We start from the raw sequence: 57,671 nt of genomic DNA on the forward strand, positions 1-57,671 counted from the left end.
CGGCCGGGCGATGCGGCATCGTCTGTCGAGCCGGCTGTGGGCGTTGCTGAGCGCTGGCCGCAACGCGACGCTGCTGCATGGGATCGCGATCTGGGCCTGGCACACGCCGGCGCTGTTCGATGCAGCGGTCGACAATATCCTGCTGCACCGGTTGCAGCATCTGAGCTTCTTCCTGAGCGCCGTCCTGTTCTGGTGGTCGGTCTTCCGGCGTAGCGACACAGGCAGCGCGGCCTGGCACGTATTCGTCACCATGCTGCACACCAGCATCCTCGGTGCGCTGATGGCACTGGCTCCGCATCTTCTCTACCGGCAGGACGTCGGCGCCGCGGCGGCTTGGGGTTTGACGCCGCTCGAAGACCAGCAATTGGCCGGCATCATCATGTGGGTGCCGGCCGGAACTATTTATGCCGGAGCCGCACTCGCGCTGATCGCGCTTTGGATCAAGCGGGCCGGCCTAGCGCAGGGAGCGAGCCGATGAGCTTCACGCTCTCTAGATGGACAGCGTTCGCGATAGCGACGGCAGGCATCCTGGTCATCGCAGCCGCTGTAGCAGGCTTAGCGCGCAGCGAGCGTCAGCAAAAGGAAGACGTCGCCCGCGCCATCACCGGTGGCGATCCCACCCGCGCGCCGGCGCTGATCCGCCGCTATGGCTGCGCGGGGTGCCACACCATCTCAGGCATCCCCGGTGGCGACGGTCAGGTCGGTGGCTCGCTTACCGGCCTCCGCGCGCGCGTCTACATCGCCGGCGTTACCACCAACTCACCGGACAATCTGGTTCGGTGGATTGTGAAGCCGCAAGTATTCTCGCCCCGCACCGCGATGCCCGCGACCGGCATCACCGAGGCCGATGCACGCGACGTCGCCGCCTATCTCTACGCGCAATAACGCTCCGTCACGGGCCGGGCGTCGGCCGCGACGGCAAGGATTTGACGAAGACGGCAATCGCCTCCCGATCACTTTCGGGTAGCATGGCCAGGTTGGTGACGACATCGGCCATTGACGAGCCGACGCGGCCGTGATTTGGCGTGATCCCCGTCTTCAGCATCGAGGCCAATTGGGCCTCCGACCAATCGCCGAGACGCGCGGGCGTGATGTTGGGATAAAAGCCGGTGCCGACGGGGTCCTGGCCGCCGGCATAACGGGTGCTCGCCTTGATCCCGCCCAGCATGTCGCGGGAGGAATGGCATTCTGCGCAATGGCCGGCTCCCTCAGCCAGATAGCGGCCACGATTCCATTTTTCATCTCGCGCCGGATCCGGCGCGACCAGGCCCGGCTTGAAGTACAGCATCTTCCAGAACGCGACAAAGCGGCGAATCCTGAACAGCGGATTGATCTCGTGGTCCGGAGGCCGTCCCGCCACCGCCGGCAGCGTGCGCAAGTAGGCCATGAGATCAACTGCGTCCTCAGGGCGCATATGCGTGAAGCTTGGATAGGGGAACACCGGGTAATAGTGGCTTCCGTCCGGAGACACGCCGCGCAGCAGGGCGTTGGCGAGATCCCCCGCGGTCCAGTTGCCGATGCCGTCGGTGCGGTCGCTCGAGATATTGGGCGCGCGAAACGTTCCGTAAGGCGAGGCCAAGGCCAGTCCGCCGCCGAGGCGCAGGCGGTCGGCTTGGCCCGGTGAGGCGTGGCAGGAGGCGCAGTCGCCGGCCGCGAAGACGAGCTTGCCGCGCTCGGCGTCGCCGCTGTCGGATACAGCCTCCGCTTCCGCTGCGGTCAGGCGTTGCGGCGCGGTCACGAACCATACCGCTGCGATCCCCGTGCAGCCGGCCAGGATCACCGCGACCAGCAAGAGACGTCCGCGCATCCCGTTCTACTCCCGCCAAAACTCCGCCAGCTCTTCGGCTGTCACCAAATCCACCTGGCCGTGAAAGCGCGTGCGATACATCGTCATGAGCGCGTCGTGCCCGACGTCAGACGAGCTGCACAGCGCATCCTGGACGATGACGACGCGAAAGCCGAGGTCGACCCCGCTCATGACAGTCGAGAGGACGCAGACGTCGGTCTCGGCACCCGAGACCACGACGGTACCGACGTTCTTTTCCACGAGCAGCCTCGCAAGGCCAGGATTGCTGAATGCGGAATAGGCCGGCTTGTCAATGACGGGAGCCGGCGGCACGAACCGGTTCAGGACTGGCACGAGCTCGAGCGCGGATGGCGGAAGCTGCCTTCGGGTCGCTCGGTACCAACGCTGGAAATAGCTTTGCCATTGTCCCGGACGATCTTCGGGCTCTTCCGGCGTGATGAAGCGCGTGAACATCGTTCTGGCCTGGGAGCGCGCAACGATCGAGACAATCGTCGGCAGAACCCGCTCCATCCACGGCGTCGCCCAAAGGCCGCCGGGCGCGAATATGTTCTGCATGTCGATGCACAAATGAACGGCGTCCCTGATTTCAGCGATGTCCGAGGCGCTGTCTCTCATCTTCCTCCAACCCTGACTCTGTGGACGTCACGAATGGCGCGCGTCATGTTGCCGAAATCGACGTCTCCCCGCCCTCGATGATCTCGGGAGGGACGTCCTTGAAAAGGCGCACCGGGATGGATTTGGCCGCGGGCACCTTGCTGCCTTCCGCGTAATGCCAGAGCGGAACGAGCACGTTGCACTCCGGATAGTATCCCGCGATACTTCTGCGCGGGATACCGTAGGGGACGACCTGGAGCTCGCTCAGGCTGCGCTCAATGCCATCTCCCGCCTCGGTCACCAGCGTAACCGTGTCACCCGATTTCAGCCCGTCATCCTCCATGTCGGCAGGGTTCATGAAGAGGACATAGCGGCTGCCCTCGACGCCACGAAAGCGATCGTCCTCGTTGTAGATCGTGGTGTTGAATTGTCCGTCGGCGCGCATCGTCATGAGCTCGTAGATGCCGTCGCTCTCGCGCGGCGGCGCAAAAGCTGACTTAGGCACGGTGAAGTTCGCCTTACCGTTTGGCGTCTTCCACCTTCGTTCACGCGCCGCGAGCGGTCGCGGAAAACCACCCGGCTCGAACATGCGCTGGTTGAAATTCTTGAACTGGTCGGGATAGGTGCGCTCAATCGCATCGCGGACTTTCGAGTAATCGCCGACCCACGTGTCCCAATCAACTCTCGAATTTGGCTTCAAGGTCGCCTTCGCCAGCGCGGCGACGATCGCCGGCTCGGATAGAAGGTGCTCGGCCACGGGCTTGCGCTGACCGCGCGAGCCGTGGATGCAGGCCGTCGAATCCTCCATGGAGACGGATTGCTCGCCGCTAACTTGCCGGTCGACCTCGATCCGGCCGAGGCACGGCAAGAGATAAGTGACTTCGCCTGGCACGAGATGGGTCCGGTTGAGCTTGGTCGCGATCTGCACCGACAAACGCAGGCCGGACCATGCGGGCTCCATCAACGACCGCTCGGGTACCGCACGCAGAAAGTTGCCCCCGAGACTGACAAAGCCGCGAATTTTGCCTTTCAGGATACCTTCGCATGCATCGACGGTGGATACCCCGTCCCACCGTGGCGGCTCGAAATCGTAGAGGTCGGCGAGTTTATCGAGCGGCACCAGCTTCGTTTTCTCGGAGATCCCGACCGTGCGCTGGCCCTGCACGTTGGAATGGCCCCGGATCGGCGAAATTCCCGCACCGGGTTTGCCGATGTTACCGCGAAGCAGCAATAGGTTGACGACCATCTTGGTCGTCTCGACTCCGTGCTTGTGTTGGGTGATACCCATGCCGTAATTGGCGATCACGGCGTTGGACGCCATGTAGATGTCGGCGGCCTCGCGCAGCGCCATCCTGGAGAGCCCCGAGGCCCGCTCAATCTCATCCCAGTCCTGCGCTCGGCAGAACGCGGCGAATTCCTCGAAGCCGGCAGTATGCCTTTCGATAAACGCGGCATCGACCACTCTCACAGTTCCTTTTTCGCGGGCGAGATCATCCGCCTCTATTACCCATTTGCAGATCCCGGTGATGGCGGCAGCGTCGCCGCCAAGACGCACCTGGTAATATTGCGAGCTGATACGCGTGCCGCCGGCGATCATCTGGACCGGACTTTGTGGATTGACGAACCGCTCCAGGCCACGCTCGCGCAAGGGATTGAAGGTAACGATCGGGACGCCCCGCTGCGCCGCCTCCTGCAGCGGATGCAGCATGCGCGGTGCATTCGTCGTCGTGTTGTGCCCGAAGAAGAAGATGCAATCGGTCGCGTCGAAATCCTGCAGCAGCACTGTCCCGACGGGAACGCCAATCACCTCCGGCAACGCCACCGAGGTGCTCTCGTGGCACATGTTCGAGCTGTCGGGAAAGTTGTTGGTGCCGTACATGCGGCCGAACAATTGATACATGTAGCTGGTTTCGAGCGAGGCGCGACCGGACGTGTACATGACGACTGAACGGGGATCTAGCCGGTTCAACTCGGCGCCGATTTCCTGGAACGCTTCGTCCCAACCCACCGGCAGGTATTTGTCTCTGCCCCTGTCATAACGCATTGGCGTGGTCAGGCGGCCCTGCTCCTCCAGTTGATGGTCCGACCAGATTTTCAGATCGGCCAGCGTATGCCGCGCAAAGAATTCCGGCGTCACGGTCTTGCTCGTCACTTCCCAAGCGGTTGCCTTCGCGCCGTTCTCGCAGAACTCAAAAGGACGCGGCTTCGCCGGCTTGGCCCAGGAACAGCTCACGCACATGAATCCGTCGGGCTTATTCTGCCTGAGCAGGATCTCGCTGCCCAGGATCGCAACTTCCTCCTGCGTCAAGATATGAGCAACGGCGTTGAGCGAGCCCCAGCCTCCTGCCGGACGATCATAGCTGTCGACCTTTGCTTTCCGCCGCATGACGCTTCCCTTCAATCGCAAACACCACCCCAAGCCCCTCCACCCAAAACCCAAGCTGTCATCGCAAGTTCCTCGGCATTAGGAACGTTGCTTCGGCTGGGGCGTCATTCCTCAACCTAGGACGGGACTCCATGCACGGCTCTCAATTTGAAGTAGGCGATCGCGTCTCGCTCCCCCCGGCCTCGGTCGCGCTACCCCGGCACAACTCACGCGGTGTGCGCGATGTCCGCATCATCGCGGAGGAGTGTCCCGTCGCACTCGTCTACGACGGTACGACAGTTGCCGTCGTGATGGCGACTCCCGCTGATTTGACTGACCTCGCGCTGGGATTCAGCCTGACCGAGGGAATTATTCATGACAGCAGCGAAGTCGAGGAACTCACCATCATTCCTGGACCCGACGGGATCGAACTTCGCCTATGGTTGCGACGGGATCCAGGACGCCGGCTGAAGGAGCGACGGCGGCAGCTTGTAGGACCCACCGGCTGCGGCCTGTGCGGCATAGACAGTTTGCGCCAAGCCGTGCGATTGCTACGACCTGTCCGACATTCGGCAGGCCTCACGCCCCAACAGATTGGCGAGGCGATCGCAACCCTAACGCATTCTCAAACCCTAAATCACCAGACGCACGCCACGCATGCTGCGGGCTTTTTCACGCCTGACAACAAGTCCATGGTGGTGCGCGAGGACGTAGGTCGCCACAACGCGCTCGACAAACTTGCCGGCGCGCTTGCGGCAGACGGAACATTCGGGTTCGGGGGCGCCGTAATCCTCACCAGCAGGATATCTGTCGAGATGGTGCAGAAAACGGCGGCGATAGGCGCTGGGGTCATTGTTGGCATGTCAGCGCCTACGGCACTTGCCGTACGAACGGCTGCAGCAAGCGGTATCACGCTCGTTGGTATCGCGCGAGGGAGCGAATTCGAGATCTTCAGTCATCCGACGCGAATCATAAATGACGGGTCCCCTCGCGAAGAGGCATAAAGAAAGCGGTCGCGAAGGAACAGCTCGACATTTGCGGCCGCGCGATTGTCGAGTGGGAACTGTTCTTGGCGCCGGCTGTTTTGCTGGGCGTTACCGGTAGGCCTTCGACGTGGCGCTCATCGCCGCCGTCAGGCCGTAGAGCATTGCGAGATTAGCCGCGACGGCACGCTGATCGCATAGGTAAAGATAGATGCTCGGCCGCGACGATTTCGCCTGGAGGAAATGGCGACCGACGAGAAGCTCAATACGATGGCGCTCCGGAGCGTCAATCAGAAAGCCGCGTAACCACGCCGTTAGCGCGTGGGTCTTGTCCGCTCGGGACGGTCCTTGCGGGCGGAGGAAAGGCGGACGAAAGGAAGATGGGGCAAGCTAGACTTTTCTGATCGGGCTGACAGGCGGCATCCGTCAGTCCGGAACACGGCTGCTGCCCAGGCGTTGGCGGGAATGCCCGTTACCCACGTCCCCGTTACCCACGTCAGAGGCTGGCTCACACAGTTCGGCGTTGCCACGGCCCGTCCCGCGGCATTCATCCTCTATCTGATCTACGCGATCTGCCGGATCGTTCTGGGGAACGGCCTCGAGTGGCACTCGATGGCGACGCTCGCGACTTGGGGAATGACCCTCCTCATTCAGCGCGCCGAGCATCGCGATACGCAGGCTCTCCACGCCAAACTCGACGAACTGCTGAAGGTGCACAGCTCAGCCAACCACTCGTTGATGACCATAGATGATCGAGATGCCGAAGAGGTTGAGCACGAGCGTGAGCATGTTCAACACGCGCGAAATTAGGCTGATCGGGTCATCGAATGCTCGAGAACTCGCAGCCAGCGTCACCGGGTCAGAACATCCCCGGCCGACGACGTAATCCCATGACGCTGCTTGGATTTTCGGGAGTGGACAGAGCCCACAGGTCTTCTCAACTTTCGGGCAATAGCGGACGTCTTCAGGCCAGCTTCAACCATCTCACTCAAGCTCTTCTCATCGGCCGGCGTCCAAGGCCTGGCCAGCAGTCGTCGCGCCATCTCCTCACCTCATAGTTTTTGTGCGGTGGGAATGCCTGTAGTCGGACGATCGTTCCTTCTCCTAGCATCTTCGGCGGTAAGCTTCCCCGGCGGGTATGGCCAAACACAACCGGCATAGTTCTTCAGTGCCGTCCTACCGCACGAAGACACCCCCGCCCCTCCCACATCTCGCCGCTGTAAAGGGCACGCCCTGGGAACAGTTTCGAAGCGGCTTGCTCCTCCCTCATCCCTCTTACCCGGGGTAAGCGAGACGAAGACAGCTGCATAGGAACAACGCATGTTCGCGCCGGTTCGAGAACAGATATTTCTCGCAACCCAGGGTAATCCATGTACCATCACGTCAAGAAACTCATGTTCACCGTGCGCGTCGACGAGCCGGATCCTCAGTTCGGCAATATGCTGCTCGAGCAATTCGGCGGCGCCAACGGCGAGCTCGCGGCCGCTATGCAATACTCAATACAGGGGATCAACTGCGAAGACCCGGACCGTAAGGATCTCTTGATGGATATCGGCACCGAGGAACTGAGCCATCTCGAAGTCGTCGGTACACTCGCCCGCATGCACCTCAAGCCCTCGAAATTCGATCGCCAGGCTGCTGAAGCCGATCCACTCATTGCCATTGCAGGAGGTGGGGGCGTGAACCTATTCAATTCACAGGGGAACGCATGGACCGCCGATTACCTGAAGATCACCGGCGAACTCGACGTCGATCTCCGCAGCAACATTGCCGCGGAGGCCAGAGCGAAGATCGTCTACGAACGGCTGATCAACTTCACCGATGACGCCGGCACAAGGGATGCGCTTCAGTTCCTGATGACCCGCGAGATTACACACATGAAGGCCTTCTCGCTGGCGCTCGAAAGCATGGCAAAGCCGGCCTTCAGCATCGGTCGGATCGCGCCGACCCCTGGCCTCGTCGATCAGTTCTTCAACGATTCGACTGGAACCGGCGATCACGGCGAGATTGACACGCGCGGACCGTGGAATGAAGGAGGCGAATGGGTCTTCACCGAGTCGCCTGCCATTCAGGCGGGTGAGCACGGCCCCGCAAGCGCAATCGTCACGGAAAGTTCTCCGCCCGTCGAAGAGGCCGGTCTTGGCGAACTTCTAATCGACGAGCTCCGCGACATTCTTCACGCAGAAAAGCAGCTGACAAAAGCGCTACCTAAGATGGCGGAGGCCGCGCGCTTCGATCAACTGCGAGAGCTATTCGAGCTCCATCTCGCCGAGACCGAGGCGCAAATCGAGCGGATCGATGAGTGCTTCCGGATGCTCGGTAAGTCTCCGCGCGCCAAATCTTGCAAGGGCATGATGGGCCTGGTCGAGGAAGGCCAGGAGATCATGACCCAGGGCGAAGATAAGGAAGATGCCGCTGCGGACCTCGCATTGATCGGCGCGGCGCAACGGGTCGAGCACTACGAGATCGCCGGCTATACCACGGCACGTAATCTCGCTTCTCAGCTTCGTCACAGCGCGATTGTCAGTCTGTTGTCGAAGTCGCTCGCCGAGGAGGAGAACGCCGACCAGCTCCTGAACCAAGTGGCGCGTTCGCTGATGTCGGTCGCGAAGATGCCGGCGGCCGTCGAGCGCGCGGAATAGTCTGCTATTGGGCTGGCGGGATCGTATAACGCAATTCCGCCAGTCCTCGCGGTTGCCGAATTTCGGTTAGGAACAGCACAGCATCCCGTGCTGCGTGAAACGTTCAGCTTGCCGACAGATATGTATGGCCACCGCCGTGTCCGGCCTAGCGCCGTCGCGCGATGAGCATTCCAACGAAGAACGCCGCGGTCAACGATCGGAGTGGCGCGGCCTTGGCGACCTCCCGCAATCGTTCGGCTATTAGAGCTATAGGGGTCGGCGCTGGCGATTCAGGCAATGCCATGGCGCCAAAGCGGCTACATATCCGATATCGTTTAGCAAGGCATCGCTAAACGCTAGGACTTATGCCTACGCCGTACGAAGGCCTTGGCGGTTCGGCGCTGTGCGAACGACTGCTGTGGTCTCGGTGGGATTTCGTGCGGTCTTCTCGAAGCGGCCCGATATCAATCAATGGGGCCTCCAGATGGAGGCCCCGATCTCGACAACGTTTCCGCGTCAGTTGTAATCCGAATACTTGAACTGCGGTAGCGCCTTCAGCTGCTCCTTGTTGCCGCTCATTACCGCGTGATCGGGCACCCAATCGTTCGTGTTGCGGTTCGTCGAGGCCGCACCGGTGGTCGTCGTCTCGCGCGTGGTGGTCGAGTTGCCGGTCGAGCTGGTCCGCACCGGCTCTTCGACAAACTTCAGCTTGTCCATTGAGACCGCGATGTCGTGCTCACCCATCCCGAGGAAGCCGCCAATACCGATCACCACCGCGTTGATCTTGCCGTCCTTGTCGACCAGCAACTCGTTGATGTCCCCGAGCTTCTCGTTAGCCTCGTTGTAGACGTTCAGGCCCATGAGCTTCGAAGCGCGCCAATTGTCCTTCAGCATCATCTTGTCGGTATGCTGCACGGTGGCCGCCGGCGCGGCCCGGTCGGCCGGCTGAGCGGATTGCGCGAACGCAGCGCCACTGATCACGGCAGTGCTCAGCAAAGCGACGGCAAGAAAGCTTTTCATCTATTTCTCCTCAGCGTTGGTGCCGCACCTGTTAGGATGCCGGCCCTAACGCCCATGATTGCCGCTTGTTCCCGGGCAAGAACGGGGGGGACGATGAATTTAGACGCCTTCGCGCTTAAGTACCTCATGCTTGCCGACATCGACCTCAATTCCGCCGCTCCCCCAAACCCTGATTAGAGGTGTCAGATTTCGAGCGAAGCCGCCGCCGAGCGTTCAATGTCCGCTCGCCATTGGACCAAGGAAGAAACCATTGCCTGTTTTTCCCGTTGCTGTCAGGGGCGCCAGCAACGTGAAAGGATTCTCGATGAAGCAGTTTGCAATGTCGGCGCTGATGGTAGGCGCTCTTGGTCTGGCCTCGGTGGCCACAACGTCTCCTGCCGAAGCCCACTGGCGAGGAGGTTGGGGCGGTTGGGGACCGGGTGTCGCCGGCGGCCTGGTCGCGGGCGCCGTCATCGGCGGGATTGCCTCCTCGGCATATGGCTGGGGGCCAGGCTACGGCTACTACGGCGGCGGGCCTTACGCCTACGACTACGGGTACGACGAACCCTATCGCTGGGGCGGCGGATACACCACGACCTACTACACGGCGCCGGTCTCCTACGGCTATCGCTATCGCCGCGTCGTGCGTCCTGCCTACGCCTATTATGGCGGTTCCTATCCGGTCGTTCGGCATCGCTGGCATCGTCATCATCACTGGTGAGACCGGTCCAATTGCACTAGGCCGCGCTTTGGAAGGCGCGGCCTTTTCGCTTTGGTATCCACGGAGAAGCGTGCGCTCACCACCATCTACCTGCGAAGGGGTCGTGCCGATCGGAGGCAAGCCGTCGCTCGGTTGCTCTCGTCGCCGGCTTCGCCGAGCGCCTCGGATGCGGGCGCCACTGTGAGGCGACGCGTGGTTCTTTCTTGACCTCAGCGGAAGGTGCGGTGGGCACGGCGGCCATCGCCTGACGCACATGGTCCTCCGGATACTCTAGGATGGATCGATCTGCGCGACTTTTGGCACGTCGTCGCGAGGACGCGTGTCGAATATGACCTTCTCCGGAAGGCTTCGCGCCGAGCTGATCCGGATGATGGTCTTTTCGGGCTCAAGGTACTTTCGCCCGTGTCGGGGTCGGCGGGCTTGAGGTCGTCGGCTTTCTTGTCTTCTTGCGCGACGGCAACGCTGCACAGCAACGAGGCCGCAAGCAGAATCAACGAGCGACGCATGTGACGCATCCAACCATTTCAGCATCATGCAGGATCGCGCCCGGGTTACGACCCCGCCGTCAGAGATGCCATTCTTTGGTGCTCAGACTCCATGCCGGACCCTTCAGCAGGCCAAAGCGTTGATGGTTCCGTGGGCGAAACAAAAGGAGGTGCGTGACGTGGCGGCGAAAAAGGGCTCGGGCAAGAAGCCGATCGAGAACGAGGATCAGGACAGCTTCCTGCAGCGCTTGGGGCCCGGCCTCATCACGGGCGCTTCCGACGACGATCCATCCGGGATTGGAACCTACAGTCAGGCGGGCGCCCAACTCGGTTTCGGCATAAGCTGGACGATGCTGATCACCTATCCCTTGATGGCTGCGATCCAAGAGATATCGGGACGCATCGGCCGCGTTACGGGACACGGCATCGCCGGAAACGTCTGCCGAAATTTTCCCGCTCCCGTCATCTGGTCCATGATCGTGCTGCTCTTCGTGGCCAACACGATCAACGTCGCCGCCGATCTGGGGGCGATGGGCGATGCGCTCAGGCTTCTGATCGGTGGGCCGGGGACCCTCTACGTCGTGATCTTCGGTGCGGTTTCGGTGATCGCGCAGATCTTCTTCAAGTATGAGCGTTACGTGTCCATCCTGAAGTGGTTGACGCTGGTACTGTTCGCCTACGTCATCGCGCTTTTTCTCGCCAAAGTGCCGTGGGGCGAGGCCTTGAAAGGATTGCTGATCCCGAAGATCGAATGGAGCGGGTCTTTTTTGACGACCCTTGTCGCGATCCTAGGGACGACAATCTCGCCCTATTTGTTCATCTGGCAGTCCTCTCAGGAAGCGGAGGAGCAGCGGATCGATCCCGACAAGAAGCCGCTCAAGCGCGAGCCGGAAAAGCAAGACGAGGAAGTCAAGCGCATCCGAATAGACACCCTCGTCGGCATGGCGGTATCGAACGTCATCGCCGTCGCGATTATCATCACGACGGCCGCGACCTTGCACGCGTCCGGCAAGACCGACATCGAATCGTCGGCCCAGGCAGCCGAAGCCTTGAGGCCCGTTGCGGGGGCGATGGCGGAGCTGATCTTCGCTCTCGGTATCATCGGGACAGGGCTGCTCGCAATCCCGGTACTGGCCGGTTCGACCGCTTATGCGATCGGTGAGGGGCGAAAATGGCCGGTTGGATTGTCGCGAAAGCCGAAAGAAGCTGTCGCGTTCTATGGCGTGCTCGCACTCTCGGTCGGGCTCGGCATAGGGCTTAACTTCACGGCGCTGGATCCTATCAAAGCGCTCTATTGGAGCGCGGTCATCAATGGCGTACTAGCCGTCCCGATCATGACCGTGATGATGCTGCTGGTGCGGCGGAAATCGGTCATGGGCGATCTCGTGGTTTCGGGGCCGGTCTATTGGTTAGGCTGGATCGCGACCGCGGCAATGTTCCTGTGCATCGTTGGCATGGCTTGTTCGCTGATGTGATCGTATCGTTCCCACATTGGGACGATTGCACAGCAACCGTCCCCCACAACGGGTCTCCCGATGTCGACTTCCGGCCCAATGGAAGGTTCTTCCGATCGACGGCAACGAAGGCTCCTGATCGTGTTGGTCTTGGGCTTCGTGGTCTTCGGCGCCGCAACCGCCGCCCTCTTCTACATGCTGCAGCCCGAGACCCTCCGGATCGCCGTCGGCCCGTCAGGCAGCGAAGATGACCAGGTGGTCCAGGTGATGTCTGAGGCGTTCGAGGACGAAAGCAGGACGGTCAGGATTTCGCCGATCACGACCGCAGGAGCGGTCGAATCCCTCGCCTTCATGGGGGCCGGCAAGGCCGACTTAGCTGTCGGCCGCAGCGACCTAGCGATGCCGACGGACGCGCAGACGCTGGCGGTCCTGCGGAAGAACTTTGTCGTCCTGTGGTCGCCCTCCGGGCGGCCGGGCAAGGATTCAAAGAAAAAGGCAGGCGGCAGGATCGGCGAGATCGCCGATCTGGTGGGGCACAAGGTCGGCATCATCGGAAGGACCGGCGCCAACGTAGCGCTTCTGCAGACCATCCTGGAGGGTTCGGGCGTGCAGCCGGACAAGGTGGCCACGGCTCAATTCGGGACCGAAGAGATCGAAAAACTCGCGCAGGACACGACGCTGGACGCGTATCTCGCGGTGGGTCCCCTCGATAGCAAGATCACGGCCGCGGCAATTGCAGCGACCTCCCGATCGCGTGGAGCTCCGAAGTTTATTCCCATCGACACGTCCGAGGCTATCGCCCTGCGGCATCCCCGCTACGAAGCCGAGGAGATACCCGGTAGCGTCTTTAATGCGAACCCAGCTTGGCCCGAGGACAAGATCGACACTATCAGCGTGAACCATCTCATCCTGGCCCGAAAGGAACTGTCGGAAACCAAAGCGGCCGCCTTCTACCGGCAGCTTTTCGCGGTCCGCGACACCATCACGCAACGTGTTGCCGGCGCTGCGCACATCACGAAGCCGGACACGGAGAAGGAGGCGGAGCCTTCCGTGCATCGCGGTGCTGCGGCGGTAATTAATGGGACCGAGCGGACGTTTCTGGACAAATACAGCGACTACTTCTGGTTCGCCCTGCTTCTTCTTTCCGGTGTCGGTTCGGTCGCCGCCTGGCTGCGTCGCTACCTAAACCGGGACGAACGGAATGACAACGACAGCCATCGCAACCGCGTTCTCGCAGTAGTCTCCGACGTTCGAAAAGCCCGATCCGAAGAGGAACTGCTGGCATTCCAACGCGAAGTCGACGCGATCATCGGCGAAACCCTCACCGGCTACGACGATGGAGCGATCGAACAAGAGGACATGACCGCATTCGCTCTGGTCCTTGAGCTGTTCGACCATGCTGTCGCCGAAAGGCGAGTGGCGCTGCAAAGCGATTCTGTCGATCAAGCAAGGGCTCCTGGGCCAACGCTCGCTTCTCGGCGATAGGCCCATCGCGCCCGAGACTGGCGCAAGACAGTCGCGCCGCGGCGCGCCCAGGAGAGACTTCCTTTTAGGAACAAAACCGCAAGACCATGCTTGAGCGCTAGAGGAATTGCGACATGAAGGCCTCGCGCTCTGCTTTTTGTTGGCAAACATGCTTCCCCGTCCCACTTACGCCCAAAGCGGTGGCGGCGGAGGCTCTTGGGTCGGTGGGTGCGCCTCCGGCGCTCGTGGCAAGTGCGTTCTCGCCCTCAGCGGTCGGTGTCGGCGACAGGACAGGCCCTTCAAATCGGCCGGCAAAGGTCAGTGCACCTAGTAGCGCGACAGTCGGCTCCCTCGGAATGGCGCAACCTAGCATCGGTCCTCGGACGCGCAAGAGACCCGATACCGGCAACTGCGTCCAGACGCCAGGTACTAACGCCGCAACCATTGCGACTTCCTCGGACTCGACGGGTGCCGCAAAGCAAACCGCACCGGCAAGCGGGATCGGCACGCCGACAACTACCGATCAGCGTGACAGCGATGCCACGATTGATCAGGAGAACACAAACGCCGACCGGACCGTGGAGAAGATTTGCAAAAATTGATGATTAACACTGTCTTGATTCTTCTCATCGGGCCGCTACTCCTCCAGCCACTCCAGGCGAAGGGCAAGCAGCGCAACTCGCAACGGGAAAGCGGATCGGCGGCCGAACATAGCGCTCCCCCGAGAGCGGTCAAAGATTTGCGGGATCCGGCCGACCGGGCACTGGAAAGAAAAATCAAAAGTATCTGTCGCGGCTGCTGAATTGCAGAGACCGACAAGCCGCTATTCCCCGTCACGGGCCCACAACCGCGATGCCTCGTCCGGTTGGCCGGTGCTGTCTTGGCTCAAGAGGCGTTCGTGCTGGCGCGGGCTTGCAGGCCGCAAAGGCTGATGAGCCAAGACACTGATCGAGGCCTACAAATCCTGCGCGCGTGTGCTTGTTGTGCCGCCATCCTCTCCAAATGGGACAACTCAGTACTTGCGTTGAATGACTTGGTGTGGCTGGTTCTTATGTCAGACCGCCAAGTTGGGCTCGCCATGATCCATTTCGATACCATGTTGACCTACGTCGTGGTGGTTTTAGGTCTCTTCCTCATTCCGGGGCCCGCTGTCCTTTTGGTGCTCGCGCGCTCGTCCGTAGGGGGACATCGCGTTGGAATAGCCACCGGTCTCGGCATAGCCACCGGCGATATGCTTCACACTGCTACGGCCACGCTCGGATTGTCAGCGGTGCTGATGACATCCTCTCTCGCTTTCAGCCTGATGAAATATGCCGGTGCTGGCTACCTTATCTATCTGGGTGTCCGCGCGCTGATGGAGCGCGGTCAAGACTATCAATTGACGCAAACGCGTCTGATCGACGCACCCCTCGCCTTCCGACAGGCCGTGATTGCCGAAGTGTTCAATCCGAAGACCGCGCTCTTCTTTTTGGCCTTCCTGCCTCAGTTCGTGCGTCCCGAGCGAGGCTCTGTAGTCGCGCAACTCGCGGTTCTCGGCCTGGTCTTTGTGATCATGAGCGCAATCTACACCGCTCTGATCGCTCTCGCCGCTGGCCACGTCGCCGGCTGGCTGGCACGTCATCGGAGCGTCGGTCGCTGGCAAGGCCCCATCATCGGCGCGATCTACGTCGGTCTCGGCGTTCGCATGGCTCTGCAGCAGAGATAGTCAAATCGAGTCGCAGGAAACGAACAGGCCGCTGCGCCCTTCAAACTTGTGCATGAGCGTCTCCGGTCGGACCTTGCTCAAGTCGCGGGCCTGACGCTCGCGCCTCGCCCTGCTATCCAGAGTAGGGCTGCGACCGGATCAAGATGCGCGGATCTGTGTTCGTCGACGCGGAACACGCAGAAGCCGTCGTCGTGCCAGTTCGCTGCGACTTCTTCCCGCGCGGATCTGAACCGTCGATTTGCCTTGAGTTACCGGTGCCGGGGGCGGACTAATCGAAACTGGCAGCGGATCGGCAGGACGCTGCTCCATGAGGTCCAGTACGGCGCGCCCCTTGTCGGTGATCTTCCAGCCGCCGCTAATACGTTCAATCAATGCCTGCGAAAAGATGTCGAGGCCCGGCACCCTGGCAGCGAGACGCTTGGTACGATCCGTCCACTCGCGTCCGCTGGTCGCGAGAATCGCCATATCCCGCTTGAGATCCTCCATGGTGGCAAATCCATCCGGATAGCTCACCAAGACCTTGAGGACCGTCACCTGAAAATTCACCTCGCACTCACGACTAGTGTCGCATAACCGAGGCTTCAGCGAGCGCCATCGAACCCGCCTGACGGAGCTCGTCTAGCGAAGTATGTCCACTTGTCGCAGCTTCCAGGAGCCTCGAAGCCACGAGAGTGCGAGCGCCAATCTCGCGGCGGGAGACGCTTTCACAGACTTCTTCGAGGACGGCGCGCAATAGCCTCGTCGTGTCGATATCGAACATGGGAGGCCACCTTCAGCCGAAAGACCTCACTCTACACCAGTCATCGCCGAGCAAGATTCAACATTGTTAATAATTGTGCGACTACCAGTCAAAAACCTTGGGCCCGGCCACGCTCGCAGTCAGCGTCAGCAACTCGCTTCGCCGGCCGGCTCTACTTTGCAGTTCCGGGTTCAGCCATCTTGCGGTGCTGTCGAGCCAAGATCTCGTTCGGGGTTACATTGGCGATCGTCGACTGGATCTTGTTCTTTGCCCCCGTCACGACGTCAGACTCGCCGCGCAGCATCGCATCGAAACCGGCGCGCGCGACCTCGCGCGCGTCGTCCTTCTCCTGGGTTCCGACTTTGGTGTCCATCATGTCGGCGCGCCGGAAAAATTCCGTCTCAGTCGCTCCGGGCATGAGACAGGTCACGGTGACGCCGCTGTCGCGCAACTCCTCTCGCAGCGCGAAAGAGAAGGAATCGAGGAACGCCTTGGAGCCGTTGTAAGCGGCCTGGAAGCTTCCGGGTGCAAAGCCCGCAATCGAACCGGTAATCAGGATACGTCCCGAGTTTCGCCTCAGCATCGCGTTGCCGACGCGATGGATCAGGTAGAGCGTTCCGGTGATGTTAGTGTCGATCAGGCGCCTAATCCGATCAAAATCCTGATCCAGGAACGCACGGCCGAGCCCGACGCCGGCGTTGGCCAATAGCGCGTCGACCGGGCGATCGCCGATCGCAGCGCAGAGCTTGTCGACACCGTCAGTCGTGGCGAGATCGGCCTCGACTGCCTCGACGTTCGTCCCGCTAGTGCGAAGCTCAGCTGCCGCCTGCTGGATGGCAGGTTCGTTCGCAACGATGACGAGGTTGAAGCGATCTTCAGCGCTGCACCTCGCGAGTTCCAGGCCGATACCTGTGGAGGCGCCTGTGACGACGGCGAGTTGGTTGGCGGGCATGGCAATTGTCCCTTGAGGTTGAGATGATGGTGCCCAATCACCTGGCCGATATCTCGTTCCTAACTGCGAGGCGTCAACCGGCCAACCAATTAAGCTGCCGCACAGCAACCTTCCCGCCCTCCTCGACTTAAACTGTTCGTATTCAGCCGGAGGACAACATGAAGGCACTAGTCTGGCATGGCAAGGAGGACATAAGGTGCGACACCGTTACCGACCCTGAGATTCAGGATCCGCGAGACGCCATCATCAAGGTCACCAGTTGCGCCATCTGCGGCTCCGACCTCCACCTCTTTCACAATTTCATCCCGGGGATGCTGCCGGGTGACATTATGGGCCACGAGACCATGGGCGAAGTGGTCGAGGTCGGCTCCGGCGTCGACGGCAAACTGAAGAAGGGCGACCGCATCGTCGTACCATTCACGATCATCTGCGGCGAATGCGACCAGTGCAAGCGCGGCAATTTCTCCGTCTGCGAGACAACCAACCGCAAGAGGCATCTGGCCGACAAGGTGTTCGGGCACGCGACCGCAGGCCTGTTCGGCTATACCCACCTCACCGGCGGCTATCCCGGGGGCCAAGCCGAATATCTGCGCGTGCCGTTCGCCGATGCCACGCACATTAAGGTGCCTGCCGGCATTCCGGACGAACAGCTGCTGTTCCTCAGCGACATCTTCCCCACCGGCTGGCAGGCCGCAGTCCAATGCGACATCACGCCGACCGATACAGTCGCGATCTGGGGCTGCGGCCCGGTGGGCCAAATGGCGATCCGCAGCGCCATCCTGCTCGGCGCCAACCAGGTGATCGCGATCGACTGCTTGCCCGAGCGGCTCAGCATGGCGGAAGCCGGCGGTGCCACTACGATCAATTTCGAAACTGAGAGCGTCCTGGAGCGGCTCAAGGAGCTCACCGACGGTAGAGGGCCGGAAAAATGCATCGACTGCGTCGGCATGGAATCGCATGTGATCTCCTCGCTGCCCGACACGCTACTCGATCGCGCCAAGCAGCTGGTCATGGTCGAGAGCGACCGGCCTCATGTGCTGCGCGAGATGATCTATGTCTGCCGGCCCGGCGGCATCATCTCTGTGCCAGGCGTTTATAGTGGTTTCTCTGACATGCTGCCGATGGGCGCCTTCATGAACAAGGGCCTGACGATGCGGACGGGCCAGACCCACGTCAATCGCTGGACCGAGGACCTGCTCCGCCGCATCGAGGATGGCGAGATCGATCCGTCCTTCGTCATCACCCACACCGTCCCTCTCGAGCAGGGTCCCGAGATGTACCAGGTGTTTCGCGACAAGCGGGATTCTTGCGTCAAGGTCGTGTTGAAGCCCTGAAGGAGCGACGCCAATGTTTCATTTCTCGAACATCGTACGCACCAAGGGCGATCCGAAAATCGTCGAGAGCGGGCCAAGCCTGAAGCGTCCGGAAGACCAGCTTGCCCGCGCACTCGGCTGGTTCAGCATCGGTCTTGGCGTCGTCGAATTCTTCGCGCCAAGGCGCGTTACGGAAACGCTGGGCATGGAAGGGCACGAGACGCTAGTTCGTGCCTTCGGGGTTCGTGAAATCCTCTCCGGCATCATGTCGCTGTCGGTCGACAAGAACGCCGGCCTGTGGGCCCGCGTCGGCGGCGACGGCCTGGATGCCGCCGCTCTGCTCTCCGGATTGACCTCCGATAATCCTAGGAAAGGCAACATCGCGTTGGCGCTGCTGATGGTCGGCGGTATCGCGATGCTCGACTACCGCGCCGCCCAGGACACCAAGCCACGCCGGCCACCTCGCGATGCCCGGCGCAAGCTGTACCCGAATCGCAGTGGATTCCCAAAGGGCATCGAGAGCGCGCGAAGCAAAGCCAGGCAGATTCCATCGCATGCTGCCGCGGGGCAGAGTTGAGTTGGTGCCACGCGAGCATGACGAGGTGAAGCAAAACGATGAACGTCGATTCGCACGATGAAGGGGAATGGTGGCGATCCGCGGTCATCTACGAGATCGCGCTGATTTCTTTCCAGGACTCGAATGGCGACGGCAAGGGCGACCTTGCCGGCCTGATCGCACGCATCGACTATCTGAAATGGCTGGGCGTCGATGCAGTCTGGCTAACACCGATCTACAAAAGTCCGTTCCGCGATCTCGGCTACGACATCTCCGACTATCGCGTCATCGACCCTGCCTTCGGCTGCCTCGACCAGTTCGACGAACTCCTCAAAGCCCTGCACGCTGAAGGCATTCGGTTGATTCTCGACCTCGTCCCCAATCACACCGCAAACGACCACAAATGGTTCGTTGAGAGCAGCAGCTCACCTCATCGCGCGAAGGCCGACTGGTACATATGGGCCGATGCCGCCGAGAACGGCGGGCCGCCCAACAACTGGATGAGCCGCTTTGGCGGCAGCGCCTGGGAATGGTGCGAAGCGCGGAGGCAATACTATTATCACTCCTTCCTGGTCGAGCAGCCCGACTTGAACTGGCGTAATCCGCAGGTGCGTGCCGCGATCGCGGAAGTCATGCGCTTTTGGCTCGATCGCGGCGTCGACGGCTTCCGCGTCGATGCCAGCGCGGTCCTGATCAAGGACGTGCTCCTGCGCGACAATCCACCCAACCCGGACGCCGCGGGCAAGCCGCCGCCGCAGCGCCACACGCCGGTCTTCACCGACGACAGGCCGGAAACCATGAATTGCATCGAGTTCATCCGGGAGGTAATCGACAGCTATCCCGCGCGTCTGCTCTGCGGCGAGGTCCAGGGCGAGACCGATCGCATCGGGCACTTCTACGGCACGGAGCGGCCGCGGTTGCATCTGCCGCTCAACTTTGCGCTGCTCGATGCCTCATGGGAAGCGCTGTCGCTGCAAGCGGCGATCGATGCTTATTTCAACGCCCTGCCGGAGCACGCATGGCCGGTCTGGGTGGTCGGCGGGCACGACAAACAGCGTGTAGCCAGTAAGATCGGTGAGGCCCAGATGCGCGTGCTGGCCATGCTTCTGATGACGCTGCGGGGGACTCCATTTTTCTACATGGGCGACGAGATAGGCCGCAAGCGTGTTTCCATCCCGTCCGACCAAGTACGCGATCCCTTCGAGAAGCTGGTGCCGGGATTTGGATTGTGCCGAGATCCAGAGCGCGCTCCGATGCGTTGGGACGACAGCCCCCATGGCGGTTTCACGACGGGCATTCCATGGTTACCGCTGGAGCGCGATTGCGGGCTTAACGTAACCGCGCAGCAGAGCGACGATCACTCGATCCTGATGCTGTTTCGCGGGCTAATCGCGCTGCGTCAAGAGCAGGAATGCCTGCGTCAGGGCCGTTACGTACCTCTACGATCGCGCGACGATGTTCTTGCCTACAAGCGGACCAGCGCCACAAACGAAATCCTGGTCGCGCTCAATATCAGCGCCGAGCCACGGAAATGGCATTGGCAGGGCCGCTACCGCCTGCTGATGTCGACGTATCTGGACCGTTCGGCGCAGACCCTGCCGGAAACCTCGATCCTGCTTCGACCTAATGAAGGCGTCGTCATCGCGATCGATATCGGGTAGTCGACCGAGGAACCATCCCCACGCGTAGGAGTCTCACCAACATGTCCGGCGCCGATCTTCCTGCTGCCGGAGAAGACCGGATGGACCCTTTGGCCGGCGCTCATCCGTCCTTCAGGGGGTCAGCGGCGTGAGCTCGTACGCAAGCCATGGGCAAAACCAAGCAGGCGGTCGGTGAGATCATTGGAGATCAGTATCTGCACGAGGACGGCAAGATGCAGGCGCAGCTTCTCCGCGACCAAAACGACAAACCAAGCGAGCTCAATCCGTTCAAGAAGCTCGACGAACCCTCGTGAGTGCGGCTACTCCGGCCGTTACTCCCGGTGAGCCGGCCGAGGCAAACGCAGCGGCGCGGAGCCGGCGGAGATCCCACTGGATCGCGACATTCCAAGTCGGCCTAATCAGCAGCACGTTTTCGACCGTCGTCAGTCAGCTCTTCGCGGCGCGAATCGGCCGCGATGCTGCGGTCGATTGGATGACAGTTGCGACTATCCCGGTGCGCGACTGGGCCATCACCGCAGTGCCGTCGTGGAGCGCGGTTCTCACCGGCATCGCCTTTCATCAATGGGCAGATCTTTCTTGGGCGCTGGTCTTCTTCGGCTTGCTCGGGCGCTGGACGGCTGATCTGCGCCCGCTGACGATACTTGTTCTCGCGCTTCCCTGGGCGGTTGTCTCGTCGCGCATGGAATGGTTCCTGCTAGTGCCGATGTTTCCGTTCTGGCAGCCGCTCTTCACGCTGCAGCAACCGTACTGGATCGGGCTGCTTGTTCATGGCTCGTCGACGACCATGTATCCCCTGTTCGCTCGGTTGCGCTGGGCTCGAGGAAAGGTGCCGGAGCATGATGTGCGCTTCACCAACGCTTGGTCCAGCGGTGCGCTTATCGTCATTGCAATGCTCGCAATTGTCGCCCTGTTCGGCGACCACGGGTACGAGTTGCCGTGGGTCGGCCGCGACAGGGATACCGATCAAACCTATATCCGCCACATGACTACACACCACGCTCAAGGCATCGAGCTGGCGCGGCTCGCCGGTGAACGCGCCCAGGATCCGCATCTCCGCAAGCTCGCGATGCTGATGGCCGCGAGCCAAACTGGTGAAGGCCGCATTTTCGAAAATTGGTGGCTAAGCTGGTTCGACACCGAGATGCCCGACTGCAAAACGGAAGAACGCGCCGCCATGCCGGGCTTCCTGTCGCCGGCCGAAGTGCGCCAAGTGAAGGCCGCGCCGTCAGACCAATTCGACGCCACTTTCATCGAAATGATGAGCAAGCATCACAGGGGAGCGGTCGAGATGGCCGATCAGATGTGGCACAGCCGCGGGGATCCGCGCTTGCGCATCATGGCCCACGCCATACGTCACCAGCAACAGGGCGAGATCGCATTAATGCACCGCACGAGCGGCCTCGCTGCGGTCGCCGCAGCCGTCAGCAACATGCTCAGTGACAACGTCAATTAATCTCGGTCAGCGCCTCGTAGTTTCCTGACCTGAGGCGGATGAATTAATCGGGGTAACCGCTTCCGCCAAAGAAGATCCATTCGTCGGCCTGCCTGAGCCCACGGGCTGGACTGTCACTCATCCCCGCCACAAGAACGGCGCCAGCTCTCGGACGCTCGCATTATAGAACTGATCAGACTCTCGGCTAGTTTTGCAGGCGAAGATTTCGGCTGAGGTCGACCGCGTGCTCGGCATCTCGAACCTTCTTCAGCAACGCTTCTCTCTCTGACCCGCGTGCCAATTCCGCACGTGTCTTCAAGTCCTCGGCAAAATGCGATAACCGATCTTCGAGAGTGTCGACCTGCTTGAAACGTCTACGCTTCGATCCCATCGCACGATCCTTTCGGTACAATGAGTACAGATCTACGACTGCCGGCCAATAACAAAGGTTAGGCGGTACCGCGAAAGCTTGATGCAAAGGATCTCGACACCGATAAGTGCCGATCTCGATACCACTATGTCGCTGTACGGATAGAGCTTGTTACGGACTGCACTTGCAATCTACCCGCCGCACATCGAACGCATTCGGATTTCCGAGAATGCTTTTGCCTATCGGCCGAGTTCAATAGGAACGGCTAACCGAACTGCTGATTGTCATCTGCTGGCTCATTGCGGGCTGGCAATGCGGCCCCGGTCCACCCCCCTCTCGGTGCGGCTTGGGGCCGCCCCCTTGCGAGAAAACACTTGAAGCAATTCGATGACAACGACGTCCGCAACCGCGCTTTCCTGCTGTGGGAGCGCGCCGAAAAGCCCTGCGGAAAGATGGACGAATTTTGGTATGAGGCCGAGCGACAATTGGAACGGGAACGCCTTCTCGAACTGGCAGCTGCCGGTTCGGCTCTGACCGATTAATCTGCTCTAGCGTTCAGTCCGAGGCAAAACCTTCTATCTTTAGCCGTCACCTGGATCCGTCAGAAAGGGCGGTGAAGAAGCGCTAGTGCTGAGAGACGGCCCCGGCTCAACGAGGATAGGTTTTTGTAACCGGAGCCGCCCGCCAGCTCGGAGGCGAGCCAGCACACCGACAATTGACGTCGCGAACGTACGTTCCTACCAGTGAGGCGGCCAGGTGGGCCCCGCCCTTAGTTCAACTTTCGGCGCAATTTTTTGGTAATCTCCCTGAGGTCGGCCGCGTATTGCTCGATGATCTCAGTTCTTTTGGGGGCTGCAGGAAAGCTGGCTAATTGAGTTCCATCCGCGCGTACAACAGTTACTTCTTGCCCGGCGCGAGCGGCAATTTTCTCCGCAAGCTCAAGCGCGGCCAGATCGTCAGCCAGATCGAGAATGATCAAGCGATAACTATTGCGAGTAGGCCTGCTATCCATCGCAGCGGAATAGCCCAAGTGCCTGCAACCAGCATTAACTTACGATATCTCCGACGACCTCGGACACAACCGGACATAGCGACAGCAGAAACGTGGAGTCCCTAGGCCTCCGAATGTACGCTGATCTCTGCCGAATGATTCGGCAGGGAGAGTAACAATGGCAGTCAACAAGCCTACGGGCGACAACACCAGGAAAGGCGCGGTGAAGACGCGTTCTCAAACCAAGACGACCATCGGCGGTGCGAGCGGATGGACGAAGCGCAACCAATCGTCAGGTGAGTTCATGGCGGTCAAGAAGCCAAAAAAGACGAAGAAGGCTGCGAAGAAATTCAAAGGTGTCCGGGTCGAAAAGAAGAAGGCCAAAAAGGCGGCTAAGAAGAAGACTGCAAAAAAGCGCTAACTCGGCGGACCTTGGGCGAAGGCTTCAAGTGCTATCGCCCACTTTTTCACCTCTTGAAGCGGTAGAAAGCCGCTCCAATTGACCCGCCAGCCCAGTTAGCGTTCTCGCGATATTTCTCATCAGGAAGCCGCGCTCGGAAGATGTGCCAACGAGCTGGGAAAGATTCCTATATTCAGTAGCAAGTTCTCTGCATTTCTCTGCGGTAATCATCATCGGTTCCTACCGAGCAAACGATTCAAGATTGCCGCGGTGCTGCAGGCGAAAATGCCATTCTTAGAGGTCCAGCAATGTTTAGGATCGCTTGACCGGAGCGCTTTGCGGAAGTCTCGCCTCACTTTAAGGCTCGCCAGTATCCGACCAGCGCGCGCCATTCAAGGAAGACAATAACCGCACCGACGAGCACGGTCCCGATCGCAGCCATCAGCAAGATCATTCCCAACATCGAATCCACTCGCGTAGCGAGGTTTGCAAAGTACCAAAGTGAACAGAGGTTCCAATCATCCTTTCGGTGGCTTCTGAATGCCAGATGATCGGGTCCGGAAAAAGCCAACACCCCGCAAGACCTGGTGATCGCGATCTGCGAGCGACGAAGCATGGCATGCTTCAACTCGTCCGCGACGTGCGATCTCTCGGTGGCTTCAACAACAAGTCCCGCAATCAATTCCCGTCGACTGGTGAGGTTCGCCTCCGAAAGTGGAGACTAATCTAAGTTAAGAAGATGGTCCTCATCGAGCGGAGATGTGAGACAGCCCCGGCTGGCAAGGTCGTTGGGGACAGGCCGAGGCCGCCGCTCCGCCAACTCGGCAGCCAAGTCGATGACGAGACCAACACGACCGGAGGAGTGCCCTTCAGGGCGACGCGTGGTCAAAAAAGGTCTCAACCCGTGCGATGAAGAAACGCAGCTCGCTCTCTTGCGAGACAGCAAAGTGGGCATACGGGACAAGGCGGCAATCCTGCTTTCTCTGCTCAAGCTTGACGTCTGGCGAGAGCGCGCTGCGGCCTCGGGTCCGACGCGCGGAAAGCAACCAATTCGACTCTATCCTGTTATTGCCGGCACAGTCACTTGTAGGGAGACAAAATATGTCACGTCTAACTTTGCTGGCCACAACCTTGCTGATACTTGCGTCTGCGCCAGCCAGCGCTCAGTCGCAGCCCGCGCAAAGCGGACCGGGCAACAACGCGGTCAACAACTCCAATCAGAACAACTCGAACGCTCCGGTCGCGGGCCGTAACAGCTTCACCGAGGGCCAAGCGAAATCGCGGATCGAGGACGCGGGATATTCAAACGTCTCCGGCCTGCAGAAGGACAATGACGGCGTCTGGCGCGGCAAGGCCGACAAGGCAGGCGCCAAAGCGGACGTCAGCGTGGACTTCCAAGGCAATGTCAATCCCGCAAAGTAAGGAGAAGATAGCATGACGATCACCATCTCTCGCCTCTACGACAACTATTCCGATGCCGAGCGGGCAGTCACCCGGCTCGAGAGCGCCGGTGTGCCGCACTCAGACATCAGCATCGTCGCCAACAATTCAGACAATTGGTACGGTTCACAGAGGGGCAAAGTCGACCGTGACCGCGACGGTGTCGACGATCGTGCCGAAAGTGCCGGCGCCGGTGCCGGCATTGGGGCCGGCATCGGCGGCGCGGCAGGTCTCCTGGCGGGCCTCGGCATGTTGGCCATACCCGGTCTCGGGCCGGTCGTGGCTGCGGGATGGCTCGCCTCTACGGCCGCCGGCGCTGCCGCGGGCGCTGCAACGGGTGGCATCGTCGGCGCGCTCACCCAGGCCGGCGTCTCCAAGGAAGATGCATCTCGCTACGCGGAAGGCGTTCGGCGCGGTGGCACGCTCGTCTCAGCAAGAGTCCCCGATGCTGATCGCCCACGCCTGGATGCACTGCTCCATGAAAGGTCCGTCAATTTGCAGGACCGGAGTTCCGCTTGGCAGAAGGCGGGCTGGACCGACTTCGATGCCGCGAGCCCGCCATTGTCTCCGGAGGATATTGGCCGCGAGCGCGAACTTTACGGCGCTCCTGGGCGCCGATCAGACTTGTGATTTTTAACTCTGAAAGGCCCCGTACCCGCGGGGCCTTCGTCTGCTGGGCCCCCAGATCATGGCGCGATACTACTTCGACCTAAGAGATGGAACGGAGCTATTTCCGGATGAGGAGGGCGTCCAGCTGCTGACGCTGCAAGCTGCCGAGATGGAGGCCATGCGCGCCTTGGGCGGGATGGTTCAACAATTGGAGCCGAAGGCGGAAGGTCGGGATATGGCGATTGAAGTGCGAAATGAAGATGGGCCGTTGTTTCAGGTCGCGCTCGTGTTCGCGATCAGAAGACCCAAGCACTAGCTTTACCCCGGCGCTCGGGACCGCCACGCGCGCCTTCGGGATGATCATCGATAACGCGGACGGGGAAGGTGCTCCTCCGGTCGTGTTGAAATCGTTACCGACTTGCCGCGAGCGGGCAAAGCGGCCCGGCGCGACATCTCCCTCACTATGCCACCGGGCCGTATCTCTTAGCCAACGCGCGCCGCTATGAGTGGTAGAAGGCGACTTATTTCATTTTCCGCGAGCCGACGTTGATATAGAAAATCGGCTTTCTTGTTTGATCGGTTACTCCCAGGGACCACTGCTGCCCCGGGCGAAATCTGCCATCGACGTCCCTCAGGACTTCCCCGGCGAAGATGGTTGCTTGATGCCAAGCTGCTTCATCGTCGCGCAGATCCTCGACTGAGTCATCATCGCTATAAACGTTGAAGAAGTACCTCGGCATGGCCTATTAACATAGGCTAACGAGCGGAGTTCCTCTGCCCGGCATAGCAGCTCCCTCATTGGTTGACGCCGGCAGCCGGCGATCCCTGGCCCGCGACGATCTCGCTCGACGCTCTACCCGCGAGTTCGACCACCGATCGCCTCGCGCGACCGCGCGCAGGTCCGGTTTGGCGTCCTTGCGCGAATTCGTGCCGTACCAATCAATCGGTACTCTCCCGGGGTGTCCTATTTCGTTTCCTTTAATAAATCCGACCAACGATAGCGTGCCATGATTCGACATCTTGACCATCAAGCAGAAGCTCTCGCTGCGATGAGAAGAGCCATCAGCGCCACCAGCTCGGCAGAGCGCGAGAAGTGGCTGCGCATCGCATTGGCGTGGAAAGACTTGGCGAACCTAGTGAATCAAAATGGTGTAGCGTGACGAAGTTCGCAACGAGCCGCCCCCTTGCCGATCCTGAGGCCGCAGCCCGCAAGCTGGTCGAGATCGCCGGCGCCACGCCCGCCGTTCAAGACGGCCGGATTTACATTGAGCGGATCAACTCGCAATTCGTTGCGCTGCTGAAAGGCAGTAAGGGCCATCCGGAGTTCGGCAACGGCATCCGGTACGCGGTCGAGCGCGGCTGGCTGGAGTTGCACGAGAGTGGGACCTATGTCCGCTTGGCCCCGGCCGGCAAGGACCTGCTCGGAGCGTAGGAACCGCGAGTTCGGCTCGCCGTTTGTCTGTCGCTGGCCCGCCGCCGGCCCGGCAGAGCGGCTCCGGCCTATCCCCGTTAAGAACCCCCCAGCCGGAGCCGCCTCGCTTCCGCCCCCGACTCTTGGCCCGAGGATTACGTAATGGATAGCGCACAGCACTGTCTCGATCAGGCCAAGGAATGCCAGCGCTTGGCAAAATCAGCGCAGAGTGACGCAGAAGCCAAATGTTTGAAAGAACTCGCCCTCAGTTGGAGAAGGGTCGCTGGCCAGATGGATCGGTATCAAGCGCTGAAGCGTGATCAACCACGTGACCAAGCCTCAATCGCTGCCCCCTCCGCGGGCGTCCAACAACGCAGCGACCCCGCCGACGCTGGCTCTCTACGTGGCGAGGCCGCCTACGCTCTAGGCCGCCAGGGCTGGATTGGGGGCCCGGAGGATCGCCGAACTTAGCACCGCCACCAAGAATAACGATTGCCCGAAATAGGCACTCATTCCGAGTGACGCGTCTTTCCCTCTAAACGAACGGCCCCGGGCATCTCTGGGGCTGGAGATCCGAGACGCACCGGGACCGCCCGGCGCACCATACTCAACGCGGCACGCCGGCCGAGATCGTCCCGCCGCAAATTCATTTCCTCAGTCCAAAAAGATACGGTGCTGGAAATTTAATGAGCACGTCATACGATGCTCGTGAGACCACATCGGCCCCAGCCTGGAGGTTTTTCCGGATCGAAAAACGAGCTGGGGCCGAGCGGTCTGCCGGCGTCCTTTCGGCAAGCCCGCCTTTAATCCCAAAAATCCGCTTCTGAAAAACTAGCATTTGTTAGGATTGCCACTTTTTCCCTCACTCCACCCGATCCGCCACATCTCGGGTACAGTTTTGGAAGGTAAGCCCTCGCCGTAGCAGCTCCCTCACCGCCGCAGCCCGGCTGGCGTAGCGTTCGGCAAAACGGAAATCGTCAATCGCTTGTAGCTCCTCTTTCGAGAGCTCGACTTGAAGGCGCATTGATAGACTACGCTGTACCATGTGCACGAAATGCGAGATCCGACGTTATAGTTCCGGCCAAGAACAACGACAGAGCGAGTAACATGTTCGACTTTGAGATATTCTCCAAACGCGAATGGGCAGCGATGATCGTTGCCTTCGCGGCCGTGACTGCGCTCTCTCTCTACGGATTTTTTCGGTTGCTAGATTATTTGACCACAAGCTTGTAACGCCGTTTTTCCAACGACATCGAGCAAATCAACGCGCCCTTGGTGCTGTCCGGGTCCAGCGCGATCTGAAAATTTAGGACATCGATTCACATTCGTTGTGGCCGGAACCGGATTTACCGGGAAAACTCGGCAACGCCGGGGCTGGCATTTCGATTCCGAACATTCATTGCAACCGGCAAGGGGCTACCGGATAGGTGGCCCCTTCGATTCCGGCCCCCGGCAAACCGAGATTAGGACACCGGCAGGAACGTTCACTCCGATGCCAGGTTTTCCCGATCCCTTCCCCAAGGGCAGACCAACAGTCTGGGCCCCAGCTCTATCGCCCCCCACCAGTGAGCTGGGGCCGTTTCCTTCACTCGCGACGGTGGATTACGACGCCGTAGGGAATGGAGCGGCTGCGGGATTGCCGAAGACCGACTGAGGCGCCCTTAATGGAACTTCCCCCGAAGCTTCCGGAGGAGTTCGCGTAGCTCGGCGGCGTACTCCTCAAGAACCTGTCGCGCTTCCTCCAGCCGCGCCGACTTGGCCTCCTTACCCTTGTTCTGGTTTTCCGGGCCGGGCATGTCCGTGACGATCTGTCCGTGAAAGTCGGTGAATTTTGATCTACTCAAGCCGATTGGCCTCAACTACGCGCCTTTCCGGCTCTGTTGGATTAGAGAGCAAACCGAGATCATTTCGGTGGCTGCAGTCCTGTGGAATTCACCCAATCCTCCAACCGGTTGGCAATCTCGGCCTGCCGCACCTTCGCCACCAGCGCGTCCCGCTCGGCCCCAAGTGGGAGATCGGCAGCCTGTCCTGCAGTCTTCTTAACCCATGCGGCAAGGCGATCTCGCAGTGTGAACTGTTGCTTGAAACGACGCCGACGCTTGGTCATGGCGCGCTCCTTCCATGAGAGGAAGGCGGGAGCGCTAGTTGGGCGTTCTCATCACCGATAGATACCTAGAGCCGTGCGGTGATGCGGTTCAACGGTTCGGCAGGAGAACAGTTGCTCGGGTTCCGAGATAGACCACTTAGGAACGCCGGAAGCGGTACGCCGGTTGCCATCGTGCCGGCCCGCCAGCCGGCGGAGCGGCCCCGGCTAAACCCCGCGCATCCTCTCGCGCGCCGGGGTCGTTCTCGGCCCCTCTCCCACTAATTTTCATCCCGCCTCACCTCATCTTATCGTATGTTAACCGCCTGCCGAGCTGGCAGGAGGCTGCCATGTTCCATATCCAATGAACGTACAGCTGGAGGCGAGCAAGCGGGCCGTGCGCAGGCTGACCCGCGCCCATGCTGGGACAATGCTGACGGTTGAGATGTTGGAGAGGTCGCGCGCGCTGGCGAGCGAAGCGCAGGGCTCCTGCAGGATGCACCTCTTACCTCGTTGCCGCTGCTCCGGCGGGTCATCCAGCTGCCCGGCCGAAAGAGCAGCGCCGTTGCGGGAACGAATCTCCGCTGGATGATTCGAATCCAACAGTTTGTTACGTGGAGTTTACGGAGATGTCCTCACCTTCGATCGTTCCGGCCGACCGGCTCGACCGGGACATTTATCTCGTCCTGGAGGACTTCGGCGCACGTGCCGGCTGCGCCTGGCGCGAGACGGAAGAAGCCGACACAGATCTCGAAGCCGTGCTCCAGGGACTACTCACCGGCCAGTACGCTTATCCAGTGCGCATCGCGTGCTTCAACGCTGGCGAAGGATGGTCGCGAGACGCGACATCGGATGTCGCCGATGCGTTGGCCCAACGCGCCATCGACACTGATCGCGCCGTCTCGGATGCGCTGCGGGATTTCATCACCGCCAACGCCACGAGGCGCTTCGATCTGCAACTGTCGTTGCCGCTACAAGTCAAAGCATGATGCCCGACAGGACGATCGGCCGATCACTCTGGAGCGTCGGCCGAGGCTACAGGCCACCTCGCGCTTCCCAGTAAGTGGGCGTCCCATAATATTGGTGGGTTCGCGTTTCCCAGTCTCGATCCTGCCAGGAGTCATCACTGAACTCCGGCGCGTCCCTGAGCTGTGGCTCGGTGATGTTGGTACGGAAGCCTCCGAGCGACGTATCATACTTCAGAGCGCTCCAGGGAATTGGGTAGTGGCTGTGACCCAGGCCAACAAATCCGCCGAAGCTCATGACGGCATAAGCTACGCGGCCTGACACCTTGTCGATAATGAGGTGGTCGATCTCACCGATGTTCTTTCCATCTGCTCCGTACACCTCGGTTCCCTGAATGTCTTCGCTCGAGATGCAGTGATGATCCGGGTGGGCTGTTGCACGGGCCATGTCCTTGTCTCCTTCACAGGTGTTTTGCCGCTTAACGCGGCAGCTACGAGGGCGTTCCTGTGTTGAGCGACCATCGCAGCGCCAAATCGACGCGATTGGCCCACCGCGCGCGTTGCCGCGATTGCACAAAAGGGGTCGATATCCAAGTGAAGCGGACCGTGATTACAGCACCAGACTGACCAACCAGACCGCGAGCGAAAAGCAGAGCGCAATTCCATGGTAAGGCAATACAATAGTCATCGGTCCCTCGCACGAATTCCCGACGCTGAAATCGCTCGGAGATTCGCGTATTCGCGGACGCGATACTATCTCGTTCTCATGTCTACCGCGTTCGAGTTCTGCTTGCCGACGGCCGCAAAGGCGGTCCCAACCGGCTGCGACTGGTTCCACGAGGTCAAGTACGACGGCTACCGCTTGCGCGTGGAGCGCAACGGTAGCGCCGTGCGCCTGATCACCAGGAACGGCCACGACTGGACCAAGCGCTTCCCCTGGATCGTTGAGGCGGCCCTCAAGAACCGGGAAAAGCAATTCGACTTCGACGCCCTGCACTCTCGCAAGTACGACCACGAGGTGCAGCTCTATGCTTTCGACGTGCTGGCGCTTGGCGGCGAGGATTTTCGGCAGCTGCCGCTTGAGATGCGGAAGACGAACTTGGCCAGGCTGTTGCGGGGCCGACCTGAAGGCATCTTCGTCGCGCCGTTCGAGAGCGGCGAGATCGGTCCCGATCTCTTCCGCAAGGCGTGCGAGATGGGCTTAGAGGGCTTGGTCTCGAAGCGCCGCGACCGCCGCTATATCGCCGGCCGCACGCGTGAATGGCTCAAGATCAAGAACCACACCCATCCGGCCATGAGCCGCGAGTTTTCTAGGGCAAAACATTTGTTAGAGCGCACAGCGAGCCTCGTGGCGAAGGGTGCTCGCAGGCGCGCGGCGTTGAGTCGGTGCGTCGCGGTCCCGACGCCTCTCCTCACGACCAGCCCGGAAGGTGCTCGGGGCCGTTTCTTCCCCAGACGGTCCAGCAATCGAGGGCGAAGAACCTACCGGAACCCTGTGTGCCTTTAGCAACTTATCCGACGACGCAAAACACAGTTCGGAGCTGCGAGGATGTTTCGTCTTTTAGGGATTTGTGCACTAGCTCTTTGGGTTTTACCGCAGAATGCCATTGCGTCCGAGATCACCTCTCACCGTAGCTGCGAGTGCGTGACCACCTGGCCCACGCACGTCAGTATCACTAGACATCGGACCTACAGGCTCGGAAGCGCCTACCAGATCGGCTACGATCCGCTTCCGTACCGTTACGGCTCGACATACGTGTTTGAGCCCCCGTACCGGTACGTTCGCCGCTGAACCCCTCACCGAAGCGGCCGCCAGCCTTGTAGGCGCTTCTCTTCGTAGTTGCCGGGGCCCTAGCCATAAGCCGAGGAGCCAAACCTCGCCCATGACGGCGCGAGCGAGCAATGGATACCTGACGTCGGGGCAGGTTCGCTCGAAATCCGGTGCAGCCGAAAGAAAAACGGCCCGCTCGGAGATGCCGGACGGGCCGTTCAAGGATGCGGCTACTCGCTTAGTGCATGTGAACAAGGAAATAGCCGACACCGCCGACGACGAGAACAGCGGGAACGGCCCACAAGATTAACACAGGCATTTACGCCTCCAATGTTTTGCCGAAAATGAATCTATCGAGCGATTACTGCTCGGTGCAGACCTTGGTGGTCTTGACCGCGGATTCGGCCTCGACCTTGGTCTTGTAGACGCCGTCGCCCACGACCGTCGTGGTGGTCGTCGTCGGCTTGGTGTCCACCACGGTGCACTTCTTAGTGGTCGCGTCGCGGACGATGTAGAACTCGGCGGCACTGGCGGCCTGGGTGCCAAGAGCAAAAGCGGCGAGCGCGCCGCATACGATCAGCTTCTTCATGATGTCCTCCTCCGGATTGGCAAGTAGTCACTGCCAACGGAGATTCTCCGACGAAGTTCCGTTTGTTCCCAACGACGGCGGTCCGCATCCCGCGATCCTCTCTTCAAAGATCTGAAGAAACTAAGCTCGAATTACCAAATTTTCCCGAAACGGAACCGCGCCCGTCGTTGCGGGTTGATCGGCGTCTAACTTTAGGGAGTTCCAGAGATGAACAAGCGTTTGTTCTTGGCTACGACCGCCGCCGTCGCGATCGCGACTTCGGCTTTCGCTCAATCGTCACCGAGCACTTCGAGCTCTAGCCCGACCGCTACCCAGCGTCAGGATTCGTCGTCGACCTCGACTCCGTCGTCTTCGACCTCGGCCCCGACGAACAACAATTCGTCCGCATCCACGCAGACCAATCCTTCGGCGAACTCCGCCCAGACGCAATCTCCGTCAACGGGGCAGACCGCTGCAGGTCAGTCTTCCAATTCGGGCACGGGCACCAACACCACCCAGGCGCCTTCGAACAATTCGACCAACCAGGCTCAGACCAACCAGCCGTCTAGCCAAACCACGGCGCCGTCCAATCAGGCCCAGACCAACGCTCCTTCGAACACGAACAACCAGACGCAGAGCGCCAACCCGCCGTCCTCCAGCACCAACCAGGCTCAGTCGCCGTCGGTTAGCGGTTCGACCAACACCGCCCAGCAGCCGAACAGCCAGCAGAACACGGCGGATCGGTCGTCGAACACCAACGTGAATGCGTCGGTGAACATCAACGACCAGCAGCGGACCCGCATCAGCGCGTCCATCTCGCACCTGAACGTGCAACCGCTTACCAACGTGAACTTCTCCCTGTCCGTGGGCACGGTAGTCCCGCGCGACGTCCGCCTCCAGCCCCTGCCGGCCGAGGTCGTCGAGATCGTGCCGCAGTACCGCGGCTACAACTTCGTGCTGGTGAAGGACGAGATCGTGGTCGTCGAGCCGTCGACCTACAAGATCGTGACGGTCCTGCCGTACTCCGGCCGCTCGACGGCCGCTGCGCCGGCGCGGACTGAGCAGCGCAAGGCCACGTTCACCGACCGTGATCGGGAAGTCGTCCGCAAGCACGCCAAGGCGCATCCGGTCGAGCGCGAGAAGCGGATGACCACCGGCAGCTCGGTCCGAACCGAAATCCGTACCGGCGAGCGCGTGCCCGAGGGTGTCGAGATCGAGGCCTTTCCGGAGGAAGTCTATCGCGACGCCCCGACGCTCCGTGAATACCGGTACATCAACCGTGACAGCCGCACCTACATCGTCGAACCGGGCGAGCGTCGCATCATCGAAGAGATCGACTGAGTTCGAAAGACTAGGAGAGACGACCATGAAGACACTCGCACTCGGCGCCGCGGCTGCTGCGCTGCTGGGATCGGCGGCGGTTGCCGCCCCGATGAATCCGACCGCCATCGGCTCGGCGGAAGTCTCGGCCATCGACCAGGTCCGTCTGGTTTGCAACGAATACGGCCGTTGCTACCGGACACGCGGTCCCCGCTACGTCCAGCGCTATTACGGCGGTGATGACGGGTACGTGGTCCGCCGCAGCTACGGCTCCTACGGAGGACCTGGCTACTACGACCGTGGGTATGACTATTACGGCGGCGGCCCAAGCATCGGTTTCAGCTTCGGTACCCGGAGCTGGTGAATTAGGAAAGGGCCGCTCATCGAGCGGCCCTTTCAGCATCTCTAGAGGTACAAAAATCTGAGACTGCTCAAGACGCCGTGGCGCGTGCGCGCGCCCGTGACTCGCGCCGTCGCTCTCGGCGCTCGCTTCGACGCTTAGCCCTGTCGGTCGACTGGCGCAGCGAAGGCACCATCGTGGGCTCAACCGCAGCGACCTCCGCTATCGTAGGCGGATGGGACAGCTCGGCTGTGGCTCGGCTCTCCATGTATTTCAGAACTGCCCGCCCCTTTGGTGTGATCTTCCACCCTCCGGATCCGCGGTCCACCAGCCCCTGCGAGAAGATGTCGAGGTCCGGTATCCGGGTCGCCAGTCGCCTAGTCCGATCAGCCCAGTCGCGACCACTCGTCGCCAGGATGGCCATGTCGCGCTTGAGATCCTCCATGACGGCAAAGCCGTCCGGATAGCTCACAAGGATCTTGAGCACGGTCACCTGGAAGTTCACGCGCGGCTCCGCCACGGCATCGATTGCAAGCTCATCGCAGGCCCGCCCACCTTTCCGCGCTCTACTTCTGAGGCGACGGCTTCGGCATCGCAGAGAGCAGACGGATCTTGAGTTTGCCGCCCTCGGTCACGTAGGTCGCAGTCCAGATACCGCCAGTCTCGATCGGCGCGCCGCTCGGATTCTTGCCGGAGAGTCTGTAATTGCCCATGGCGATAGCCATATCGGTGCCCAGCGTCCAGGCTTGGTCGACGGTAATCTCCTCATGGTCGAACCCTGCCTTGAAGGCCCCCTGATAGAACTCGGCGATGTCCGACCTAGGACCCATCGGATTGACGTGAATCCCGCCAGTCGCGAACAGGGCAGCAATTCCAGCGCCGTCCTGCTTGTTGAAGCTTGCCGCGTACTCCGATGCGACCGCTTCAACCTTTTGCTTCTGATCCCCTTCGGCAGCCATCGCAGAAGGGGACATGACCGCAAGGAAAAGACATGACAAGCCGGTACGCAGCATCACGATTCCTCCCCGAAAAATCTATTTTTTTGAAAATTGCCCCGCAATCTCACATCAATTCCGGTCGGGCGGCAATCGATTCCCACGCTGCGGCGCAGCATTCGAGCCAACGGGCTCCCCCCGGTCCTTAATTGCCGCGTAAAGAAGGCGGCTCCAGCATTAACGGGGTGCGAGCTGGAGCCGCGTTGTCACCACGCAAGCAAAGCACTCTAAGAGAGTCAGGCCCAGAGCGCGATTCAAACTCTTGGGCGGAACGAGAGTTTCTCAAGACTGGAGCGCGCAAAATATCCAGCGCGGCTTCACATTTGTGGAGGCGCGCGACTCTTCTAAGTGGGAAGCCGCATTGAGTGCGCTGGCTTTTTAGCGCGCTCGCGGCCCCGGCGCTCCGCACCTGTCCTTCTCCTTGCGGAGAGGCCTGGGGCCGACGCGTTCGATCCAAGAAGAACTAGTGCCCGTGGCCGGAATTCCGTGGTTTGGAACCTTTGAGGTCGTAGTCCTTTTGCACAACCTCTAACCAAGTGTACCGAAGAAGCTTGCTGCGGAATTGAGGAGTGTTGCGATGCGCGTTCCAGTCCTTGCAATGTTCGTGAGCGGCACACTCTGCGCCGCCGCGTCCGTGCAAGCTCAGACCTACGATCCCGCCTACCCTGTTTGCCTCCAAGTCTTTACGGGTGGGTTCATGGATTACTATTTCGAGTGCGCCTACACCAACATGCCCCAGTGTCAGGCCTCCGCATCCGGCCGCGCGGCATCGTGCGTGGTCAATCCCTACTATGCCGGGAAAGGCGGAAAGCCTGCAGTGCGTCACAAGCGAACGCATCGTCAGTGACGACCGATTGAGAGCTATGACGGGCAAATATCCTGGGCCCCCGAGGAGGGCATCATGCCATGAGGTCGCCGAATGCAGTCTGCGAAACATACTCACAGCGATCTGCGTGATCAGCCCATAATCCCTCTTAGGCTGGATTTCAGCACGAATTTTCGTTTCGGACCGGTAAGGGGCTATCGCAAGATGGCCCCTTTTGCTTTTTGGCGAGGCACCGAGGATTATCCAGGACAGTGCGGCTTAGGTCGTGATGAGATCGTCGCCGGGCTTGCCAATGCCGGCGGAGCGGCCCCGGTGGCTCGATTGCATAAGGACTATTGAGCAGGCTCTATCATCGGCTTCCCCTTATCGATGATGTGTACCGTAAGCATTTTGAGGGTCTTGTCGCCCGCAATTTTGAAACCAGCGTGCGGCACATCGCGAACGTTGATGTTCGCCGCTCCAGTTGGGAATTGGATCTCCTTGCCGTCCGGAAGAGCGAGCGTGGCTCCCTCCGAAACATAGACTGCTTCTTCGCCGTGATGAGTGTGTCGCGCGAGATTATTTCCAGGTGCGACGTCGACGACGCTAATAATGATCTCCATGTTTGTGCCGGTGAGATCGGCCCGCTTCAATTCTTGGCGGTTAGTCTGCGCCTGTGCTGAGCAGGTGAATGCGAGAAATAGAGCAACGGCTAAACGAAGCATCTTCATTCTCCCCAAAAGATCGCAGCCGCCACGCCGGCCGTGCAGGACGGCCGGATCTACAACGAGGGGATCAACTCGCAGTTCGTCGCGGGCAGCAAGGGCAATCCCGAGTTCGGCGCTGGCATCGCCTTCGCCAAAGAGCGCGGCTGGCTCGAGGTGCACGAAAGCGGCACCTATGTTCGACTGCTTCAGCCGACTGAGACGCTTTAGGAGATCACACTAGATCGGCCCCGGCTGGGGTCTGGAGAACCGAGCGCGGGGCCGATGTGTCCGCCGGGTATCAGATCGGGCCCCGACAGCACACGCAGTGTGCTCGCGCATCGGGGCGCGGCCAATAGAAAAGGCCGTTATTCTACGGGCTCTCGTATGATTGATGAGGCCTGTGGCAATTCCGCAGCGCTTTTAAGTTCACAAGCAACGATGGAACTCCATCTTTTTAACTTAGGTTAAATTTCCTACGCCGGTGGCCAACCTGTGTTGCAAATCAACTGGGAACTGCGAGGGTCGTACCTTGAGGACCACGCGGATAGGCGTTGCATAAAAGACGAGTTGACGAAGGACATGCTTCGCCGCTCCCACGACGCGCTCACCAGGTCGTATGAGTTGCTCGCCAAGCCGGTGCCGTTCGTCTGGCACCCCGAGCAGCAAAAAGAACAATAGGAACGTCTGTCTACTTTGGTACTTTGGAACCTCGCTATGCGCGAGGTGATTCGATGTTGGGAATGATCTTGCTGATGGCCGGGATTGGGACCGCTCTCGTCGGTTCCGTCATCGTCTTCTATGAATGGCGCGCGCTGGTCGGATACTGGCGAGGATTAGGATAAGGCCGCATCATGCGGCTCAGGCTCGCCGACATGAATGAAATGGACCTGCTCGGCGTGCTCGTCGAACTCTAGTTGCGATAGCACATCGATCGCGGCCTCAACGCCATTTCTGGCCGTGACTGTCGTTGTGACGTCCCGCCAAGCGTCCTTCTGCCACGTGCGGCCAGGCCGCCTGAACCCAACGCTTACCTTGAACAAGGGCATTTTCGCCTTCTCAATCAGAACGCGTACATTTAAGGCATCGCAATCTTAATCCTTTACTAGGCTGGGAGCCAACTATGATTACCGCGGAAAAATGCAGAGAACTGGCTGCTGAATATAAGAAAATCTCCCAGCTCAGTGGACAATCTTCCGATCGCGTCTTCCTGATGAGAAATATCGCGAGAACTCTGACCGGCCTGGCAGGTCAATTGGCGCGACTTTCAATTGCTTCGAGAGGCGAACAAGCGAGCGATGGCACTAGATGCATCGATCAAGCCAGCCAATTACCCGGCCGGGACGGAGCGTGAGGCGCCGCTTCAGCGTGCCAGGGTCAATGAGACCGGCGGGCACCTTTTCGACTGGCTGACTTCGCCTGGCTTGCAGCCGCCCCACTAGCTTTGGAACAATTGTGCACTTTGGTACTGATGGAGTCGCCTTTTCCCAGAGGTGCCGTGTCAGAGATCAGGGAAGCTGAGCCATCACCCCGGCGCCCGCAGAGCGGCCCAACCTGTCCGACGTGCAGCCAGCCAGGATGCGGAGAAACGGGTCGATGCGACGATCGCGAACGCCAAGAGCGCCATCTCCAAGGCGCGCGCGGCGAGCATCATCGTGCCCTTCTCGGCCGCCGCTGCGTTGCTGTTCGGAGTCGTCGCCGCATGGGCCGGCGCTGCAGCAGGCGTGCCAGAGAGGCCGGCCACTCTCCGCCTGGACGACGCATTCGAACCGCCGAGCAAGCCACCCAGCCGAGACGCCGCGGTCCATGCCTTGAAGGCTTGAAGGAACGACAATCAAGACCGACTTGTTCGCGTTTGACTCGAGCTTGATTTGCGGCGCCCCCAGTTAGGGGGCGCCCCTCTTCATTGGAGAAAGACGAGCTGCTCGTCAGCAGCCCTTGTCGTCGGCCGCAGTGGTCTTGGACGATTGTTCGGCCGCCGTCGGTTGGCTTTGCATCTGACGTTGGGCGTCCTGCGACGAGGTGGCCGTGCTCTCGGTCGCCTTGTTCATGGCCGAGGTCGGCGGATGCTCCTTGGCATTCGATGATGCAACGCCCGTCGTTTCACCTGCTTTCCCTGTGGTCACAGGTCCGGAGCCGGCGTCGCGATCGGCCGTGTTGCAGGGGCCGCCAAGTGCAATGGTCGAGCTGAGCGCTAGCAGGGCGCCGGCCAGCATTGATTTTCCAAACATTGCAATCTCCTTCCTCGCTTTTACCGGCTGGGGTTTGGCGGAGCCGGGTTCCGCCATCTTGCGATGTGCCGGTCTAATCGCGAAAGACCCCGGCCGTTCCTAACGAGGCAGGAGCGGCAACTGCGCGCGGATCGCGCTATTCCGTGAATTTGTCCGAGGCCTCGTCGGCGTTGATGGCGTGATCGCCGGACACCTCCCGTTCCGCTTCGCGCCAGAACTCGTCGTCCCGCCCCTCCGGCCTGCCGGCCAGCTCCCAGAGCTGATGCGCGCGAGTCCGGATGCGATCCTCCATCGAGTCCGTCATGTGTCTCCTCCCTTTGTCGCTCATGTTTCCAACGTTGCTCCGGCAGGTCGCGTTCCTGGAGGATTCGCCCTGCTATCTGCTTGCCGATTTCTGCCCGAGCTGATCGATGCGGCATTGCGACGGCTTCTTGTCCGGGCGCCAGCGCAGGATCCTGGTGCCGTGGCGAAACCGGCCGCCGGACACATGGTCATAGCAGACCTCGACGACATAAACCGGGCGCACCGGCTGCCACTCGGCGGATCGCTTGGTCGACCATCGGCTAGGCCCACCCGGCGCCTTGCCGGTGAAGCTGCTCTTACTGAGGATCTTCTCGAACTTATCGGTGAGACCGGGCCTGTCGGACGCCTTGATCGCCGAGGTGAAGCCGACATGGTGCAGCAACCCGGCCTCGTCATAGAGCCCAAGCAGCAGCGAGCCGAGCACCTTGCGCCTGCCCTGCTTCTTATCGCCATATCTGAAGCCGCCGACCACGCAATCGGCCGACCGCAGCAACTTGATCTTCTGCATCCCATCGCGCGTGCCGCTGCGATAGGCAAGGTCCAGCCGCTTTGCCACGACGCCGTCGTGACCGTCCTCGACGTGCTGGAGCCAGCTTTTGGCCTCGGCAAAATTGCGGATCGCCGGCGAAAGCTTGAATATCTCGCTGCCCTTGAAATATCGCCGCGCGAACTTTTCCAGCGCAGGCCGCCGCCTCGCCAGCGGCAGCGCTGCGATGTCCACGTCCGCCGATCGCAGCAGATCGAAGGCGATGAAGCGTGCGGGCGTTTCCCGGGCAAGGCGCTTGACCCGGCTGGCCGCTGGATGGATGCGCTGGAGCAAGGCGTCGAACGCGTAGCCTTGGTCGAGCTCGATGACCAACTCCCCGTCGAGCATAAAGGACGCGGCGGACAGAGCTGATGCGGCGGCAACGACCTCCGGAAAATAGCGGACGAGGTCGCGGCCGCCTTTCGACTGCATGCGAACCCCGCGGCCGTCGCGAATGAGCAGGCAACGGAAACCGTCCCATTTCGGCTCGTATTGCCATTGCGCGCCGCGGGGAAGCTCGGTGACGGATTCGGCTTCCATCGGCTCCATCGTCAACACTCGCAGCGCGCCCGGATCACGCTCGTATCTCGCTCAACCGGGTTTAGCAGGATGCGCGGTGCGCGGATGGCGGTCGTGCAGCAGTCGCGCCAGCGCCTCCCGCGCCGAGGCATGCTCCTTCATCGCCGTCTCGAACAGCGCCTCCTGGACGTCGCGCGGCATATCACCCCAGACGTCCATGGCAGCCTGCCCCAGCAGATAAGCAAAGCGTTTGTCCTCCACGTCGAGCCTCCCTCTCATACCGCTGGGGATAGGAACTGCGGGCGCATGCCCGCGTTCCAAACCCATTATTTGGCAACGGAGGCATTAACGATATGGGACTGTTCACCAAGGACATCAAATCGATGGACGACCTGCTCATCCACGGTCTGCAGGACATCTATTACGCGGAGCAGCAGATCCTGAAGGCGCTGCCGAAGATGATCGACAAAGCGACCAACCGCGACCTCGTGACAGGCCTGAAGACCCACCTCGAGGAGACCAAGAAGCAGGTCGAGCGGCTCGACAAGGCATTCGCCAAGCTCGGCAAGCAGCCCAGCGGGACGAAGTGCCCGGCGATCGACGGCATCATCAAGGAGGCGGACGAGACCGCGGGGGAGATCGAGGACAAGGCCGTGCTGGACGCCGCGATCGTCGCAAACGCGCAGGCCGTCGAGCACTATGAGATGTGCCGCTACGGCACGCTGATCGCCTGGGCCGAGGAGCTTGGGCATGACGAGATCGTGCGCTTCCTCACGACCAATCTGAACGAGGAGAAGGCCGCGAACACCAAGCTCAACACGGTGGCCTTGCGCAAGGGCGTCAACGCGAAGGCCTCCAGCGCGGCCTAGCTGTCCACCGAGCGGAATGGATCGACGGGGCCGTGCGCAAGCGCGGCCCTTTCGTTTCTGTTGCGGGGACGCGCGTTCTCGGAGGTGCTAGCCAAGCCATTGATATGGTGGGCGCACCAGGGCTCGAACCTGGGACCCGCTGATTAAGAGTCAGTTGGAGCGTGTCGATGCGCCAGGTCGCGGGCGCAGGTACACAAATGCGCAGCGAAGAAGTGACGCTTCCACGACTGATCTACCGTTTCAGAGAACCTTGCTTACGCTGGCTGTCGCGATCTCTTTTTTGATCTCCCGGTGCACACGTCGTGCACACGCCGCGGTCTAAGCAATTGAAAAACTTAAATTCTCGTTCCAATCCATCATGGGCGCCACGGAAAAGCGATAGTCTTGCGGTTTCAATGACTTACCTAAATCGAGTGATCTGCATCTTGAACTGTTACCCGCACCATCTAGCCGTTCGCAACGTCATCCTCAAGATCGCGCCTCCGGGCAATCGGTTTGAGAATCGCGGCCATCAAGAGAGAGCAACACCGATCACAAATGCCGCAATCAGAACAAGCTTGATCCCGCGCGCGGCACGGATCGTCCAACACATCAACAGAGAGCGAGCCATCGGCGGTTAGCAGGAGAAGCTCGAGACAGAAGCCGAATCCGAGGATTCGCACCCTTGCTCTAGACCACCCTCACCTGGTTCGGATTGCGGGCGGGGTCGCTCCAGAACGCATCGTTCTCGTATTTGCGCCAGAGGTCGCCAGGCAGCACGGTCTTGCGCCCCGGGGATTCCACGCGCCTGCCGACCTTGTGCAGACCCGGTGTGCCGATCCTGCGGTCGAACTCCTCGGCGTCGAACTCGATGTTCTGGAAATCATGCGCGAACGGCTTCTCGCCGATGAACTCGTAGACCGCGGCGATCGCCCGCTCCGGCTGGGTGGTCAGCGTCTCGTAGGTCAGCGCCAGCAGGCACGCGGACTGCTCGCTGCAAAACGCTTCGCGTAGCGCATTCCAGGCAAAGCCGACCATGCCGTTGGGGCCTGCCAACCCGTCGACGCGCGAATACACCGTGCCGCTGGGTTCGAAGTTGAAGATTCCCGACGGCTGATACTTGTTCCTGCGAATGAGCCGCTCGACCGAATCCAGGATCCAGGGGATATGGCGGACGCAGCAGATCACCTTGGCGCGCGGAAACAGCTCGGTGACCAGCGGCAAGCGCGCACACCAATTGCGGTTGGTGTCGAAAACCACATGCCCTTTCGGCAGATCGGCGTAGTAGGTCGAGAAGATCGCCTTGACGAGTTCGCGGCGCTGCTCGTCGCTGATGAAGATCGCGGTCTCGTTGCTCATGCTCATGCTGCGCAGCATGCCGTCGACCAGCGAGCCGACCGGTCCGGTCATGCCGGCACGAAAGCGCGGGTTCTGCCGGAGGATAGCCGACAGCAACGTGGAGCCCGCACGCGGAAGTCCGGAAATGAAATGGATATCGCCTTGCATGATCCTGCAAACCTGACCGTGGATTCGCGACTAGACTACCAGAAAATCCCGCTGCTGAAGCAGATTCGGGCTCACCGCGGTCAGCGTGATCGAGTGGAGGGCGTCGAGCGCAATGGTGGTGTCGGCCGGGTTACCGGCGTTGTGGGGGTCGGCGGCGATCGCGGCCAGTACGGCCGCAGCGTCCGCATAAACAGAGTGGCTGAGCTGCAGGACGTCGTGCGCCACGTCGAAATTGCCGATGGTCGCCGTGGCTGCAGTCTGCGCATTGAACTGGAACACGAACGTATCGTTCGCCCCTGACGCCGTCAGCGCAGCGTTGTCCCCCTGCACGGTCACCAGGTGCGATCCGTCATTGTTGGTGACATCCTGAGCGATGACCGCGCCATCAGCGCCATAACTGACCAGAGATTTGGCGAAGGGCGGATTGGCGCCGAAATAGAAACTGGCGACGGTCTCATTCACCGTCGACGGCGTCAGCAGCGTATTCAAATGCGCATCGTCCGTCGGTGTCGTGTTCTGGAATTCGATCTGCAGCGGCCCCGAACCGACGCCCTGCACCAGAATGTGCGCCGTGCCGCCGGCGACGGAAATCGCGATGTCGGTGTCGTGGCCGCCATTGACGGTCGAGACCGACACCGCATTGGGATCGACGCCTTCGAGATGGATGCGGTCGTGCTCGCTGCTGCCCGTTGCCCAGGACAAATCGGTGATCTTGTCGGTTACGCCTGCGGCAAGGTCGCTGCCGCGGAAGAAGAACACGTCGTCCCCGGTCCCGCCGGTGAGGCTCTGCGCGCCGACACCGTAGTGGATCACGTCGTTGCCCGATCGATCCGGCCCGGCGGTGATGGTCGTGGTGTTGGCCGCCGAGTCGTAGGCGAAATGGAAGTCCGACAGCGACGCGATGTCATCGCCGCTGACCGTAAGGCTGACCGATCCGCCCGCGCCGCTCAGAACCAGAACGCCATTGATGAAGGTTTCACTCGTGGCGTGGAAGCCGTCGACGATGATCTGGTCGCGCGTGCCGAAATGCGCGATCGCGTTGACAGGCGCGTTCGCGGCGCTGAATTCCAGCGCGGCATGGCCCGCCGCCGAGAAGTCGATCGCGCCGGAGCCGGCCGCGCCGCTCGCGGTGAGGTCGAGCGTGCCGTTCTCGATCGTGATGCCGCCGGTGAAGGTGTTCGCCGTTCCCAGCACCAGTGTTCCCTCGCCGTCGAGCACCAGATGTCCCGCGCCGGTCTGGCCGCTGGCATCGTGCGAGCCGGTCATGTCGGCGATCGCGTCGCTGATCGTGATGATGTGCGTCGCGTCGGGAGCGAAAGTGATGGTCTGGTTGCCCTGCAGGAAGATGCCGCTGCCGAAGCCCGATCCGGAATTGTGGCCGGCATTCGAGCCCGAACCACCGGCGACGCTGTTGTCATGGGTGCCACCGCTGCCGCCGAAGGTCAGCGAGCCGCCTTCCTGGACGAAGATCGCGCCGCCGGCGCCGAGGCCGCCGCCGCCCGATTGATAGTTGCCTTGCCCGCCGCCGAAACCGCCGGCGCCATTCGCGTAGCCCCAGTAGCCGGCACCACCGCCACCGCCGAACCCGCCGGCGCCGCCCGCGCCCCGCAGCCCAGCGCCGCCACCACCGCCGAACCCGCCGGCACCTCCGGCGCCGCCCGTGAGATCCGCAGGGCTGACGACGCCGCCGCCACCACCACCGCCAAAACCACCGGCGCCGCCCGACGTGGCGGACCCCGCGCCACCACCGATGCCGCCACCAGCGCCGCCGACATAGCCGTAGCGACCGGAGCCCCACGGACTGGTGCCAGTGACGCCGCCGCCACCATCGGTACCTCCAGCACCGCCACCGGCCGCCGCGCCGATAACGATGCCGCGACCGGGCACGTAGCCAAAATAGCTCCCGCCCGACGCCACGATGCCGATGCCGCCGCCGCCATTGACGTTGCCAGCGCCGCCCATGCCGCCGCCGCCGCTGCCGGAATAGCCATTGAAATAGCTTCCATTGCCGCCGACCGCCCGATCATGTGCAAAGCTGACATTGTCGAGGGTGACCGCGCCGCCCGAGGCGATGAAGAGGCCGCCGCCAAGTCCCGCGCCGCCACCGCCGCCGCTGGTGGAGTCGCCACCTTTGGCAACCGCATTGATGATGCTGAGATTGTCGATGTCGATGGTGCCGGAATAGACGAACAGGCCGGGAAGCCCGTGGGCGTCCAGGGTATGACCATTGCCATGGATCGTCAGCGTATCGCCAGCGGCGAGATTGAACGCCGCGAGCTGTGTGCTCAGGACGAGGTCGCCGACGATGTTGAACGTGTAGTGCGTGTTGGCGTGCGAATACGCGCCGGTCAGGTCGATCGCTGCGATGTCGGCGGCGAGTTCCGCGGCCGTTGCAATCGTAAAGCTGGTGGCGGTCGTCGCAACGTTCACATTGGAGGCCGTCGATGCGGCGCTGGTCGCCGAGCCCGCCCCGTTCACCAGCGTTTGCGTCGCCGTGATCGTGTGAGCGCCGGCGCCGAGCGCAAGGCCGTTGGTCGAATAGATCGCGAAATGGCCGGTCTGGTCCACGGTGCCCGAGCCGATCGCAGTCGTGCCGCCATCCGCATACAGCGTGATGATGTCACCGGCCTTGCCGGTGCCGAAAGCCTCGACGCGTCCACCGGGATCGTCGACCGAAACCACCGATGTGATGACCGGCGCGACCGGCGCAACCGTCGCCACGAAGCCCGATGCCGTACTGGTGAGATGGTCCGCATTGGTCTCTGTCACCGACACGACCTGGGCGCCGGGGTTCAGGCCGGAGCTGGTCGTGATGTCGAAATGCCCGCTGGCATCGACGATTCCCGAACCGATGGTGACGCCGCCGAGCGTGATCGTCACGACGTTGCCGACTTCGCCCGTGCCGACGAACTCGAGCGCGCCGCCCTCCACCGTTGTTCCGATCTGCGCCGTGATCGTCGGCGCGATCGGGTTGACGTTGACGGTGAATGCCGGCGACAGGCCGCTCGCAATGCCGTCGTCGGTCTCCGTCGCGGTAAAAGTGTGAATGGCGTCTGCAAACGTCACGGTGGTCGTGATCGAGAATGTGCCGTTGGCGGCGACCGTGCCGGTGCCGACCGCCGTCGTGCCGCCGTCGGCGTAAAGCGTGATGGTGCCGCCGATATGCTGGGCGGTTCCCTTCACGGTCACGGTGGTGCCGTTGATGGGCTGGCCCACCAGCGCGGTGATGGCCGGCGCATTGGGTGTCACGTTGACCGACACGCCCGAGGAGATCAGGCTGACGAGGTTGGCAGCATTGGTTTCGGTGGCACGGATGATATGCGCGCCGCCGAGAATGTTGGCGAAGATGTCGAAATGACCCGTCGCGTCGACCACGCCGGTGGCGAGCACGGTCGTGCTGCCGTCGGCGAACAGCTTGATGGTCTCGCCGACCTCGCCGGTGCCCTGCACCTCGATGCGCTGCGAGGTGCCGGAAACGGGAAGCACCGCCGAGATGACCGGCGTGTCCGGAATCACGTTGACCGTGAATTGCGACGACACTGGACTGACGAGGTTCGCGGCATCGGTCGCCGTTGCGGTCAGGCGGTGCACGCCGTCGGCGAATGTCACCGTCGTCGTGATGTCGAAATGTCCGGTGGCGTCGATGACACCGGTTCCGACCGGCGTCGTGCCACCATCGGCGTAGAGTGTGACGGTCTGGTTCGGCTGGCCGGTGCCCTTGACCTCAATGGTGCCGTCATTGTCGGGCTGGCCGACCAGCGTGGTGATGGCCGGCGCCGACGGAACGACAGTGATGGAGAGACTGTTCGATGCCGTGCTCGGCAGGTTCGACGTCACGACGACCGCCGTCAGCGTGTGGACCCCGTTGCTCAGTCCCGCCGAGGTCACGATGTCGAACTGGCCGCTGGCGTTGGTGGTGCCGGTGCCGATCACCGTCGTACCACCGTCGGCAAAGATCTGGATGGTGTGATTGGGCTCGCCCGTGCCCTTCACCTCGATCGGCCCGCCATTGAAGGGATTGTTGACCAGCGCGGTGATCGTGGGTGCCGTCGGATTGACGTTGACGGTGAAGCCGGCCGACAGCGGACTTACCAGGCCCAGGCTGTCGGTCTCGGTTGCCCGGATGGTATGGACACCGTCGGTCAGCGCCGGCGTGACGATGTCGAAATTGCCGTTGGCGTCCGCAACGCCGGTCGCAAACACGGTCGAGCTGCCGTCGAGATACAGCTTGATGATCTGGTTGGGCAGCGCCGTGCCCTTCAGCTCCACGGTGTCGCCGTTGAGCGGATGGCCAATCTGCGTCGTGATCACAGGTGCGCTCGGAAGCACCGTGACCGCGAATCCGGCTGAGAGCTGCGACGACGACCCGGTCTGCGAAACCGCCTGGAACGTGTAGAAGCCGTCGGCGAGCGGCGAGGTGATGAGATCGAAATTGCCGTTGGCATCGACGATGCCGGTGCCGAGCACGGTCGTGCCGCCATTGGCGATGATCGTGACCGTGGTGCCCGGAGCGGCCGTGCCGCGCAGCTCGACGCCGCTGCCGTAGACCGGCTGGCCGACCACGCCGGTGATTCCGAACGGGACCCGATCGGTCAGCATCACGCCGCCGCTGTAGGCCGTGACGTCGAACTGGAAAAGGGAAAAATCGACGCCGGGATTGAGATGCAGATCGACTGAATGAACGCCATCGCTGACGGTCAGGACGTTGCCCGCGCCCATCGTTGCCGTCGTATTTGCGGCAAAGCCGACGAGCTTGATCGTATCGCCCGGGTTGAAGCCGTTGATCTGGTTGGGCAGCGTCACGCCCGCTTCGAGGATCAGCGTCGCGCCCGAATTGGGGACGAAGGTGATGATGCCGCTACCGATCGAATTCACCGAGGTGAGATCGATGGTGCTGTTGCCACTCAGCACCATGCCGCCGGTCAGCAGGTTCATGCCGGTGATCGTCAGCACCGACGTGCCGGATGCACTGATGGTGCCGCCGCCCGTGATCTTGTTCGCCAGCGTGTAGTGCGCCGAGCCCGACAGCGAGAAGGAATCGTTGACGAGATCGCCCGCCGTCAGCGACACCGTGCCGGTGTTGGAGATGTCGATCGTCGTGCCGGTGATGGCGCCCGACAGCGTGACGTTGCCGGCGCCCGCGACATGGATGACGCCGACGCCTGCACCTGCGATCGTGTCCGAGATGGTCAGGGTGTTACCCAGCAGCGGCGCAAGGGTGACGTTCTGCGAGGCCGCGAAGAGACCCGAACCGATGCCCTGCCCGTTTCCGCCGGCAGCGGTCGTGGATGCACCGCCGAGACCGCCGACCGCGGTATTGCCGCCGATCGAACCACTCTGGATCGTCAAAGATCCGCCGGACGCAACGAAAACGCCGCCGCCAAGTCCGGCGCCGCCGCCGCCGCCTCCGGACGCAACCCTTACCCCGCCGCCGCCGCCGCTGCCCGCGCCATAACCGCCGCTGCCGCCGAGGCCTGCATAAAGATCGCCGCCGAAGAAAGGTGGACTGCGGGTGATAACCCTGTAAACGCTGGCCCCGCCACCACCGCCGCCGCCAAATGAGCCAGCCAGACCGTTGCTTCGCGAGTGCGCGTAGAAGGCCGGCTGGCGCCCCCAACCGCCCGCGCCGCCGATGCCGAATCCGCTCACAGGGCTCCCCGGCCCGCCGCCGCCGACGTAGCTATTGTAGCCTCCGGCGGCGCCGCCATTGCCACCGGAGCCACCGATCGCAGAGTTGCCGGTGAACGCCACGCCGTCGAGCGTCGCGGACGCACCTGCACCAATGAAGAGGCCGCCGCCCAGTCCGGCACCGCCGCCGCCGGCGCCGGCATAGGCGTGGGCAACGGACCCACCGTCGCGGCCATGTGCAAGGGTGCCTTCGATCGTCAGCTGGCTGAGCACCAGATTGCCGGATTCAAGATCGAACCCGGAATAGGTCGCCGTGCCATTGACCGAACCGTCGATGGTGTGGCCGCCGCCCTTGATGGTGAGCGTGTCGCCGGCGGCAAGAAAAAGCGCCGCCATGTTGCTGGTCAGCTTCAGATCGGCGGTCAGGTCGATCTCGTAGTCGATGTTCGTGCCGTAGTAGAAGCCGCCGGGATTGATGGCCGCGAGCGCCGCATTGAATTCCGCCATCGTGCCGACGGTGAAGGTCGCGATGGGATGGCCGGTGAAGGCCGGCGTGCCCATGGACGCGCCGGTCGCGAAGGTGAAAGCCGGCCCATTGCCGTTGACGGCGCCGTTCAGCGTGTGTCCGTTGGTATTGATGGTGAGCGTATCGCCGGCGGCAAAATTCAGCATGCCCGCCGACAGGCTGCCGAGCGCGGTGTCTCCCTCGAGATTGATGACGTAGTTGATGTTCGGCGAGGAGAAGAAACCTCCGACATTGATGGCATTGAAGGCTGTCGTCAGCTCCGCAACGCTTGCAACGTCGAACGTGGGGATCGCATTTCCGACCAGCAGGGCGTTTCCGCCGGACACACCTGCCACAAAACTGAATCCGCCGCCGGCGCCGTTGACGGCGCCGTCCAGGGTATGGCCCGCGGTATTCACCGTGATCGTATCCCCGGCGACGAGGGTAAGCTTCGCCAGTCCCGCCACCAGCGGAATGTCTCCGTCGAGATTGATCACGTATTCGACGGACAGGTTCGAGACAGGATTGGAGTTGACGGTCTGGATCGTGGCGACCAGTTGGTCCGTCGTCGAGACGTTGTAGATCGGCTCGACTGTCAGCGTGCCGCTACCGGTGTGGGTGAAGACCTCGCTGCCGTAGAATGCGCCCCGCAACAGCACATCGCCGGAGCCAGAGACGTTGATGGCACTGGCCGTGATCCTGGTGAGGACAGTGACATCGCCGGCGCCGGTTATGTTGAGGACATTCGTTCCGATGCCCTGCGCCAGCACGACCGCGCCGGCGCCCTGAATATTGAACGTGCTTTGGGTGCCGCCCACGAACTGATCGACCGTGAGGGTCTGTCCGGCGCTGGACGTCAGGCCGACCGTGCCGCCGTAGTTGAAGAGATCGTTGCCGATGCCCTGGCCCGCCGCACCATTGGCGGCGCCGCCAAAGCTGATACTGCCGCCACCGGCACCGCCCGTTGCACCATTGTTGGAGAAGGTCCAGTCGTTGATATCAAGCTCGCCACCCGGCGCGACGAAGACAGCGCCGCCAAGGCCCGCACCACCGCCGCCCCCGCCTCCCGCGGCAACGGAAAAGCCTCCAGCCCCGCCGGTCCCGCCGCCATAGCCGCCGCTGGCGCCTCCGCCGGGACCGGTGTTCCCGCCGGCGCGAAGGCCGCCTCCGCCCCCGCCGCCGCCGAAACTGCCGACGCTTCCGTCGTGAAGGCTAGACCCACCCGCCCCGCCATAACCGAACCCCAGTTGACCCGGGCCGGATGTCCCGCCCGCCCTGGGCCCCCCGTAAGTGATTGCGGTGCCGCCAACGCCACCATTTCCGCCGAAGACATGGTTGTCGGTGAAAGCGACGTCGGTCAGGGTCGCCGAGCTGCCGGCGCCTACGAATAGTGCGCCACCCGCGCCCAGGCCACCACCACCACCGCCGGACGACGTACTGCCTGCGGATGACCCGTCACCGCCATGCCGGACGAAGTCGGCGGCCGTCAGGTGGTCGATCGTGACGTCGCCGGATTCCAGGACGAAGCCGGAATAGGTGGAAGCCCCGCTGATCTCATGGCCAAGACCGTGGATCGTCAGCGTGTCGCCCAGCGCCAGATTGATGTCGGGCAGCGCGCCGTCGAGCGTGAAGCTGCCGACGATATCGATCTCGTAATTCTGGTTCGCGGATGAGAACACGCCGCCGACGCTGATTTCGTTGATCGCGCGAACGAGCTGCGCGGTGGACGACACATGGTAGACCGGCACCTCGTTGAGCTTCAGTTCGGTGCCGCCGGTCCCATCGGACACCAGCAGGAATCCGTGCGGCGCGATGTTCTGCTCGGCCGGATCGAAGTGGACGGTCGCAACCGGCACGCCGCCGGGGCCGGTCAGCGTCAGCACGTTGTTGACGAAGCTGCCGATGCCGGTGGCGTTGATCGTCGCAAAGTCGATGGTGTCGCCGACGCCGAAGCCATGCACGACCGCGCTCGGCATCGCGCCTGTCACGGACAGGGTCTGCATCCCTGTGCCGAAATTAATCGATTGAAGGCCAGACAGTCCGCCGTTGAAGTTGGCGAAAGTGTCGCCATCGCCGAGATCGAGTGAGCCACCGAGCGAGACCGAGGTCGTGAAGGTGACCGTGATGGCCGGCCCCGCGAACCCGAGATCACCGCTCCCGGTCAACGCATTGCCGAACGTGCCGGAATGAGCAATGACGAGGTCGCCATTGTCGACGACCGCTCCGCTGCCGAGCGTCCCCTGGCCGCCGAGCGTGAGCTTGGCGCCGGCGTCGATCGTGGTGCCGCCGACATAGGAATTGGCGCCGTCGAACTCGACAGTGCCCGGCCCCTTGATCTCGATCGAAATGCTGCCGCCGTTGCCGCCCTGGTCGGCGATCGCGTCTGCGATCGTGATCGCATTCCCTAACGTCGGCGCGAGAACGATCGACTGATTTCCCTGGAGGAAGATGCCGCTGCCGAGCCCCTGGCCGGCGCCAGGCATAGAGTACAACTGATGAGCCGCCTGGATGGCACCCGCAGCGCCTCCGGCCACGGAGCCGCCGGACAGCGATCCGCTTTCGAGGATCAGCGTGCCCCCCTCCTGGACGAAGATGCCACCGCCGGCACCAAGCCCGCCGCCACCGACATTGCCGATCTTTGACTGGTAATACCCGCCGGCACGATAGGCGAAGGAGACGCCGCCATTGCCCGCGCCAAATCCCCCGATGCCGAACCAACCGCGGAGGCCGCCGCCGCCACCGCCGCCGCCGAAGCCGCCCTGTGCACCGATGGTTCCGGCTTTCCGGGAGGCGAGATAGGCGTTACCGCCGCCGCCACCACCACCAAAGGTGCCGGAGGCCGGGGACGATCCGCGATACGACGTCGCCCCGGCCCCGCCTCCGCCCGGAAGATTCGACAGGCCGAGGCCGCCGCCGGCGCCGCCCGCATAGCCCCAGCCGGTGTAGCCGACGTGGCTTCCAATGCTATAGAAATGTTGCACCCCGGTCGTCGAGCCAGGGGCACCATTGATGCCCATGCCGCCGCCGCCACCACCGCCTTGATAAATCCTGCCGGCCGGGTTCACGCCGCCGCCGTTGCCGCCCCGGGCGGCGTTGTAGAGGAAGGTCACGTTGGCGATCGTCGCCGTGGCGCCCGCCGCGACGAACAGGCCGCCACCAAGTCCGGCGCCGCCGCCGCCACCGCCGATGGCGCCAGCGCCGCCCTGCGCAAGCGTGTGCGCAATCGTCATGTCCTTGAACGTGACGGTGCCGGCATATTCGAAGAAGCCACGATGGGTATTGGCGCCGTCGAGCGTGAAGCCAGCACCATCGACGGTCAATTTGCTGCCGCTGGCGAGATTGATGGCGGCAAGATCCGAGCTCAGCGACGCCAGCGAAATATTGCCGGCGAAATGGATGACGTAGTTGAGATTCGCGCCATAGGCGTTGCCGCCCGAGCTCATCGCCGTCAGTGCGGCGTTGAGCTCGGCCGCGGTGCTCACCGTGAAGCTGGTCTGCGCCAGGCGGATGTTGGTGCCGCCATTGCCGTCCGCGACCAGGGCAAGGTTGAGATCGAAATGCTGCGCCGGATCGAAATGCAGCGTCGCCACCGCAGTGCCGCTGACATTCTTCAGCGTCATGACGTTGTTCGCATCGATCGTGAAGGAGGTCGCGACAACCGACCTGAGATCGATGGTATCCCCGACGTCGAAGCCCTTGAGGGTGACGGCGGGAACGCCGGTGTCGAACACGGCGGTGATGATATGACCTTGGCCGAAATTGAACGTGCCCGTTCCGGTCACGGCGGCCTGGAATTCGAACGTGCCATCGTGGTCGAGGGTAACCACGCCGTTGTCCGTGATCGCGTTCACGATCGTACCCGGCGCCTCGAACCGCAGCGTGCCGTTGTCGATGATGGCGCCGGTGCCGGCGCTGCCGCCGGCCTCGACCTCGAGCGTGCTGCCGCTGTCGATGGTGGTGCCGCCGACATAGCTGTTGGCACCGGAGAAATGCACCGTGCCCGCGCCGCCAATGTCGACGTGGCCACTGCCGCCATTGCCGCCCTGGTCGGCGATCGTATCGGCAATGACGGCGTCCGCGCCCGCAGTCGGCGCGAACGTGATGCTCTGGTTGCCCTGGATGAAGATGCCGGAGCCGAGCGCCTGTCCGTCGCCCCCGCCGCGGCTGCCCAGCCCTCCCGTTGCCGAATTGCCCGAGACCGAACTGCCGGCAATCGTCAGCGAGCCGCCTTCCTGCACGAACACCGCGCCGCCTGCACCGAGGCCGCCGCCGCCACCGGCAAACCCAAGCTGATCGCGGCTTCCGCCAGCACCACCGCCGAACCCGCCAGCGCCACCCGCGCCGGCGGTACTGCGCCCGCCGCCGCCACCGAAGCCGCCGGCACCGCCCGTTGTTCCCGCTCCGAAGCCGTAAGAGCCTGCGGCTCCGCCGCCACCGCCGAAACCGCCGTCGCCGCCGACGCTGAAGGTTCTTACATTTGTGGTGTTCTGGTTGGCGCTCGCACCGCCACCGCCGCCACCGCCAAACCCGCCATCCGCACCTGGAGAGAGGCTGCTGCCGCCCGAGGGTATGCCTCCGGCAGCGGCCTGCGAATAGCTCGCGTGCCCCGGGACGTTGACACCGAGCGTACCGCCCGGGGCGCCTTTGATGTAGATGAAGGTGCCGCCGCCGGCACTATAGCTGCCACTGGCGAAAGCGCTGCTGCCGGCGGTGCCCATGCCGCCACCGCCGCCACCTTGGCCTGAGCTCGAGCCGCCCCCGAAATAGCCTCCGGCGCCGCCCTTGGCCGCGTCGCCCGTGAACGTCACGGCATCGATCGCGACGGCCGCGCCCGCCGCCACGAACAGGCCGCCACCAAGACCCGCACCACCGCCGCCGCCTTCGACGCCGCCGGCGCCGCCCTGGGCCAGCGTGTGCGCGATGTTCAGATTGTTGATCGAGACGTTGCCGCCGAACACGAACAGACCGCGATAAGCATTTCCGCCGTCAAGCGAATAGCCCGCGCCGTTGATGACGAGATGGCTGCCGCTGGCCAGATTGATCGCGGTCAGATTGGCGCCGAGCGAGGCAATGGAGATGTTGCCCGCGAACTCGATCGAATAGTTGGTGTTGGCGGCAGCGGCTCCGCCACCCACGCTGATGGCGAGCAGGGTCGCATTGAGCTCCGCGGCGTTGTGGACGGTGTAGACGTTGGAGGGCTTGATCACGGTGCCGCCGGAGCCGTCGGCCGAGAATGCGAAGCCGTAGGTCGGTCCGCTGAAGTGCAGATCGACGCTATGGGTACCGTCGGTGACGTGCAGAACGCCGGTCGATGAATTGAACGACTGGGAGAACTGTCCGGAACTGTAGTTGATCCCGACCAAGTCGATCGCGTCGGTCGCGGCGCTGAAGCCCGCGATAGTGCCGGCAAAGCTCGCTGGCGCGTCGATCTTGAGCGTCGCGAGTCCGCCATTGAACGTGATGGTCTGGCCGGATGCGACGCCCGCGCCGAACTCGACCGTGCCGCCATTGCCGACGGTCACCGCCCCGGTGCCGGTGACGTTGCCCGCAACCAGCAGCTTGCCGCCGCCGTCCGCCTGCAGCGTGCCGGTGTTGGTGACGTTGCCGGCGAGATCGAGCGTACCCGCCTTGGCGTCGATGACGCCGCTGTTGTTGACCGCCGTGCTGACGATCGTGGTGCCGCTGCCGGTCTTGTCGTAGTTGCCGGCGACGTTGAGGGTTCCGCTGCCGGCGCTCGACGCGATGTTGAAGGCACTTCCGCCGGTCGTGGCATCGGTGAAGGTGACGCCGGCATCGATCTTGAAGGCCGCGCCGTTGTTCAGTCGCAGCGTATCGCCGGAGAAGGCGCCGGTCTGGCCGGATCCGTGCAGCTCGAGCGTCCTGCCGTCGAGCGTGAAGGTCTCGTTATTGGCATCGAAGAAGGTCGCGAGCCCGTTGACGATGGTCGTGCCGCTGCCGCTTTCGGTGCCGCCGGTAAAGGTCGCCCCGTTGGCGTCGATCAGCGTGCCGGTGCCCGACAGAGTGCCGCCGGACTGGGTCAGGCTGTTGATGGTTTCCGAGACGGCGCCGAGGTTGATGTTGCCCGGCAGCACGAAATCATTGGTGACGGCGACATTGACCAGCACCGGCACGCTGGTCACGCTGCCGTCCGTCGCGGACACGGTGAAGCTCGCGGCCGGGTTCAGCGTGCCGTCGCTGACGAAGATCACCTGGCCCGCGGCGAGCTGCGCCTGGGTGAAGCTCGTGATCGCAACGCCGGGCGCACTCGACAGCGCCACGTAACCGCGTTGCGTGCTGCTGACGTTGAAGGTGAGCTGGCTCGCACTGTTGTCGACGTCGCTGACGCTGAGGTCGGCCGTGGTGATGGTCGTCGCCAGGCCTTGCAGCAACGCCGTCGCATTGTCGCCGGACAGCACCGGCGCATCGTTGGCGCCAGTGATCGTGATGGTGACGACCTGCGCGCTGCCGTCGCTTCCCCTCACGGAGAAGGTGTCGGTCATCGTCGCGCCGGCGGCGAGCGCCTGCACCGTGGAATTGTTGTTATCGAGCGTGTACCTCCAGACGCCGGCCGAAGACACGGTGTAGGTGCCGTAGCCACCGGTGCTGGCGGTCTGGGCGGCGACGGCCACGAAGGTGACGGAGGAGGTGTCGGGATCGAACAGCGTCAGCGAGCCGGTCGCGGTCGGCGTCCCCGGCACCGCGTTGGCGACGCCGCCCGCCTCGACGACCGAACCGATCGTCGTACCACTCATCGTGGCCGGATCGTCGGTACCGAGGATGTTGATGGTGACGGACGAAGTGGTGCCGTCCGCACTCGCGACGGAGAAGATGTCCGTGTAGGTTTGCCCGCCCACGAACTCGTCATGTGCGGAGCTCGCGACATAGCTCCAGGTGCCATCCGCGGCGAGCGTAAAGGTGCCGTACTGCCCGGCCGTGCCGGCCTGCGCGACGAAGGATTGCGGACTGTCGGGATCCTGGATCGTCAGCGTGCCGCCGGTCGACAGCGGCGCATTGGTCTCAGCCAGATTACGTGTCACCGCCGATATCACGGCGACATCGTCGGTGCCATTGATCGTGATCGTGACGACCTGCGGCGTGCCGTCGACGGTCGTGACCGTGAACGTGTCCGTCAGCGTGCCGCCGGCATTGAGCGCCTGAACCGCGGCATTGCTGTTGTCGAGTGTGTAGGTCCAGACCCCGGCCGACGTGACGGTGTAGGTGCCGAAACCGCCGAGGCTGGCCGTCTGTGTCGTTACCGTCGTGAAGGTGTTGGCGGGATTGTCGACGTCGGTGTCCGTCAGCGTGCCGCTCGCGCTCGGCGTCCCCGCCACCGCGTTGTTGAGGCCGCCTGCTTCGGTCACCGAACCTGTGCTGATGCCCGATATCGAAGCCGCGTCGTTGCTGCCGAGGATATTGACCGTGACGGACGAGGCCGTGCCGTCCGAACTCACCACGGTGAACGTGTCGGTGTAGGTCTGCCCGGCGACGAATTCGTCATGTGCCGAACTCGCGACATAGGTCCATGCGCCGTTCTGGGCAACGGTGAAGGTGCCGTAGTGCCCGACAGTACCCGCCTGCGCCACGAAGGTTTCGGGATTGTCGACGTCATGGATGGTCAGCGTGCCACCGGTCGACAACACTGAATCAGTCTCGGTCAGGCCGACAGTGTCTGCCGACAGCACCGCTGCATCGTTGGCGCCGTTGATGGTGATCGTGACCAGCTGCGCGGTACCGTCGACGGTCGTCACAGTGAACGTGTCGGTCAGCGTCCCGCCGGCATTGAGCGCCTGAACCGCGCTATTGCTGTTGTCGAGATTGTAGGTCCAGACGCCGCCCGACGTCATGGTGAAGGTGCCGTAGCCGTGATCGCTCGCCGAGGCGGTCCCGACCGCCGTGAAGGTGTTGGCGGGATTGTCGACGTCGGTGTCCGTCAGCATGCCGCTCGCGTTCGGCGTCCCCGCCACCGCGTTGTTGACGCCGCCTGCTTCCGTGACCGCGCCGGTGCTGGTCCCCGACACCACGGCGGGATCATTGACCGCCTGCACGGTGATATTGACGGTCGCCACGTTGGAATCGGCGAGGCCGTCATTGACCTTGTAGGTGAAGCTATCGGAGCCGTTGTAGTCGCCAACCGGCGCATAGGTGAACGAGCCGTCGGCATTCAGCGTCAGGGTGCCGTGGGCCGGACCGTTGACGAGGATGGCGTGCAGCGCATCGCCGTCGAGGTCGGTGGCCCCGGCGAGCACGCCCGTGCCGGGTACCACCAGCGCATGGTCTTCGTCGGTCGTGTAGCTGCGCGCGATCGCCAACGGCGCGTCATTGGTGCCGTTGATCGTGATCGTCACATATTGCGTCGTGCTGGTCGCGGTGCCGTCGTTGACGACGACCGCATAGGTCAGCGTGAGCGTCTGACCCTGCTTCAGGAAGTCGAGATCAGCCGCGGCGGGCTGGTAGATCCAGCCGAACGTCGTGGCGGCGCCGGTGGACAGGTGCCCGCTGGTGTCGATCGCAAAAGCGGCATTGTCGATGAGTGCCAGTGCGCCGGCCGGCAGGCTGAAGGCCTGGCCATCCAGTTTGACGACGGGCCCGCCGACCGTCGAAGCCGTCAGCGTGTCGCCGACGTCGAGATCGACCACCGAGATCGAGCCCGTCAGCGAGATAACCTGCGCATGCGCGTCGGCATCCTCACTGGTCGTTGCGGTGCCGCCGGTCACCACGGGCACGTCATTGGCGCCGACGATGGTGATCGTGAGGGTCTGTTGGCCGCTGGTGAGAAGGCCGTCGCTGACCTCGACCGTGTAGGTCAGAACCAGGCTCTGCCCTTCCCGCAGGAAATCCAGATTGGCCGCCGACGCATCATAGGTCCAGCCGATGCCGGCAGTGCCGCCGTTCGACGTCCCGGCGTGGAACGACAATGCGTTACTGGTCAGCGATGCCGCCCCCGCCGGCAAGACGAAGGCGTGGCCATCGAGGGTCACGACC

49 protein-coding genes and 1 pseudogene (2 of these 50 only partly in view) are annotated in these 57,671 nt (G+C 62.2%); 27 read left to right on the forward strand and 23 right to left on the reverse strand.

The features are described from left to right. Nucleotides 1–478: the 3' portion of a cytochrome c oxidase assembly protein gene (locus tag A7X65_RS39530; RefSeq protein WP_145660034.1), read on the forward strand. It extends 356 nt beyond the left edge of the window; the window shows 478 of its 834 coding nt (coding positions 357–834); its start codon lies off the left edge, out of view; the stop codon is at nucleotides 476–478. After that, nucleotides 475–885, forward strand: a complete 411-nt coding sequence (locus tag A7X65_RS39535; protein ID WP_063694818.1) for a c-type cytochrome — start codon at nucleotides 475–477, stop codon at nucleotides 883–885. The genes A7X65_RS39530 and A7X65_RS39535 overlap by 4 nt, the downstream gene beginning before the upstream one ends. 7 nt (nucleotides 886–892) lie before the next feature. On the opposite strand, the gene A7X65_RS39540 is transcribed toward A7X65_RS39535, so the two are convergent. Genes A7X65_RS39540 through A7X65_RS39550 form a run of 3 tightly spaced genes read right to left on the reverse strand, consistent with a single transcriptional unit; the run spans nucleotide 893 to nucleotide 4,787 of the window. Further along, on the reverse strand, nucleotides 893–1,807 hold the full coding sequence (locus A7X65_RS39540; RefSeq protein WP_063694819.1) for a c-type cytochrome: 915 nt from the start codon (nucleotides 1,805–1,807) through the stop codon (nucleotides 893–895). Between the two features lie 6 nt (nucleotides 1,808–1,813). After that, a complete protein-coding gene (locus A7X65_RS39545) occupies nucleotides 1,814–2,422 on the reverse strand; it encodes a cysteine hydrolase family protein (RefSeq protein WP_063694820.1) in 609 nt (202 codons plus the stop codon). A 43-nt stretch (nucleotides 2,423–2,465) separates the two neighbouring features. Then, entirely contained in the window at nucleotides 2,466–4,787 is a 2,322-nt protein-coding gene (locus A7X65_RS39550; protein ID WP_063694821.1) for an FdhF/YdeP family oxidoreductase, read from the reverse strand. Nucleotides 4,788–4,918: 131 nt separating this feature from the next. On the opposite strand from A7X65_RS39550, the gene fdhD reads away from it, so the two are divergent. From fdhD to A7X65_RS39565, 3 genes are all read left to right on the forward strand, one after another. Beyond that, on the forward strand, nucleotides 4,919–5,770 hold the full coding sequence (gene fdhD, locus A7X65_RS39555; protein WP_063694822.1) for a formate dehydrogenase accessory sulfurtransferase FdhD: 852 nt from the start codon (nucleotides 4,919–4,921) through the stop codon (nucleotides 5,768–5,770). A gap of 444 nt (nucleotides 5,771–6,214) precedes the next feature. Further along, a complete protein-coding gene (locus tag A7X65_RS39560; protein WP_063694823.1) occupies nucleotides 6,215–6,559 on the forward strand; it encodes a low affinity iron permease family protein in 345 nt (114 codons plus the stop codon). Between the two features lie 560 nt (nucleotides 6,560–7,119). After that, complete coding sequence (locus tag A7X65_RS39565; protein WP_063694824.1) at nucleotides 7,120–8,391, forward strand: DUF892 family protein; 1,272 nt, start codon at nucleotides 7,120–7,122, stop codon at nucleotides 8,389–8,391. A 495-nt stretch (nucleotides 8,392–8,886) separates the two neighbouring features. Here A7X65_RS39565 and A7X65_RS39570 read toward each other — a convergent pair whose 3' ends face one another. After that, on the reverse strand, nucleotides 8,887–9,390 hold the full coding sequence (locus A7X65_RS39570) for a PRC-barrel domain-containing protein (protein ID WP_063694825.1): 504 nt from the start codon (nucleotides 9,388–9,390) through the stop codon (nucleotides 8,887–8,889). Between the two features lie 358 nt (nucleotides 9,391–9,748). Between A7X65_RS39570 and A7X65_RS39575 the strand changes: the two genes are divergently transcribed. From A7X65_RS39575 to A7X65_RS39590, 4 genes are all read left to right on the forward strand, one after another. After that, nucleotides 9,749–10,090: a hypothetical protein gene (locus A7X65_RS39575; RefSeq protein WP_430644017.1), complete on the forward strand. Its 342-nt coding sequence runs from the start codon at nucleotides 9,749–9,751 to the stop codon at nucleotides 10,088–10,090. Nucleotides 10,091–10,754: 664 nt separating this feature from the next. Then, entirely contained in the window at nucleotides 10,755–12,050 is a 1,296-nt protein-coding gene (locus A7X65_RS39580) for an Nramp family divalent metal transporter (RefSeq protein WP_063694866.1), read from the forward strand. A 60-nt stretch (nucleotides 12,051–12,110) separates the two neighbouring features. Next, nucleotides 12,111–13,514: a TAXI family TRAP transporter solute-binding subunit gene (locus tag A7X65_RS39585; RefSeq protein ID WP_063694827.1), complete on the forward strand. Its 1,404-nt coding sequence runs from the start codon at nucleotides 12,111–12,113 to the stop codon at nucleotides 13,512–13,514. 1,057 nt (nucleotides 13,515–14,571) lie between these two features. Next, entirely contained in the window at nucleotides 14,572–15,198 is a 627-nt protein-coding gene (locus A7X65_RS39590; RefSeq protein WP_063694867.1) for a LysE family translocator, read from the forward strand. Between the two features lie 138 nt (nucleotides 15,199–15,336). Here A7X65_RS39590 and A7X65_RS39595 read toward each other — a convergent pair whose 3' ends face one another. Together A7X65_RS39595 and A7X65_RS39600 are read right to left on the reverse strand one after the other, a co-directional pair. Continuing rightward, nucleotides 15,337–15,744 carry a hypothetical protein gene (locus A7X65_RS39595; RefSeq protein ID WP_063694828.1) on the reverse strand — a complete coding sequence of 136 codons (408 nt, stop codon included), beginning with the start codon at nucleotides 15,742–15,744 and terminating at the stop codon, nucleotides 15,337–15,339. Nucleotides 15,745–16,109: 365 nt separating this feature from the next. Continuing rightward, entirely contained in the window at nucleotides 16,110–16,889 is a 780-nt protein-coding gene (locus tag A7X65_RS39600; protein ID WP_063694829.1) for an SDR family NAD(P)-dependent oxidoreductase, read from the reverse strand. Between the two features lie 158 nt (nucleotides 16,890–17,047). Here A7X65_RS39600 and A7X65_RS39605 point away from each other — a divergent pair, with 158 nt between their 5' ends. The 5 genes from A7X65_RS39605 to A7X65_RS39620 all read left to right on the forward strand — a co-directional run bounded on the left by A7X65_RS39605 (nucleotide 17,048) and on the right by A7X65_RS39620 (nucleotide 21,872). Further along, nucleotides 17,048–18,223, forward strand: coding sequence for a zinc-dependent alcohol dehydrogenase (locus A7X65_RS39605; protein WP_063694830.1), 1,176 nt, complete (start codon nucleotides 17,048–17,050; stop codon nucleotides 18,221–18,223). 13 nt (nucleotides 18,224–18,236) lie between these two features. After that, entirely contained in the window at nucleotides 18,237–18,779 is a 543-nt protein-coding gene (locus tag A7X65_RS39610; protein WP_063694831.1) for a hypothetical protein, read from the forward strand. 38 nt (nucleotides 18,780–18,817) lie between these two features. Next, entirely contained in the window at nucleotides 18,818–20,419 is a 1,602-nt protein-coding gene (locus A7X65_RS39615; RefSeq protein ID WP_063694832.1) for an alpha-amylase family glycosyl hydrolase, read from the forward strand. Nucleotides 20,420–20,565: 146 nt separating this feature from the next. Then, the gene (locus A7X65_RS41225) at nucleotides 20,566–20,712 is read left to right on the forward strand and encodes a CsbD family protein (protein ID WP_082885242.1); all 147 of its coding nucleotides are present in this window, start codon (nucleotides 20,566–20,568) and stop codon (nucleotides 20,710–20,712) included. Between the two features lie 179 nt (nucleotides 20,713–20,891). After that, nucleotides 20,892–21,872, forward strand: coding sequence for a DUF305 domain-containing protein (locus tag A7X65_RS39620; protein ID WP_245324076.1), 981 nt, complete (start codon nucleotides 20,892–20,894; stop codon nucleotides 21,870–21,872). Between the two features lie 184 nt (nucleotides 21,873–22,056). Here the strand turns inward: A7X65_RS39620 and A7X65_RS42385 are convergent, their stop codons facing one another. Next, a complete protein-coding gene (locus tag A7X65_RS42385; RefSeq protein WP_145658293.1) occupies nucleotides 22,057–22,242 on the reverse strand; it encodes a hypothetical protein in 186 nt (61 codons plus the stop codon). 353 nt (nucleotides 22,243–22,595) lie between these two features. Here A7X65_RS42385 and A7X65_RS41230 point away from each other — a divergent pair, with 353 nt between their 5' ends. Further along, on the forward strand, nucleotides 22,596–22,763 hold the full coding sequence (locus A7X65_RS41230; RefSeq protein WP_082885243.1) for a DUF2934 domain-containing protein: 168 nt from the start codon (nucleotides 22,596–22,598) through the stop codon (nucleotides 22,761–22,763). Nucleotides 22,764–22,990: 227 nt separating this feature from the next. Here A7X65_RS41230 and A7X65_RS39625 read toward each other — a convergent pair whose 3' ends face one another. Beyond that, on the reverse strand, nucleotides 22,991–23,200 hold the full coding sequence (locus tag A7X65_RS39625; protein WP_063694834.1) for a hypothetical protein: 210 nt from the start codon (nucleotides 23,198–23,200) through the stop codon (nucleotides 22,991–22,993). A gap of 190 nt (nucleotides 23,201–23,390) precedes the next feature. Between A7X65_RS39625 and A7X65_RS39630 the strand changes: the two genes are divergently transcribed. Continuing rightward, complete coding sequence (locus tag A7X65_RS39630) at nucleotides 23,391–23,633, forward strand: hypothetical protein (protein ID WP_063694835.1); 243 nt, start codon at nucleotides 23,391–23,393, stop codon at nucleotides 23,631–23,633. A gap of 331 nt (nucleotides 23,634–23,964) precedes the next feature. Here the strand turns inward: A7X65_RS39630 and A7X65_RS39635 are convergent, their stop codons facing one another. Next, nucleotides 23,965–24,228, reverse strand: coding sequence for a hypothetical protein (locus tag A7X65_RS39635; protein ID WP_156528455.1), 264 nt, complete (start codon nucleotides 24,226–24,228; stop codon nucleotides 23,965–23,967). A 485-nt stretch (nucleotides 24,229–24,713) separates the two neighbouring features. Here A7X65_RS39635 and A7X65_RS39640 point away from each other — a divergent pair, with 485 nt between their 5' ends. Genes A7X65_RS39640 through A7X65_RS39650 form a run of 3 tightly spaced genes read left to right on the forward strand, consistent with a single transcriptional unit; the run spans nucleotide 24,714 to nucleotide 25,977 of the window. Further along, nucleotides 24,714–25,034: a hypothetical protein gene (locus A7X65_RS39640; RefSeq protein WP_063694837.1), complete on the forward strand. Its 321-nt coding sequence runs from the start codon at nucleotides 24,714–24,716 to the stop codon at nucleotides 25,032–25,034. Between the two features lie 12 nt (nucleotides 25,035–25,046). Continuing rightward, a complete protein-coding gene (locus tag A7X65_RS39645; protein ID WP_063694838.1) occupies nucleotides 25,047–25,682 on the forward strand; it encodes a hypothetical protein in 636 nt (211 codons plus the stop codon). 58 nt (nucleotides 25,683–25,740) lie between these two features. Beyond that, nucleotides 25,741–25,977, forward strand: a complete 237-nt coding sequence (locus A7X65_RS39650) for a DUF6894 family protein (protein ID WP_063694839.1) — start codon at nucleotides 25,741–25,743, stop codon at nucleotides 25,975–25,977. 205 nt (nucleotides 25,978–26,182) lie between these two features. On the opposite strand, the gene A7X65_RS43970 is transcribed toward A7X65_RS39650, so the two are convergent. Continuing rightward, a complete protein-coding gene (locus tag A7X65_RS43970) occupies nucleotides 26,183–26,401 on the reverse strand; it encodes a DUF6894 family protein (protein WP_063694840.1) in 219 nt (72 codons plus the stop codon). 416 nt (nucleotides 26,402–26,817) lie between these two features. On the opposite strand from A7X65_RS43970, the gene A7X65_RS39660 reads away from it, so the two are divergent. Next, on the forward strand, nucleotides 26,818–27,093 hold the full coding sequence (locus A7X65_RS39660) for a hypothetical protein (RefSeq protein WP_063694841.1): 276 nt from the start codon (nucleotides 26,818–26,820) through the stop codon (nucleotides 27,091–27,093). 886 nt (nucleotides 27,094–27,979) lie between these two features. Here the strand turns inward: A7X65_RS39660 and A7X65_RS44000 are convergent. Then, a pseudogene (locus A7X65_RS44000) lies at nucleotides 27,980–28,096 on the reverse strand (ribbon-helix-helix domain-containing protein); the annotation flags it as partial. A gap of 879 nt (nucleotides 28,097–28,975) precedes the next feature. Beyond that, nucleotides 28,976–29,179 (reverse strand): hypothetical protein, encoded by a 204-nt coding sequence (locus A7X65_RS41240; RefSeq protein ID WP_082885245.1) that lies wholly within the window; start codon nucleotides 29,177–29,179, stop codon nucleotides 28,976–28,978. A 605-nt stretch (nucleotides 29,180–29,784) separates the two neighbouring features. On the opposite strand from A7X65_RS41240, the gene A7X65_RS39675 reads away from it, so the two are divergent. Next, nucleotides 29,785–30,144 (forward strand): hypothetical protein, encoded by a 360-nt coding sequence (locus A7X65_RS39675; protein ID WP_063694844.1) that lies wholly within the window; start codon nucleotides 29,785–29,787, stop codon nucleotides 30,142–30,144. A 46-nt stretch (nucleotides 30,145–30,190) separates the two neighbouring features. Here the strand turns inward: A7X65_RS39675 and A7X65_RS39680 are convergent, their stop codons facing one another. Further along, on the reverse strand, nucleotides 30,191–30,568 hold the full coding sequence (locus tag A7X65_RS39680; protein WP_063694845.1) for a PRC-barrel domain-containing protein: 378 nt from the start codon (nucleotides 30,566–30,568) through the stop codon (nucleotides 30,191–30,193). Between the two features lie 318 nt (nucleotides 30,569–30,886). Between A7X65_RS39680 and A7X65_RS39685 the strand changes: the two genes are divergently transcribed. Continuing rightward, a complete protein-coding gene (locus A7X65_RS39685; protein ID WP_082885246.1) occupies nucleotides 30,887–31,627 on the forward strand; it encodes an ATP-dependent DNA ligase in 741 nt (246 codons plus the stop codon). Between the two features lie 625 nt (nucleotides 31,628–32,252). On the opposite strand, the gene A7X65_RS39690 is transcribed toward A7X65_RS39685, so the two are convergent. After that, nucleotides 32,253–32,480 carry a hypothetical protein gene (locus A7X65_RS39690; RefSeq protein WP_018643639.1) on the reverse strand — a complete coding sequence of 76 codons (228 nt, stop codon included), beginning with the start codon at nucleotides 32,478–32,480 and terminating at the stop codon, nucleotides 32,253–32,255. A 207-nt stretch (nucleotides 32,481–32,687) separates the two neighbouring features. On the opposite strand from A7X65_RS39690, the gene A7X65_RS39695 reads away from it, so the two are divergent. Both A7X65_RS39695 and A7X65_RS39700 read left to right on the forward strand, forming a co-directional pair. Further along, nucleotides 32,688–33,800 carry a DUF1236 domain-containing protein gene (locus A7X65_RS39695; protein ID WP_063694846.1) on the forward strand — a complete coding sequence of 371 codons (1,113 nt, stop codon included), beginning with the start codon at nucleotides 32,688–32,690 and terminating at the stop codon, nucleotides 33,798–33,800. Between the two features lie 25 nt (nucleotides 33,801–33,825). After that, entirely contained in the window at nucleotides 33,826–34,143 is a 318-nt protein-coding gene (locus A7X65_RS39700; RefSeq protein ID WP_063694847.1) for a hypothetical protein, read from the forward strand. Nucleotides 34,144–34,210: 67 nt separating this feature from the next. Here the strand turns inward: A7X65_RS39700 and A7X65_RS39705 are convergent, their stop codons facing one another. Together A7X65_RS39705 and A7X65_RS39710 are read right to left on the reverse strand one after the other, a co-directional pair. Further along, nucleotides 34,211–34,624, reverse strand: a complete 414-nt coding sequence (locus A7X65_RS39705; RefSeq protein ID WP_063694868.1) for a hypothetical protein — start codon at nucleotides 34,622–34,624, stop codon at nucleotides 34,211–34,213. A gap of 61 nt (nucleotides 34,625–34,685) precedes the next feature. Next, complete coding sequence (locus A7X65_RS39710) at nucleotides 34,686–35,132, reverse strand: YybH family protein (protein WP_063694848.1); 447 nt, start codon at nucleotides 35,130–35,132, stop codon at nucleotides 34,686–34,688. A gap of 580 nt (nucleotides 35,133–35,712) precedes the next feature. On the opposite strand from A7X65_RS39710, the gene A7X65_RS41245 reads away from it, so the two are divergent. After that, on the forward strand, nucleotides 35,713–35,961 hold the full coding sequence (locus A7X65_RS41245) for a DUF3551 domain-containing protein (RefSeq protein ID WP_430644034.1): 249 nt from the start codon (nucleotides 35,713–35,715) through the stop codon (nucleotides 35,959–35,961). A 311-nt stretch (nucleotides 35,962–36,272) separates the two neighbouring features. Here A7X65_RS41245 and A7X65_RS39715 read toward each other — a convergent pair whose 3' ends face one another. Further along, nucleotides 36,273–36,806: a cupin domain-containing protein gene (locus A7X65_RS39715; protein ID WP_245324077.1), complete on the reverse strand. Its 534-nt coding sequence runs from the start codon at nucleotides 36,804–36,806 to the stop codon at nucleotides 36,273–36,275. 940 nt (nucleotides 36,807–37,746) lie between these two features. Here A7X65_RS39715 and A7X65_RS41250 point away from each other — a divergent pair. Continuing rightward, the gene (locus tag A7X65_RS41250; RefSeq protein ID WP_082885248.1) at nucleotides 37,747–37,977 is read left to right on the forward strand and encodes a hypothetical protein; all 231 of its coding nucleotides are present in this window, start codon (nucleotides 37,747–37,749) and stop codon (nucleotides 37,975–37,977) included. Nucleotides 37,978–38,551: 574 nt separating this feature from the next. Here A7X65_RS41250 and A7X65_RS39740 read toward each other — a convergent pair. The 4 genes from A7X65_RS39740 to A7X65_RS39750 all read right to left on the reverse strand — a co-directional run bounded on the left by A7X65_RS39740 (nucleotide 38,552) and on the right by A7X65_RS39750 (nucleotide 40,463). After that, nucleotides 38,552–38,839 (reverse strand): hypothetical protein, encoded by a 288-nt coding sequence (locus tag A7X65_RS39740; RefSeq protein ID WP_245324078.1) that lies wholly within the window; start codon nucleotides 38,837–38,839, stop codon nucleotides 38,552–38,554. Nucleotides 38,840–38,990: 151 nt separating this feature from the next. Then, nucleotides 38,991–39,158: a DUF2934 domain-containing protein gene (locus A7X65_RS41260; protein ID WP_082885249.1), complete on the reverse strand. Its 168-nt coding sequence runs from the start codon at nucleotides 39,156–39,158 to the stop codon at nucleotides 38,991–38,993. 72 nt (nucleotides 39,159–39,230) lie between these two features. Further along, nucleotides 39,231–40,223: an ATP-dependent DNA ligase gene (locus A7X65_RS39745; protein WP_063694870.1), complete on the reverse strand. Its 993-nt coding sequence runs from the start codon at nucleotides 40,221–40,223 to the stop codon at nucleotides 39,231–39,233. A gap of 51 nt (nucleotides 40,224–40,274) precedes the next feature. Continuing rightward, a complete protein-coding gene (locus A7X65_RS39750; RefSeq protein ID WP_063694871.1) occupies nucleotides 40,275–40,463 on the reverse strand; it encodes a hypothetical protein in 189 nt (62 codons plus the stop codon). A gap of 92 nt (nucleotides 40,464–40,555) precedes the next feature. Between A7X65_RS39750 and A7X65_RS39755 the strand changes: the two genes are divergently transcribed. After that, nucleotides 40,556–41,071 carry a YciE/YciF ferroxidase family protein gene (locus tag A7X65_RS39755; protein ID WP_063694854.1) on the forward strand — a complete coding sequence of 172 codons (516 nt, stop codon included), beginning with the start codon at nucleotides 40,556–40,558 and terminating at the stop codon, nucleotides 41,069–41,071. Nucleotides 41,072–41,740: 669 nt separating this feature from the next. Here the strand turns inward: A7X65_RS39755 and A7X65_RS39765 are convergent. Both A7X65_RS39765 and A7X65_RS39770 read right to left on the reverse strand, forming a co-directional pair. Then, the gene (locus A7X65_RS39765) at nucleotides 41,741–42,556 is read right to left on the reverse strand and encodes a sulfotransferase family protein (RefSeq protein ID WP_063694855.1); all 816 of its coding nucleotides are present in this window, start codon (nucleotides 42,554–42,556) and stop codon (nucleotides 41,741–41,743) included. Between the two features lie 30 nt (nucleotides 42,557–42,586). Beyond that, nucleotides 42,587–57,671: the 3' portion of a VCBS domain-containing protein gene (locus A7X65_RS39770; protein ID WP_063694856.1), read on the reverse strand. The gene runs 2,099 nt beyond the window's last position; 15,085 of the gene's 17,184 nt are visible here — the last part of the coding sequence; its start codon lies off the right edge, out of view; the stop codon is at nucleotides 42,587–42,589.

The organism is Bradyrhizobium stylosanthis, from assembly GCF_001641335.1.
Classification (GTDB): domain Bacteria; phylum Pseudomonadota; class Alphaproteobacteria; order Rhizobiales; family Xanthobacteraceae; genus Bradyrhizobium; species Bradyrhizobium stylosanthis.

Coding starts and splice junctions, on each gene's coding strand:
- A7X65_RS41260 (WP_082885249.1), bottom strand. CDS start 39,158: ATGACGGACTCGATGGAGGATCGCATCCGGACTCGCGCGCATCAGCTC.
- A7X65_RS39740 (WP_245324078.1), bottom strand. CDS start 38,839: ATGCTGGCCGGCGCCCTGCTAGCGCTCAGCTCGACCATTGCACTTGGC.
- A7X65_RS39615 (WP_063694832.1), top strand. CDS start 18,818: ATGAACGTCGATTCGCACGATGAAGGGGAATGGTGGCGATCCGCGGTC.
- A7X65_RS39620 (WP_245324076.1), top strand. CDS start 20,892: ATGACAGTTGCGACTATCCCGGTGCGCGACTGGGCCATCACCGCAGTG.
- A7X65_RS41240 (WP_082885245.1), bottom strand. CDS start 29,179: ATGACCAAGCGTCGGCGTCGTTTCAAGCAACAGTTCACACTGCGAGAT.
- A7X65_RS41225 (WP_082885242.1), top strand. CDS start 20,566: ATGGGCAAAACCAAGCAGGCGGTCGGTGAGATCATTGGAGATCAGTAT.
- A7X65_RS39545 (WP_063694820.1), bottom strand. CDS start 2,422: ATGAGAGACAGCGCCTCGGACATCGCTGAAATCAGGGACGCCGTTCAT.
- A7X65_RS39695 (WP_063694846.1), top strand. CDS start 32,688: ATGAACAAGCGTTTGTTCTTGGCTACGACCGCCGCCGTCGCGATCGCG.
- A7X65_RS39565 (WP_063694824.1), top strand. CDS start 7,120: ATGTACCATCACGTCAAGAAACTCATGTTCACCGTGCGCGTCGACGAG.
- A7X65_RS39590 (WP_063694867.1), top strand. CDS start 14,572: ATGATCCATTTCGATACCATGTTGACCTACGTCGTGGTGGTTTTAGGT.
- A7X65_RS39610 (WP_063694831.1), top strand. CDS start 18,237: ATGTTTCATTTCTCGAACATCGTACGCACCAAGGGCGATCCGAAAATC.
- A7X65_RS39635 (WP_156528455.1), bottom strand. CDS start 24,228: ATGCTTCGTCGCTCGCAGATCGCGATCACCAGGTCTTGCGGGGTGTTG.
- A7X65_RS39605 (WP_063694830.1), top strand. CDS start 17,048: ATGAAGGCACTAGTCTGGCATGGCAAGGAGGACATAAGGTGCGACACC.
- A7X65_RS41250 (WP_082885248.1), top strand. CDS start 37,747: ATGATTACCGCGGAAAAATGCAGAGAACTGGCTGCTGAATATAAGAAA.
- A7X65_RS39630 (WP_063694835.1), top strand. CDS start 23,391: ATGGCAGTCAACAAGCCTACGGGCGACAACACCAGGAAAGGCGCGGTG.
- A7X65_RS39675 (WP_063694844.1), top strand. CDS start 29,785: ATGTCCTCACCTTCGATCGTTCCGGCCGACCGGCTCGACCGGGACATT.
- A7X65_RS39640 (WP_063694837.1), top strand. CDS start 24,714: ATGTCACGTCTAACTTTGCTGGCCACAACCTTGCTGATACTTGCGTCT.
- A7X65_RS39710 (WP_063694848.1), bottom strand. CDS start 35,132: ATGCTGCGTACCGGCTTGTCATGTCTTTTCCTTGCGGTCATGTCCCCT.
- A7X65_RS39685 (WP_082885246.1), top strand. CDS start 30,887: ATGTCTACCGCGTTCGAGTTCTGCTTGCCGACGGCCGCAAAGGCGGTC.
- A7X65_RS42385 (WP_145658293.1), bottom strand. CDS start 22,242: ATGGGATCGAAGCGTAGACGTTTCAAGCAGGTCGACACTCTCGAAGAT.
- A7X65_RS39585 (WP_063694827.1), top strand. CDS start 12,111: ATGTCGACTTCCGGCCCAATGGAAGGTTCTTCCGATCGACGGCAACGA.
- A7X65_RS39560 (WP_063694823.1), top strand. CDS start 6,215: ATGCCCGTTACCCACGTCCCCGTTACCCACGTCAGAGGCTGGCTCACA.
- A7X65_RS39650 (WP_063694839.1), top strand. CDS start 25,741: ATGGCGCGATACTACTTCGACCTAAGAGATGGAACGGAGCTATTTCCG.
- A7X65_RS43970 (WP_063694840.1), bottom strand. CDS start 26,401: ATGCCGAGGTACTTCTTCAACGTTTATAGCGATGATGACTCAGTCGAG.
- A7X65_RS41245 (WP_430644034.1), top strand. CDS start 35,713: ATGTTCGTGAGCGGCACACTCTGCGCCGCCGCGTCCGTGCAAGCTCAG.
- A7X65_RS39700 (WP_063694847.1), top strand. CDS start 33,826: ATGAAGACACTCGCACTCGGCGCCGCGGCTGCTGCGCTGCTGGGATCG.
- A7X65_RS39550 (WP_063694821.1), bottom strand. CDS start 4,787: ATGCGGCGGAAAGCAAAGGTCGACAGCTATGATCGTCCGGCAGGAGGC.
- A7X65_RS39645 (WP_063694838.1), top strand. CDS start 25,047: ATGACGATCACCATCTCTCGCCTCTACGACAACTATTCCGATGCCGAG.
- A7X65_RS39690 (WP_018643639.1), bottom strand. CDS start 32,480: ATGAAGAAGCTGATCGTATGCGGCGCGCTCGCCGCTTTTGCTCTTGGC.
- A7X65_RS39745 (WP_063694870.1), bottom strand. CDS start 40,223: ATGGAAGCCGAATCCGTCACCGAGCTTCCCCGCGGCGCGCAATGGCAA.
- A7X65_RS39570 (WP_063694825.1), bottom strand. CDS start 9,390: ATGAAAAGCTTTCTTGCCGTCGCTTTGCTGAGCACTGCCGTGATCAGT.
- A7X65_RS39600 (WP_063694829.1), bottom strand. CDS start 16,889: ATGCCCGCCAACCAACTCGCCGTCGTCACAGGCGCCTCCACAGGTATC.
- A7X65_RS39680 (WP_063694845.1), bottom strand. CDS start 30,568: ATGGCCCGTGCAACAGCCCACCCGGATCATCACTGCATCTCGAGCGAA.
- A7X65_RS39765 (WP_063694855.1), bottom strand. CDS start 42,556: ATGCAAGGCGATATCCATTTCATTTCCGGACTTCCGCGTGCGGGCTCC.
- A7X65_RS39755 (WP_063694854.1), top strand. CDS start 40,556: ATGGGACTGTTCACCAAGGACATCAAATCGATGGACGACCTGCTCATC.
- A7X65_RS39535 (WP_063694818.1), top strand. CDS start 475: ATGAGCTTCACGCTCTCTAGATGGACAGCGTTCGCGATAGCGACGGCA.
- fdhD (WP_063694822.1), top strand. CDS start 4,919: ATGCACGGCTCTCAATTTGAAGTAGGCGATCGCGTCTCGCTCCCCCCG.
- A7X65_RS39540 (WP_063694819.1), bottom strand. CDS start 1,807: ATGCGCGGACGTCTCTTGCTGGTCGCGGTGATCCTGGCCGGCTGCACG.